The sequence below is a fragment of the Stenotrophomonas sp. NPDC078853 genome (assembly GCF_044901215.1).
Taxonomy (GTDB): domain Bacteria; phylum Pseudomonadota; class Gammaproteobacteria; order Xanthomonadales; family Xanthomonadaceae; genus Stenotrophomonas; species Stenotrophomonas lacuserhaii.
On sequence record NZ_JBJDOQ010000008.1, the window covers coordinates 54439 to 111095 of the forward strand.

Consider the following 56657-nt stretch of genomic DNA (forward strand, 5'->3'; position numbering starts at 1 on the left):
CCTGGATTCCTGGGATCTGGGCACCGGCGCCATCGACGATGCGGCCGGCGTGGGCATCACCATGGCGGCGGGGCACCTGATCGGGCAGTTGAAGCAGGCACCCAAGCGCAGCATCCGGGTGGTCGCCTTCGCCAACGAGGAACAGGGTCTGTACGGCGGCAAGGCCTATGCCGAAGCGCACGCCAAAGACATCGTGCTGCACCAGTTGGCGGCCGAAAGCGACTTCGGCGCCGGCCGTATCTACGCCTTCAATACCGGATCGCCGAACCCGGAAGGATCGCGTGAGGCGACCCGCCAGATCGCCGAGGTACTCAAGCCGTTGGGCATCGAGTACGTGCCCGACAAAGGCGGCCCGGGCCCGGACATCGGCCCGCTCGCTGCCAAGGGTGGCGCGTGGGCATGGCTGGCGCAGGATGGGACGGATTACTTCAACCTGCATCACACCGCAGACGACACGCTGGACAAGATCGACCCAAAGGCGCTGGCGCAGAACGTGGCTGCCTATACCGTGTTCGCCTACCTGGCCGCCGATGCCGATGGCAGCTTCGGCAGCGAGGCCAAGGCGACCGTGCCCCCGGGCGAATAAACGACCCGGACCACGGACCACTGCGCCCGGGCCGAACCCCGGGCGCACGATGCCTAGCGCATGCCTGCGGCAATGCGCTGCCACAAGCCGGCCCCCTTGATGCCCAACCGATCAGGATCGAATACCGGGTCGATGCCCGCCTTGCGGCTGTTTTCATAGTCGCGCAGTGCAGCCAGTGCCGGCTTGTGCAGCAGCAGGATGGCGATGATGTTGAGCCAGCTCATCATGCCCACGCCGATGTCGCCCAGAGTCCAGGCAAGCGTTGCGCTGTTGATGGCCGAGTAAGCGGCCAGCGCCAGGAACAGCGCGCGGAAGGCGTTGACGACCCACCCCGATGGTTTGTCGCGGCACAGGTAACTGATGTTGGTATCGCCCATGTAGTACAGCGCCAGGATCGTGGTGAAGGCGAAGGGCAGGATCGCCAGCGCCACGAACGACTTGCCGAATCCCGGCAACGCCGATTCCACCGCGTGCTGCACGAAGCGCGGCCCCGCTTCCATGCCCGGCAGGTTGTCCAGCAGCATCCGGGCCTGGTCGGGTACGCCGTTCACCGCCGGATCGTAGACGTTGTACATGCCGGTGGACAGGATCAGGAACGCCGTGGCGCTGCACACCACCATGGTGTCGATGTAGACCGAGAATGCCTGCACCAGGCCCTGCTTGACCGGATGGGAGACCTCGGCCGCTGCCGCCGGGTGGGCGCCACTGCCCATGCCGGCTTCATTGGACAGCACGCCACGGCGCACGCCCCACTGGATCGCCACGCCGATCATCGCGCCGAAGGTGGCATCCACGCCAAAGGCACTGCGCATGATCAGCGAAAGTACTTCCGGAACACGCTCGTAGCTGAGCAGCATCACCATCAGCGCCACCAGCAGGTAGGCGGTGGCCATCAGCGGCACGATCCACTGGGTGACCGCGGCGATGCGGCGCACCCCACCGAAGATGATCAGTGCCAGCAGCAGTACCACGGCCCCTGCGCTGGCCTGCACGGGGAGGCCCCAGGCTTCCTGCAATGCACTGCTGATCGCATTGGACTGGGTGCCGGCCAGCATCGCCGAGGCGGCGACCGTGCACAGCGCGAAGATCACCGCGTACCAACGCTGCCCCAGGCCCTTTTCCATGTAGTACGCCGGGCCGCCGCGATACTGGCCGCGTGCGTCGCGTTGCTTGTAGATCTGGGCGAGCGTGGATTCGACGAACGCGCTGGATGCGCCGAAGAATGCCACCACCCACATCCAGAAAATGGCGCCGGGCCCGCCAAAGGCGATGGCCATCGCGACACCAGCGATGTTGCCCACTCCGACCCGGCTGGACAGCGAGATGTTCAGCGCCTGGAACGGGGACAGGCCTGATTCCGACGCGCGGTGCTTGAACATCAGCCGCAGCATTTCCGGCAACGCACGCAGCTGGATGAAGCGCGTGCGAATACTGAAGTACAGGCCACCCAGCAGGCACAGCGCGACCAGGTACGGACTCCAGACGATAGCGACGACAGCGCCAACGATCGACTCAATGTTCACGACTCAACTCCATGAGGCAGAGGGGGTGGTGTCCACACTGCCCAGCGCAGGAAGCGCCAACAATCAGGAAAGCTGTGAAATTCGCGCTGAAGGAGGGACGCCCCCGTGGTGGGCATTGGCGCGGTCGAAGCGGCCTGGATCCATCCTTGGCCGCAGAGCGGCAGCGACGTGGCCTGCGTGCAGGTGCTGCTGACGCCGCGGCCAACGAAGGCTGACACGGGCAGGCGAAAAAGAGCCCGGCCGTGAAGTCGGCCGGGCTGCCGCAGCGACCCATCCCACGCGACGGGCGGCATCCAGCGGATGCACCGGCCAACAACACCGCATCGGAGAGGCAATGCGATGCCGCGCCTACAGCGTGCTATCCGCTTCGGCTGCCGGCCATGGGATGAAAGACAAGCGCGGGGTCAGGCAATACGGGAACGCGCCCACTGGGCCAGCAGCACGGCCGTTGCCGACGCCACATTGAGGCTTTCCACCGCCCCGCTGCCGGGAATCGAGACCTGCAGGTCACACGCCGCGGCCAGGGCCCGGTCCATGCCTTCGGCTTCGGCACCCATCACGTAGACCAGTCGCTGCGGCAGGTCGGCAGCGAACACGTTGCTGCCCCCTTCGACCAGGGTAGCTGCGAGGCTGAAGCCGGCCTGGCGCAGCTGCGCCATCGCCTCGGCGGTGGCCGGCAGCTGCACCAGCGGCACCGCTTCGGCACCGCCTTCAGCCACGCGTGCGGCAGCGCCGGAAATGCCCAGCGTGCTGCCTTCAGCCAGCAGCAGCCCACCGACGCCGAAATGCGCTGCCGAGCGCAGGATCGCGCCCAGGTTGTGCGGGTTGCCCACGCCGTCCAGCCACAGCGCCAGCACCGGGCCTTCGGGCAACTGCTGCAGCCACTGCGACAGCTCAAGCACCGGTGCGCGCTGCACATCGGCCACCACGCCTTCGTGGTGGGTGGTGCCGGACAGCTTGTTCAGGTCCCCGTCTTCCACCACGCGATAGCCGATCCGGTTGGCCACGCACCACTTCAGCAGCGGCTGCATGCGCGGGATCAGGCCTTCCAGCAGGTAGATCTTGCGGACCGCCTGCGGGCGCTGGTTGAAGGCGGCCAGCACGGCATTGACGCCGAACAGGCGCAGTTCGTCGCCATTGCCGCGCGCTGCCGGCGTCGCCGGCGCATCAGCGCGCGGCAGCGGGGTGGCGCGCGGCGGACGCGCGGACGGACGACGGTTGTTCCAGGGGTTGTTCACTTACGCTGCTTCCTGTTTCTTCTGCCAGAAATCGGCATTCTTGATGCCCAGTGCGACAGGGTCGAAGGTCGGGTCAAGGCCCAGCTTCTTCTGCCGCTCATAATCACGCAGGGCAATCATCGCAGGCTTCTGCACGATGAGGATCGCCACGATGTTCAGCCAGGCCATCAGGCCGACGCCGATATCGCCCAGCGCCCAGGCCAGCTGTGCGTTGTGCACGGCACCGAAGACCACCATGCCGATGATGCCCAGCCGCAGCACCAGCACCGTCAGCGGACGCTTGGCGTTGCTGTTGAGGTAGGTCAGGTTGGTTTCGGCCATGTAGTAATAGGCCATGATCGTGGTGAAGGCGAAGAAGAAGATCGCCACCGCCACGAACGCCGCACCAAAACCGGGGATGACGCTTTCCACGGCGGCCTGCGCGTAGCCGGCGCCTTCGGCGATGCCGGCAAGCCCCTGGAAGATGGGCGCCGCACCGGCTTCCGGCGAGTACACGTTGTAGGTACCGGCCGCCAGGATCAGGAAGGCGGTGGACGTGCATACCATCATGGTGTCGAAGTAGACCGCGAAGGCCTGCACGTAGCCCTGCTTGGCCGGATGGGAAACCTCCGAGGCGGCTGCGGCGTGCGGTGCCGTGCCCTGGCCCGCTTCATTGGCGTAGATGCCGCGCTTGACGCCCCACTCCACCGCCAGGCCCATCATCGCGCCGAACGCGGCATGGGTTCCGAACGCGCTGTCGAAGATGATGCCGAACATTTCCGGCACGCGCTCGGCATTGAGCACCATGATGGTGATGGCCATCAGGATGAAACCGGCGGCCATGAACGGCACCACGATTTCCGCAAAGCTGGCGATGCGCTTGACGCCGCCGAAGATGACCACGCCCAGCAGCAGCGCGACCGCCACGCCGATGCCGAGTTTCATTGCCTGCACCTGCTCCATGCCGAACACCTGGCCGTCCAGCGGGCCGCACAGGGCGCCACCGCGGCAGGCGTTGACGATGCTGTCGGCGATGGCATTGGCCTGCACGCCGGGCATCAGGAAGCCGGCGGCGACGATCGTGGCCAGCGCGAAGGCCATCGCATACCACTTCAGGCCCATGGCCTTTTCGATGTAGTAGGCCGGGCCGCCACGGTAGCGTCCTTCGGCGTCCTTGGTCTTGTAGATCTGCGCCAGCGTGCATTCGATGTAGGACGTGGAGGCGCCCAGGAAGCCCATCACCCACATCCAGAAGATGGCGCCGGGGCCACCGAAGGCGATGGCGGTGGCGACGCCGGCGATGTTGCCGATGCCCATGCGGCCGGCCATCGACATGGCCAGCGCCTGGAACGAGGACACGCCGGCATCGGACTTCTCGCCGGACACGGTAAGCCGGCACATTTCGAAGAACCCGCGGATCTGCATGAAACGGGTCCGGGCACTGAAATACAGGCCGGCGGCAAGGCACATGAAGATCAGCGCCTTGCTCCAGATGATGCTGTTGATGAAATGTACGGCTGCTTCCACGCGCTCTCTCCAGTCGGCGGAACAAGGGACGTCCCGTCGGCTGAAGGGAACCGGGTTGATTCTAGCTGGCGAATGGAACTCTTGGTGGGTGACGGCCGTTGGTCGTGGTGGGTGACGGCCGTTGGTCGTGGTGGGTGACGACCGGTCGTGGTGGGTGACGACCGTTGGTCGTCACGCCCCTGGTCCATCAGAAGCTGTGACGACCAACGGTCGTCACCCACCGGAGCCCGGGGCGTCACCCACCGCAGCCGCCGGTCAGGCGTGGCCGCCCACCGATGGGGTGTCCTTCTCCTGCTTTTCCAGCTCGCGCGCCACCGCTTCAGGCGAACGCGTGAATGGCGCCAGGCGGGCGTAGAACGCCGGCACCACGAACAGCGACAGGAAGGTGGACAAGGTCACACCGAAGATGATCACCACGCCGATGGTGCCACGGCTGGCCGAACCCGGCCCGCCGGCGACCACCAGCGGGATCGCACCGACCACCGTGGCGATGGAAGTCATCAGGATCGGGCGCAGGCGTACGCGCGCCGATTCGATGATCGCCTCGCGTACCGTGCGTCCCTCATCGCGCAGCTGGTTGGCGAACTCCACGATCAGGATCCCGTTCTTCGCTGCCAGGCCCACCAGCATCACGATGCCGATCTGGCTGAACAGGTTCACCGTGCCACCGCTCACCCACAACCCCACCAGCGCACCCAGCACGCCCAGCGGCACGGTGAGCATGATGGTCAGCGGATGGATGAAGCTTTCAAACTGCGCGGCCAGCACCAGATAGACCACCAGCAGGGCCATCGCGAAGGTCAGTAATACCGCCCCACCTGAACTCAGGTACTCGCGCGATTCGCCCTTCCAGCTGATCTGCGCATGCTGCGGCAGCTCCTCACGGGTGACCCCCTGGGCCCAGGCGATGGCTTCGCCGAGCGGATAACCGGGCGCAAGGCCGGCACTGATGGTGATCGAGCGCAGGCGGTTGAACCGGTTCAGCGAACCGGCTTCAGCGACTTCGCTCAGCGTGACCAGGTTGGACAGCGGGACCAGCTCACCGGAGCTGGAGCGCACCCGGATGGCGGCCAGGTCGGCCGGTGTGGCGCGGCCGTCGCGGCCGGCCTGCACCAGCACGTCGTACTCTTCGCCGTTGTCGACGAAGGTGGTGACCCGGCGCGATCCCATCATGGTTTCCAGCGCCGAACCGATCGCCGTCACCGGTACGCCCAGGTCGGCCGCACGCTGGCGGTCGATGTTCACCCGCATCTGCGGGCGGGTTTCCTTGTAATCCGAATCCACGCCGACCAGGCCGGGGTTGTCGGCCATGCGCAGCAGGATCCGGTCGCGCCACTGGGCGATCTCTGCATATTCCGGCCCGCCCAGCACGATCTGGAACGGCTGGCCGCCGCTGCGCACCAGGCCACCGCCGACCTGCGTGCGCACGCGCACGCCGCGCACGGCATCGAGGTCCTTCTGCAGTGCATCGGCCACTTCCGGGGTGGAGGTGGAGCGCTCGCGCCATGGCTGCAGGAACACGCTGATGCGGCCGGTGTGCATTTCCTCGCTGGACCCCCAGCCGCCCGGCACGCGTGGGTTGGCGCGCACGATCGGGCGGTCTTCGCCCACATGCTTGGCAACGATCGCCTCCACTTCCTGGACCTGGCCGACCGTGTAATCAAAACCCGCGCCTTCGGGGCCGTCGATCATGATCTGGAACGAGCCGCGGTCTTCGGCGGGCGCCAATTCGGACGGCAGGTGCTTGATCAGCAACCAGCTGGCAAACAGCGTGGCCGCCATCACCAGCAGGTAGATCCAGGTGCGGTCCACGTGGCGGTCCAGCACGCGGCCGTAGCCGCCGGCGAGTTTTTCCAGGTTGCGGTTGATCACCCCGTACAGGCCACGCGGGGCCTGGCCGGTGTGCGGCTTGAGCAGCTTGGAGGCCATCATCGGGGTCAGCGTCAGCGCCACGAACGCGGACAACGCCACGGCGGCCGCCAGCGCCACTGCCAGTTCGCGGAACAATCGCCCGGTGTTGCCTTCCAGGAAGCCGACCGGCAGGAATACCGCCACCAGCACGGCGGTGGTGGCGATCACCGCGAAGGCCACCTGCGCGGTGCCGCGCTTGGATGCCACCAGCGGCGGTTCGCCCAGGTCGATGCGGCGCTGCACGTTTTCCACCACCACGATCGCATCGTCCACCACCAGCCCGATGCACAGCACCAGTGCCAGCAGAGTCAGCAGGTTGATCGAGAAATCGAAGGCGTACAGCGCGATGAAGGCAGCCACCAGGCACACCGGCACGGTGACCGCCGGGATCAGCGCGGCGCGGAAACTGCCCAGGAACAGCCAGATCACCACCAGCACCAGCAGCATCGCTTCCACCAGCGTGGCGTAGACGCGGTCCACCGCCGCTTCGATGAAGGTGGTGTTGTCGAATGTCACCGCGATCTGCGTGCCCTGCGGCAGGGTTTCGGCGATGCGGTCGGCCTGCGCACGGGCCAGCCGGGTCACGTCCAGTGCGTTGGCGGTGGAGGTTTTGACGATGCCCAGGCCCACGCCGGGTTCGCCGTTGCTGCGGTAATAGGCACGGCGTTCGGCAGAAGCCAGCTCGATCTTGGCCACATCGCCCATGCGAACTACGTAGCCATCGCTGCCCTTGCCCAGCGGGATGGTCGCGAAGTCTTCCGGCTTCACGTAGTTGCGCTCCACACGCAGGGTGAAATCGCGGTCGGCCGACTCGATGCGGCCGGCCGGCAGTTCCACGTTTTCGTTGCGCAGCGCGGTCTCCACATCGCCGGTGGTCAGCCCACGCGCGGCCAGTTGGTCGCGGTCCAGCCAGATCCGCATTGCATAGCGCTGGCGACCGCCGATGCGCACCTGCGATACACCGTCCAGGCTGGCAAAGCGGTCCACGACGTAGCGTTCGGCGTAATCGCTGAGGGCCAGCGTGTCCATGTTGGACGAGGACAGGTTGAACCAGATGATGGCTTCGTCATCGCTGTTGGCCTTCTCGATCTCCGGCGCGCGCGCCTCGTCGGGCATGCGATCAGCCACGCCGCTGACCGCGTCGCGCACATCGTTGGCAGCCGCTTCGATATCGCGGTTGCTGGTGAACTCCAGGCTGATCTGCGCGCGGCCGTTGGTGCTGCGCGCGTTGATCATGTCGATGCCTTCGATGCCCGACAGGGAATCTTCCAGCACCTGGGTGACCCGGCTTTCGATCACCGCCGCCGATGCACCGGGATAGTCCACCGATACCGACACCACCGGTGGATCGATGGCCGGCAGTTCGCGCAGCGTCAGCCGGGTGAACGACATGATGCCGAGCACGATCAGCAGCAGGCTCATCACCACGGCGAAGACCGGCCGCTGGATGGAGATGTTGGAGAGTTTCATCCGCCGTTACCGGCCGGTGCGACGGGCGCGTCCGAGGCCGGCGCTGCCGGCGGTGGCGGCAGTTTTTCCGGCTCCGGTGCATCCACCGGCGGTACCGGCCGCGCATCGACCTTCAGGCCGGGACGCAGCTTGCCGGTGCCGTCCACGATGATGCGCTCGCCGGCCTTGATGCCCTGCTTGAGTTCCACCACGCCGGCGCGCCGCGATCCGATCACCACGTCGGCGCGCTCCACCGTGCTGTCTGCCTTCAGCCGGTAGACATAAGAGTCCCTGCCCACCTGCACCACGGCGATCTCCGGCACCACCAGCGCCTGCCGTTCCGGGCGGTAGATACGCACGTCCAGCAGCATGCCCGGACGCAGTGCGTGGTCGCCGTTGGCGAAGTCGGCACGCACGGTGACCGCTCGGGTGGACGGGTCGACGCGGGCATCGATGGTGGTTACTTCGCCTTCGAACGTACGCCCCGGCCAGGCCACGCTGGTGGCTTCGACCTTGTTGCCGTTGGCCAGCGAGGACAGTTCCGCCTCCGGCACCTGGAAGTCCACGTGCATGCGCTGGATGTCGTCCAGCGTGGCGATCGCCGTGGTCGGGGTCACCAGCGAGCCCGGGCTCACCTGGCGGATGCCCAGCACACCGGCGAACGGTGCCCGCACGCTGCGGTCGCCGATGTCGGCCTGCATCTCCGCCACCCGCGCTTCGGCGGTATCGCGGATCGCCTTCTGGGTGTCCAGGGTGGAACTGGCCACCAGTTGCTGCTGGGCCAGTTCGCGCTGGCGCCTGTACAGCTGGTCGGCTTCGGCGAAGGTGGCCTGGGCCTGGGTCAGGGCCGCCTGCTGGGCCAGGCCGCGCAGGGTGACCAGCGGGGTGCCGGCAGCCACCTGCTGGCCACTTTCGAAGTGCACCTGCTCGATGATCTCGCTGACCTTGGCGGTGATGGTCACCGATTCACGTGCCTTGGCCGTGCCCAGTGCCTGCAACGTATCGCTCCACGCGGCCGATTCCACGACCTGCGCGGTGACCGGCACATCGGCGCCCTGGCGGCGCGCCGCCTGCGGTTCGCCCTTGCAGCCGGCCAGCAACACCAGGGCCAGGCCAACGGCCGTGCCCATTGCGATACGTCCCACCATGAATAGTCCCGTCCTCTGCATGACCGGCGAGTGTAGGGGGCGCCATGCGAAGACCGTATGTGCCAAGCGTTTACCGCAGCCCACGCAGCCGGCGATAGCGACCGGAACCCTTTCCGTGCAAGGGCTTGCGCCAGGGTGTCATCGTGTATCGGGATGTGTCGGGATCGACGGTCGCGACAGAGCGCGGCAGCGCCGACCGGGCAGGCGGATCCACACGGATCGGCCGGAGCACTGGAGCCGGCCGGACGGTGGTCCGCCGGTCACGGCCAGCCGCACACAGGCCGTGGCAGGCGTCGCCGCTGCCCCTGCCCTCACGGCGCCGGCTCGGGCAGGCTGGGCGTGATGATCCGAGCAAGAACAAAACATGCCAATCTTCAATCGCAGGCAGTTCCTCGCTGGCGCAGCCGCATCGGGGGGCCCTGGCCAGCGCTGCGGGAGTGGTGCCCAAGGTCGCCTGGGGGCAGGCAGCAGCAGCGGCCGCGCCATCGCAAGCTCGACCCGCCTGGAGCCTTTCGGCTACTGAAGCGGCGTCTTTGCTTCGCAACGGTTCCCTCAGCGCCGCCGAGCTGACCCGCAGTTGCCTGGGCCGCATCGCGGCAATCAATTCCATCGTCAACGCAGTGAACTTCGTTGACGAAGCCGGCGCGATCCGGGCTGCCGAGGAAACCGACGCCGCACGGGCGCGCGGTGAGCGGTGTGGGCCACTGCATGGTATTCCGGTACTCATCAAAGACAATACCGACGTCGGCGGGCAACCGATGACCAATGGCATCGTGGCCTGGAAAGAAAACATCGCCCATCGGGATGCGCCCCAGGTCACGCGGCTGCGCGCGGCAGGAGCCCTCGTGCTTGGCCGCAGCAATACGCCGTGTTTTTCGTTCAGCTGGGACGCGCGCAACGATCTGCACGGCATCACCTGGAACCCATGGAGCCGTTCGCATACCCCCGGCGGCAGCAGCGGCGGGGCTGCCTGCGCGGTGGCCACCGGCATGGTGCCGCTGGCACAGGGCAACGATATCGGCGGGTCCATCCGCCATCCGGCGTACTGCTGCGGCGTGGTCGGCCTGCGTCCCACGCCGGGACGCGTCCCAGGTCTGTTCAGTCCTGCAAAGGGCGATGAAGCGCTGGGCCTGCAGCTGATGCTGGTCGATGGGCCCATCGCACGCCGGGTCGCCGATATCCGACTGATGCTGGAGGCCATGACTTCATTCGACGCCCGTGTCGCCGGATCCCTGCCGCTGCCGTTCCCCGCCTCGCCCCTGCCGCCCGGGACCCGCATCGCCGTGCTGCGTGAAGATGGCATCAAGCCGCGTACTCCGACGGTTGCCGCCGCACTGGAACGCGCCGCTGCGGCCCTGCAGCGGGCGGGCTTCATTGTAGAAGAAATCAGACTGCCGGAACTGGCCGAGGCGTGGCGCCTGTGGTGGCTGCTGATCATGGAAGAGACCCGCGCACTGCTGCCAAGCATCGCACGCGACGGGGACGCACCCATAAAGGCATGGATCGGCTACAACTACGAGGTCGCCGCCGAGATGTGGGGTCGCCAGCCGTCGTTGACCGACTACATCAACGGCTACGCGCAACGTGCCACGCTGATCGCCAGCCTGCAGCAGAAGCTGCAGGCGTATCCGGTGATTCTGATGCCTGTTGCCAGCGAAGAGCCCTTCCTGCACGGTCAACATTATGCGGACCTCGACGCCGCCCGATCCGCCATCAGTTCGGGCTGGCCGCTGATGGCCATTCCAGTACTGGGGTTTCCGGCGCTGGCGGTGCCGACCGGTTGCGTGGCCGGACTTCCCACCGGGGTGCAGTTGATGGGCAGGCGGTTCGGCGAACACGATCTGCTGCAGGTCGGCGCGGCCCTGGAAGCCGCGATGCCGGTACTGACCCCGATGGATCCGGTCAGGACGTAATGGTCTGGGTCAACGATTCCCACGTAGGCGGCAGCGGCCAGTTCGCGGCCTGGTTGCCATCCAGTACCCGGCGCAGATCGCGCGGGTCGATCTGCGGGGCGAGCACGTGCACCAGTTCCAGCGCGTAGTCGCGCAGCACGCGGTCACGCGGCAGCACCGCCCAGGCGATGCATTCGGCGATCGGCGCCGGCGCCACCCAGGCACGCAGGTCGTGGTCGGCGGCACTGACCGCCATTTCAGCCAGCAGGCCCACGCCCACCCCGCTGCGCACGTACGTCTTGATCAGGTCGGCATCCAGCGCGGTCAGCGCGATGTCCGGCTCCAGACCGGATCCGGCGAAGGCCCGCTGCAGCGAAGACGCCGCACGCGTGGACGATTCGTAGCTGATCAGCGGATGGGCGGCCAACGCGGCCAGGTCCGGGGCGCGGCCGGCGCGGTCCAGCGGGTGGCCCTTGGGCACCAGCACCAGACGGCGCCAGCGGTACAGCGGGACCGCTATCCCGGCACTCGGTTCGCCACCGGCGGTACTGATGATGGCGATGTCCGCATCGCCCTGGCTGAGCAGGTCCAGCGCGTCGCTTTCAGCGGCCTGCTGCAGGTGCACGCTCACCTGCGGATAGGCCTGCTTGATCCGTGCCACCGCCGGCGGCAGCACGAACCGTGCCTGCGTGTGGGTCGTGGTCAGCACCAGCTGGCCCTGGCTCTCGCGCCGCTGGTTGGCGGCGTAAGTGCGGATGTTGTTGGCTTCGGCGAGCACCGCGCGGGAGCGGCTGATCACTTCCACCCCGGCCGGAGTGACCGATTCCAGGCTGCGGCCGCGCCGCACGAACAGCAGGAAGCCCAGTTCATCCTCCAGCTGTTTGAGCTGCTTGGACAGTCCGGGTTGGGTGGCATGCACGCGCGAGGCGGCGAGCGTGATGTTCAGCTCGGCGTCGGCGATGGCGACCAGATAGCGGAGCTGGGTCAGCGTCATGGCAGGCGGCTCGGTAGGGAAAACCACTGTAGGTCAATTGCCCTCACCAACATATAACCAAACGTTGTTTATGAAAGGTATCTGGTCATTTCCTGCTGTCATATGGCAGCGCTACGGTCAGCCGGCCAAGGCGGTCACCAGCAGCGGCCGCCTTCCCTCTTGCCGCCGCGTCTGGCGCGGCCCCTCCCGGAGTGCCCTCATGGCCCTGTACGAGTCCATCCTCGATACCATCGGCAACACCCCCATCGTCAAGCTGCACCGGCTGGCACCGGCGCACGTCACCCTGTACGCCAAGGTCGAAGCGTTCAATCCGGGCGGGTCGGTCAAGGACCGGCTGGCGCTGGCTATCGTGCTGGATGCCGAGCAGCGCGGCCTGCTCAAGCCGGGCGATACGATCATCGAGGCCACCTCCGGCAACACCGGCGTGGCGCTGGCGATGGTGGCCGCCGCCCGCGGCTACAAGTTCGTCGCCACCATGGTGGAAACGTTCTCCATCGAGCGTCGCAAACTGATGCGCGCGTATGGTGCCAAGGTGATCCTGACCCCGGCCGCCGAGCGTGGCAGCGGCATGGTGCGCCGGGCCGCCGAGCTGGCCCAGGAACACGGTTGGTTCCTGGCCAGCCAGTTCGCCAACCCGGCCAACCCGGCCTATCACCGCAACACGACCGCGCCGGAGATCCTGCGTGACTTCGCCGGCCGGCGGCTGGACTATTTCGTCAGCGGCTGGGGCACCGGCGGCACCCTGACCGGCGTGGGTGAGGTACTGAAGGTAGCCCGGCCGGAGACCCGCATCATCGCCACCGAACCGGCCGGGGCGGCGCTGTTGAAGGGCGATGACTGGAAGCCGCACAAGATCCAGGGCTGGACGCCGGACTTCGTGCCGGACGTGCTCAACCGCAACGTGGTGGACGAACTGGTGACCGTGGAAGATGACCGCGCGATCAGCACCGCGCGCCGGCTGGCCGCCGAAGAAGGCCTGTTTGTCGGCATTTCCGCCGGTGCCACGCTCGCCAGCGCGCTGGATGTCGCCGAACGCGCTGAACCCGGCTCGGTGATCCTGGCGATGCTGCCGGACACCGGCGAGCGCTACTTCTCCACGCCACTGTTCGCCGATGTGAACGAAGGGTCCGACGACGACTGGCTGGCCGGCCTGCCGTAAGCGCTTCCTCGCCTGGCGGGCGGGCTGTTGTTTTCCTGTTCGCAGCGTGTGAGACGGTCATGACGCAGCCTGCATGTCGCCCCGGTTACGGTGGCACACGCAACGCGGGACGTTGCGCCGTTTCAACGACAGCCAGGAGAAGGAAGCATGAAGATCGAAGTTTGGCAGGGTGACATCACGACCCTGGCGGTGGATGCGATCGTCAATGCGGCCAACGAATCCCTGCTGGGTGGCGGCGGCGTGGACGGTGCCATCCACCGGGCAGCAGGTCCTGGATTGCTGCAGTCGTGCGAGCAGTTGCCGCAGCTGCGCCCCGGCGTGCGCTGCCCCACCGGCGAAGTGGTGGCCACCGACGCGCATGAACTGCCCGCGCGCTTCGTGCTGCACACGGTGGGCCCGGTCTGGCATGACGGCCAGCGCGATGAAAGCGCACTGCTGGCCAATTGCTATTGGAAATCGTTGCAGCTGGCCGAGAAACTCGGCGCGCGCTCGATCGCCTTCCCGGCGATCAGCTGTGGCGTCTACGGTTATCCGCTGTACCGTGCGGCCGAGATCGCGGCCACCGAGACGCTGGCGTGGCAGCGCAGCCATCGTGAGCCGCGGCGGATCATCCTGGTGGCCTATAACACCGCCACGTTCAAGGCCTACCAGCAGGCGCTTTCGTCCGCCGGGCAGACCCTGGAAGATGAGAGCGAGGCACCACGCAGCAGTGATCGCGCCATTGCGGCGCAGTCGTTGATGCCGGCTTTCTGAAGGTGGTGACGACCCGAGGGTCGTCACCGTTGAAGCGTTATCAGTTGGCGTCCACCTCACTCGGTGCCGCAACCGCTACGTCGCTGTCCGCCGATGCGGCATCACGCACCGAAAGCGATTCGCCGCTCCCCGCGCTCACCCGCACCTGCACCACGGCCTGGCTTTCTTCCAGGCTGGCGACCAGCAGCTGGTAACGACCCGCCGGCAGGTTCGCCTGCAGGCGTGCATTGGTGCCGTTGCCGCCGTCGTCGTCTTCCAGGTTGATGGTGCCGCCCGTCAACCGCAGGGTGGTATCGACCTGGTCGGACAGCGCATCGATGCGCACCGAGCCGGCCTGCGGCACGTTCAGCACGAAACGGCGCTCGCCGTCCTCGCGTGACAGCAGCGCCTGCACGTTGGCGCCGACAGCCAGCGTGGTGCCATCGGCGGCCACCACGTCCGCGGCCAGCGCGGTGTTCTTGACGTCCAGGCGGAACTGGCCACTGCCTTCGTCATCCAGCGCGCGCACGCCCAGCTTGTAGGTGCCGCTGTCCAGCATCAGGCTCAGGCGTGAGTTGGTGGAGCTGCCGCCGTCATCGTCTTCCTCTTCCACGTTGGCGCCCTTCAGGTCGAGCACGGTGTCGAACGCATTGGAGGTCAGGTTGATCTGATACAGGCCGGGCTTGTCGACCTGCAGGGTGTATTCCTGGCGCTGGCCGGCCAGCAGGTCGACGATCTGCCCACCATTGGCGAGCGGCTTGCCGTCATACGGCACCACCTCGGTGGCCTGCAGGCGATACGGACCGTAGGCATCGGCGTCGTCGCCATTGACGGCGATACGGTAACGGCCGGCGCCGTCGGCACGGAAAGTCACTTCCAGGCCGCTGTCTTCGGAGCGCTCGCCACGGGCCACCAGGGTGCCGTCGTCGCGGAACACCGATATCGCGCCGGACAGCGAACCGACCAGCTTCAGCGACACCGCCTGCTTGTCCTTCAGTTGCATCGAATAGAGCTGGTAGCGGCTGCCGTCGCTGAAGCTCAGCGGGCTGGACGTGGTGATCTCACCGGCCACCGCCTTGTCGAAGTCCAGCGAAGCGGCCTTGCCACCGTCGGCGGCGCCCGCCTTCTGGCCACAGCCGCTGATAGCCAGCGCCAGGGCGGCGGCCAATAGTGTCGTTGCAGTACGCATGGTGTTTCTCCTTGGCCCATCATTCAGAGGCCGCGAAGTGGCCATGCCCCGGGCAGGCGACACGATAGCCGAAAAAAAAAACGCCGGCACGTGGCCGGCGTTCTTTCATCGGCGGGACAGCCGAATCAGCCGTTCCACTTGCCCAGTGCAGCCTGGCCGTTTTCCTTGGCGCGCTCGTACACGGTCTTCTGCGCGGCGGCGTAGTTGCCCTTGGTGTCCTTGCCCCACAGCGCCAGTGCGGCCTGCTGCATGGCACGTCCGTAGGAGAACGTCAGCGGCCACGGCAGGTTGCCCATCTGGTTCATCGCGTTGAGGTGCTCGGTGGACTGCTCGTCGCTCTGGCCACCGGACAGGAACACCACGCCCGGCAGGATCGCCGGCACGGTGCTCTTCAGGCACATCACGGTCGATTCGGCCACTTCCTCGGCATCGGCCTGCTCTTCGCAGTCCTTGCCGGAGATGACCATCGAGGCCTTCAGGATGGTGCCTTCCAGCAGCACGTTCTGCTGGTACAGCGCGTCGAACAGCGAGCGCAGGGTGGCTTCGGTGACTTCGTAGCAGGTTTCGATGTCATGGTCGCCGTCCATGATCACTTCCGGCTCGACCATCGGCACCAGGCCGCATTCCTGGCACAGGGCGGCATAACGGGCCAGCGCATGCGCGTTGGACTCGATGCAGGTACCTGACGGGATGCTTTCACCGATGTTGATGACCGCACGCCACTTGGCGAAGCGCGCACCCAGCTTGTAGTACTCCTGCAGGCGCTCACGCAGGCCGTCCAGGCCTTCGGTGACCAGCTCGCCCGGGCAGCCGGCGAGCGGGTGGGCACCCTTGTCGACCTTGATGCCGGGGATCATGCCGTTGTCGGTCATGTACTTGGCGAACGGCACGCCGTCCTTGGTCGACTGACGGATGGTCTCGTCGAACAGGATCGCGCCGGAGATGTGCTCGTTGAGCTTCGGCGTGGTCAGCAGCAGTTCGCGGTAGGCGCGACGGTTTTCTTCGGTGTTCTCAACGCCGACGCTGGCAAAGCGCTTGGCGATGGTGCCGGTGGATTCGTCGATCGCGATGATGCCCTTGCCCGGGGCGACCATGGCCTGGGCGGTTTCAGCCAGCTGTTCGATGCTCATGTACTTCCTGTGGCGGGTGCGGGAAAAACCCGATTATAGCCCCCGCCTCCCGTGAACTGTCCGTCCACGGGATCTGGAATCGCTTTCATGCGGTGTAACCGTGACGGCGCTGCGAGTGCGCCGCGCCGTCCGGGCTTGCTTACAGCTCGCCCAGTCCGCTGGCGCTGCCGTTGGCACCCACTTCCAGCAGGCGCAGGGTGTTGGTGGCGCCATGGGTTTCCATGTGCTCGCCACTGGTGAAGACCACGCGGTCGCCGGCGGCCAGCAGCCCGGCTTCGGCCAGCAGGCGGATGCTGCCACGCGCGGCTTCACGCGGGGTCAGGCCACGGCTGTCGAAGTTGATCGGGAACACGTCGCGCATCAACGCCATCTGGCGGCGGGCGCCGTCGTGGCGGGTCACCGCGAAGACCGGCGCGGAGGCACGGAAACGCGACAGGTAGCGGGCGGTGCCGCCGGATTCGGTCATCGCCACGATCGCGCGCACGCCGACGTGCTGGGACAGGAACATGGTGGCCATGGCGATGGCCTGGTCGGCACGTTCCAGATTGCGCGGCGAGGCGCCGAAGTCGGTTTCGGTCTGGAACTGGCGCTCGGCGCCCAGGCAGATGCGCGCCATCGCTTCCACCGCCTTGACCGGGTAGGCGCCAGCGGCGGTTTCCGCCGACAGCATCACCGCATCGGTACCGTCGATGACCGAGTTGGCCACGTCCAGCACCTCGGCGCGGGTCGGGATCGGGCTTTCGACCATCGACTGCAGCATCTGCGTGGCGGTGATCACCACCTTGTTCTGCGCCAGCGAGGCCTTGATGATCTTCTTCTGCAGGCCCGGCAGCTCGGCATCGCCGATTTCCACGCCCAGGTCGCCGCGCGCCACCATCACCACATCGCTGGCGTCGACGATCTCTTCCAGGTTCTCGATGGCTTCGGTGCGCTCGATCTTGGACACCAGCGCGGCATAGCAGCCGTGCGATTCGGCGATCTCGCGGGCGTCATTCATGTCCTGCGCGTTGCGGCAGAACGACACGGCGATGAAGTCCACGCCGATCTTGGCAACGATGCCGATCAGCTCTTTGTCACGCTCGGTCAGCGCACCCAGCGACAGCCCACCGCCCTGCTTGTTCAGGCCCTTGCGGTCGGACAGCACGCCGTCGTTGAGCACGGTGTTGATGATGCGCTCGCCCTGCACTTCCACCACCTGCAGCTGCATCAGGCCGTCATCCAGCAACAGCACATCGCCCGGGCCGACGTCCTGCGGCAGGCCGAGGTAGCTCACGCCGACCTGGGTGGTGTCACCCGGCGGCACGTTGGTGGCGGCCACCAGGTCGAAACGGTCCCCGGCCTTGAGCTGGATCTTGCCGTCGGCGAAGCGCTCGATGCGGATCTTCGGGCCCGGCAGGTCGGCCAGGATGCCTACTTCCACGCCCACGCGGGCAGCGGCGGCACGCACGTCGGCGGCACGCTTGGCCTGGCCGGACGGATCACCATGGCTGAAGTTCAGGCGCACCACGTTGACGCCAGCGCGGAACAGCTCCTCGAGGATGCCAGGCGGATCGGTGGCCGGGCCGAGGGTGGCTAGGATCTTGGTGCGACGCTGACGCTCGAACATGGTTTAGGGGCTCCCGTTAAAGCAGGGAAATTAGCACATCCTTCACGACCCATGTATGCGGTTACACCCTTGCGGGGTCTGGTTCTGCGCGATGTCTGCAAGACAATACGGGGCAGCATGGATGACCGACGGCGCCACTGGTAGCGCCGAGCCATGCTCGGCGAGCGCGCAGCGCGGCCTGCTTCAGGACCCGCCATGCCGGGCACATCACGCCGAGCATGGCTCGGCGCTACCCCGCATACCCGGCATCAGCCGATCAGCGCCAGCAACTCCGCCGGCGAGGCCGCCAGCGCATCGGCGCCGGCCTCGCGCAGCTCTTCGGCACCGCCGAAACCCCACAGCACGCCGATGTTGCGCAGGCCGTGGTGGCGCGCGCCTTCGATGTCCATGCGGCGGTCACCGATCATCCAGCACTGGCCTGGTTGCAGCGACAGCCGGGACAGCGCTTCGGCCACCAGCTGCGGTTTGCTGCTGCGGCTGCCATCGGCGGTGGCCCCGATGACCTCGTCGAAACACGCACCGAACGGCAGGTGCTCGATGATCCGACGCGCGTGGGCTTCATTCTTCGCGGTGACCACGGCCAGGCGATGGCCGCGCGCGTGCAGCGCACGCACCACCTGTTCGATATCGTCGAACACCGCGTGCTCCTGCCAGCCTTCGGCCTCGAAGCGTTCGCAGTAGTACGCCACCGCCTGCTCCACCTTGGCCGCATCGTTGAACAGCGGACCGAAACTGGTGCGCAGCGAGGGACCGATCCAGCCGCGCAGCGCCTCCACCGGAGGCGCCGGATGCTGCATCCGCTCGAACGCGTGGGTGATGCAGCGGGTAATCCCGACCTGCGAATCGATCAGGGTGCCGTCCAGATCGAAGAACAGCGTGTCAGGCACCTCGACAGCGTCATGGCCGACGGCCGTCACCCACTGGTCCTGCTCCATTACGCGCCCCGCGCTTCGAGCGCCTCCACGGCCGGCAGCGGCTTGCCTTCCAGGAACTCCAGGAACGCACCACCACCGGTGGAGATGTAGCTGACCTCGCCGGCGATATCGAACTTGTCGACCGCCGCCAGCGTGTCGCCGCCACCGGCAATGGAGAACGCCTTGGAGCCGGCGATGGCACGCGCCAGCGCTTCGGTGCCCTTGCTGAAGGCCTCGAATTCGAACACGCCGACCGGGCCGTTCCAGACCACGGTGCCGGCCTGGTTGATCAGCCCGGCGTACTGCTGGGCGGTCTGCGGGCCGATATCCAGGATCAGGTCATCCTCTGCCACCGCATCAACCGCCTTCACCGTGGCTTCTGCATCGGGCAGGAACTGCTTGGCCACCACCACGTCGGTGGGCAGTGGAATGTCCGCACCGCGCGCCTTGGCATCGGCGACGATCTTCTTCGCCGTTTCCAGCAGGTCCGGTTCGTACAGCGACTTGCCGACCGGGTACCCGGCGGCGGCGATGAAGGTGTTGGCGATGCCCCCGCCGACGATCAGCTGGTCGACCTTGCCGACCAGGCTGGCCAGCAGTTCCAGCTTGGTGCTGACCTTGCTGCCGGCCACGATCGCCAGCAACGGCTTGGCCGGTTCCTTCAGGGCCTTGGCCAGCGCATCCAGTTCGGCCATCAGCAGCGGGCCACCGGCCGCCACCGGGGCGAAACGGATCACGCCGTGGGTCGATGCCTGGGCGCGGTGCGCGGTACCGAAGGCATCCATCACGAACACATCGCACAGCGCCGCGTACTGGCGGGCCAGCGCTTCATCGTCCTTGCCCTCGCCTACGTTCATGCGGCAGTTTTCCAGCAGCACGATCTGGCCCGGCTGCACGTCCACGCCGCCGACCCAGTCGCGCAGCAGCGGCACGTCACGGCCCAGCAGTTCGGACAGGCGGCGGGCAACGGGCTGCAGCGAATTTTCCTCGCTCCACTCGCCCTCTTTCGGACGCCCCAGGTGCGAAGTCACCATTACCGCCGCGCCCTGCTCCAACGCCTGCTTCAGCGTGGGCAGCGAGGCGGTGATGCGCTGTTCGGAGCTGATCTGGCCGTTCTCGATCGGCACGTTCAGGTCCTGCCGGATCAACACGCGCTTGCCGGAGAGGTCGAGGTCGGTCATGCGGACGATGGACATGGGCATTCCTGTTCTGGGGAAGAAACGCGCCGCGCGGCGCAGCCCACTATTGTCCCGGCTGCGCAGGCGCATCGCAAACCCCGCTGGGGTAGTGACGGCCCGGCGGATGACGACTGTGCGTTGCCGTGGTGGGTGCGCGTTGCCGTGGTGGGTCTCCGTCGCCGTGGTGGGTGTGCGTTGCCGTGGTGGGTGACGACCGTTGGTCGTCACGCTCTTCTCCAGCCAACTGCGTGACGACCAACGGTCGTCACCCATCAAAGAATCAGGACGACCAACGGTCGTCACCCACCAGAGCATCAGGCGGCCGTCACTGCCTGTCAGTGGCCGGCTTCTGCCGCAGTACGCTCAGCGCCAGCCATCCCACCACCAGCACGCCCAGCACCAGCAGCGACCACAGCAGCCAGCGCTTCCAGTCACGCGGCACCTGCAGCGCAGCATCGCCGGCCAGCGGCTCTGCCGGGCCTTCGAAACGTGCCAGCGTCGGCTGCCACGCCGGTCCATTGCGCTGCCGCAGATCCTCGATCAGCACCCCCACCGGCGCCTCCTGGCGCACCGCCGTCGCGCTGCCCACGGCCAGCGCATAAGGCGCCGCACCCTGGCTCAGGAACACCAGCACTTCGGGCTGGTAACCCACGCGCAGGGTGGGCACGGCGGGAGTCGTGGCCGGATCGGCCACCAGTTTCCAATAACGATCGCGGGTCACCCCGGACAACAATTGCGGCGCGGACTGCTGGCGACTGCCGCCGCCGGCCTCCAGTTGGTAGGCCACCCATGGCGCGGTACGGCGCTGCCAGTCGGCCGCCGGATCATCGCGACTGAAGGCCGTCCACTGCACCAGGCTGTTGTCGGGGGTGGCTACATCCAGGCGGCTCACCGGATAGCGGCCATCCAGAGTGAACTCGAAGCTGCCGCTGCCCTGCTCCACCGGCTGCAGCGCGACCCACTCCCACGGAATCGTCGCCGCGGCCGGCGGCAGTTCCGCCAGCACGCCACGCAGCACAGGCAGCTGCTGGCCCTGGTTGGGCAGCACGCGCAGGTAGCGCACGCTGCGGTCCACGCCGATCCGGCGCTGCAGCAGGCGTTTGCCAGCGCGCTGCAGGTCCACCAGCGGCACCTGCGCATCGATCTGCTGCCAGTTGCGCAGGTCATCGCTGGCATCGACCTGCACGGTGGCCTGCAGCGGTTGTGCCTGCGCTTCCCAGTCCAGCATCACGGCGGCAAGCGGTTGCTGCCCCAGCACGCTGGCATCGATCAACCAGCCCGCAGACTGCGCCGCCCCCGCCGATGCGCCAAGCCGTGCTTCAACCCGGCGCACGCGGCCGTCACTGTCGCGCTCGGTCAGCAGTTGCAGGTCGTTGCGGCTGCCTGCATCCAGCGGCGGCAGCACGAACCAGGGCAGTTCACGCTGCACCGGCGGTTGCGCCAGCGGCTGGTCCGGCGCCAGCAGGGCCGAGGGCAGCGCCTGCCCGGCGGCGTTGTAGACCTGCACGTCGGCCAGTTGCGGTGACCACGCACGGCGGTAGATCTGCGGCTCCAGGGTGATCCGGTAGGCACCGGACTGCGCGCTGGAAAGACTCAGCGGCCACTGCTCGACATACTGCTGCCGATGTTCCTGCGCGTGCGCGGCAGTGGGGACCACCAGCAGGGCCAACAACAGCCCCGTCCACGTCTTCATGCTTGGTTCTCCACGGTCTGCGGCTGGCGCGGCGGCGCCGGCGCGAAGTATCCCACCACGGTACACAACAGCCCGTAGGCGATGAACGAGGCGATGCCGAGCAGGTTGCCCAGATGCTGGCGGTCGACCAGGATCAGCTTGGCCAGTACCACCGCCATCAGCACCGCACCGACCGTCCACAACACACGCTGGCCGCGCCGCGAGCCCCATACCCAGGCGACCACGCCGAGCACGCTCCAGACCACGGTAAGGCTGGTCTGGGCCAGGCTGGAACCCAGCAGCGCCTCGTTCCAGCGCACTCCGCCCCAATGGTGGACGGCGTGCAGGGTCAGGCTGGTCACCGCGATGAAAGCAGCGATCGACAGCAGCGGCACGCGGACCCGCTCCAGCGCGGCAGGCGCCTGGCCGATGTAAAGCCAGCGCGCGGCCAGCAGCAGGATCGCCCACTGCACCAGTTCGGCAGGGTTGACCAGCGGCAGCCACGGCAGTGGATCGGAGTGGCCCGGCGTGCTGTGCAGGTACAGCCAGACACAGCCCAGCAGGCCGAACAGCACACTCTGCAGTACCGGGCGGGCGAGATCGAAGGCCGTGCCGAGCGGCAGGCTGATCCAGCGCCAGCGATGCAGCGTGGCCACCACCAGCGCGATCCACGGCAACAGCACCACCACCACCTGCCAACCGCCGGCCATGCCGAAGCGGCTGGCCACCTGCTGCAGTGCAAGCGACAGCACGCAGGGCCACAGCAGCCACCACAGGAACTGCGCGACCACGGCCACGCGGCCAGCACCCTGGCGCAGCGCATGCAGCGAACGCGTACCGAGCACGGCCATCAGCGCCCACGCCAGGCCACCATAGCCGGCCAACGGCTGCTCGTGCGTGCCCACCTGGGCGATCAGCAGCGGGAAAGCGAAGGCGAGCATGGCCAGCGTGGTCAGCCCCAGCACGCGTGCGGATTGGCGGCGATAGGCCTCGGCCGCCAGCCAACCGGTCACCGCGGCGATGATCAACAACGCATCGGGCTGGTGACGGTCGGGCACGAAACGGAAGCACTCGGCGACCAGCCCGGTCAGCCACCACATCAGGCCCCACAGGTAGTACACCAGCGCGATGCTGCCGCGGGCGTGCTGGCGGCAGCTCCATGCCGATGCGAAGCCGGCCAGCGCCAGCAGCAGCACGCCGATCGCAGTGGGATTGAGGAACATGCGCGCATCGCTGTCCCAGTGGTCGGCACCGGCGACGAAGGCGAATGCCGCCGCGATCTGCAGCAGCGCGCCACTGATCTGCGGCAGGCGGCGCTGCTGGCGCAGGCCCAGCCACACCAGGCCTGCGCCTTCCAGCGCGAACACCGCGCCGGTGACCCGTGCCGACAGCGCCAGCGGCACCGCCAGCGTGGCAAAGCCCACCGCCAGCACCGCGTGCGACTGGGCCAGCACGCGATAGGACGCACGCGTGATCAGCGCGCGGGCGAGCACTGCATATACCGCTGCCACGCCCACTGCGATGCCGGCCAGCAGCATCGGCTGCTCATGCAGCAGCGCGGCCTGCAACGAGAACGCCACCAGCGGCGTGCCGAATACCAGGCTGCCATCGACCAGGTCGCGTTTTTCCGCCGGCTGGCGCCGTGCGTACAGCAGCGGGATCAACAGGTAGAAGGCGAAGAAAAGGGCCAGGAACGGCTGGGTGGTGGGCAGGTCCTCCGGGCGGTACTGCAGCACGCCCCAGGCCGTTCCGATGCCGAAGGTGAACACGAAACCCAGCAGGTTCAGCGGGCGCCACGGACGGAACCAGGCAATGGCGAAGATGCCGGCGTTGAGCACCGCGTAGTAGCTGAAAAGCCCAACGTGGTTGCCACTGCCGGTGGAGAGCCACAGCGGCGCCATGAAGCCGGCCAGGATGCCCAGCACCGCCAACGTGCGTGATTCCTGCACCACGGCCAGCACGCACAGGCCGGCGACCAGCAGGATGCTGGCGATGAACGCCGGCGCAGGATCGACCAGTCCGTAGATCTTGAAGGCTGCGAAGGTGGTGAGCAGCAGCACACCGATGGCACCGCCCTGCAGCGCCAGCGCAAACAGGCGGCGCTGGCCGCGCTGCTTCCAGCCGAACACCAGCAGGCCGAGCGCGCCGAGCGTGATGCCAGCCAGGCGCAGCTCGATCGGCACGTCCAGCAGGCCCTGGTCGCTGACGTACTTCAGCAGCGCGGCGACACCGGCCAGCAGTACCAGCATGCCGATCTTGACCGGCACGTTGCCTTCGGTGAACCAGCGCTTGGCGCCTGCCAGCAGGCGTTCGACCGGGTTCGGGCCGGACGGCGGCGGCGGTGCCTGATGCGCCGGCGCAGGCTGCGGTTCCGGGGTGTCCTGGTGTTCACGCGGCAGCGGTGGCGGCGCCGCGGCAGACACGTCGGCGAAGACCTCCGGCGCCTCTTCGCGCTCGATCGCCTCCGCGTGCGGGGCATGCAGTGGCCAGGGGGCGATTGCGGGGACCGGATCCCATGCATCATCGGCCACCGGCGCGCTTGCGCCGACCGCCGTGGAGTGTTCTGCCACGCGCTCATCGCGTACCAGCAGGGCCTGCTCCAGCGCGCCCACGCGGCGGCGCAGTCCGGAAATCATCACCAGCGCGATCACCAACAACAGCGGGATGGCCAGCGCCACCAGTACCAGCAGTGCAATCAACGCTTCCATTCAGTCGCTTCCTGGTGCTGCCCGCGCCCCGATGGCGCCGTTGGACCGTGCCATGCTACGGCAAGTCAGGCAACCGCAGGAATCGACCGCCAAGCGGGCAACCCGCGAAACGACGAACCCCGGCCGGGGCCGGGGTTCGCAGGATCACACGCGGGATGGAATCACTTCGCCGCGACGACGCGCACCATTTCCAGGCACTTGTTGGAGTAGCCCCATTCGTTGTCGTACCACGACACCAGCTTGACGAAGGTGCTGTCCAGGGCGATGCCGGCCTCGGCATCGAACACCGAGGTGTGGGTTTCACCGCGGAAATCGGTCGCCACGACCTTGTCTTCGGTGTAGCCGAGGATGCCCTTCAGCGCGCCTTCGCTCTGCGCCTTCACTTCGGCGCAGATCTCGGCGTAGGTGGCTTCCTTTTCCAGCTCGACGGTCAGATCGACCACCGACACGTCCGAGGTCGGCACGCGGAAGCTCATGCCGGTCAGCTTCTTGTTCAATTCCGGGATCACCACGCCGACGGCCTTGGCCGCACCGGTGGAGGAGGGAATGATGTTTTCCAGGATGCCACGGCCGCCGCGCCAGTCCTTGTTGGACGGGCCATCAACGGTCTTCTGGGTGGCGGTGGCGGCGTGCACGGTGGTCATCAGGCCACGCTTGATGCCCCACTTGTCATTGATCACCTTGGCCAGCGGGGCCAGGCAGTTGGTGGTGCACGAGGCGTTGGAGACGATCGCCTGGCCGGCATAGGTCTTGTCGTTCACGCCGAACACGAACATCGGCGTGTCGTCCTTCGACGGCGCCGACAGGATCACCTTTTTGGCACCTGCGTCGATGTGCTTCTGTGCGGTTTCCTTGGTCAGGAACAGGCCGGTGGATTCGATCACCACGTCCACGCCCGCTTCGTCCCACTTCAGGTTGGCCGGGTCGCGTTCCTGGGTCAGGCGGATCTTCCTGCCGTTGACCAGCAGGTCGCCACTTTCCACGGCCACGTCGGCCTTGAAGCGGCCGTGCACCGAATCGTACTTCAGCATGTAGGCCAGGTAATCCGGCTCCAGCAGATCGTTGATGGCCACGATTTCGATGTCGTCGCCGAAGTTCAGCACCGCCGAACGCAGGACGTTGCGACCGATGCGACCGAAACCGTTGATGCCAACCTTGATTGCCATGTTGATGAGCTCCTGCGGCCGCGCGCGACGCGGCGGGATGGATAAGGCCCACTAGTCTAGCAAACCGTCCTGACCACCGGCGGCCAAGCCACCTGCGGCCGGGCTGCCAGGTCGATTTGATCCGGATCAAGGCGTTGCAGGCGGGCCCGGCCGAGACTGGCCCCATCACCCCCGCAACGAGACCCGCACCATGCGCATCACCGCTCCCCTGCTGGCCGGCCTGGCCGCCGCCCTGTCCCTCGCCGCCGCCCCGGCCATGGCCCAATCCAAGGGCGAATGGACGCTCTCCGCCGGCGTCCACCAGGTGGCACCGAAGTCCAACAACGGGGCGCTGGCCGGTGGCACGCTGAAGGTGGACGTGGACAGCGACATCAAGCCGACCATCACCGGCGAGTACTTCATCGCCGACAACCTGGGCATCGAGTTGCTGGCCGCACTGCCGTTCAAGCACGACATCAACATCGACGGGCTCGGCCGGGTCGGCAGCACCAAGCACCTGCCGCCGGTGGTGACCCTGCAGTACCACTTCAACAGCCAGGGCAAGGTATCGCCGTTCCTGGGCGCAGGCATCAACTACACCACGTTCTTCAGCGAAGAGACCGGCGGCGCGCTGGCAGGCAGCAGGCTGAAGATGGACGACTCCTGGGGACTGGCCGCGCATGCCGGCCTGGACTTCGCGATCAACGAAAAAGCCGCGCTGCGCGTGGACCTGCGTTGGATGGACATCGACAGCAAGGTAAAGCTTGATGGGCAGAAGCTGGGCACCGTGGAGATCGATCCGCTCGCTTATGGGGTGTCTTACGTAGTCAAGTTCTGATCCGTCGTTCGGCCGACAGCGTGACGACCCACGGTCGTCACCCACCAACGAGACGCTGAAGCGGCCGTTCGCGGCCGTTCCCGGCCAGATCCAGGCAAGCCGAGGCCCGGGGCGCCCGCTAGAATGCGCAGGATGAAATTCTCCTCCCTGATCCCGGCTGCTGCCCTGCTGGCAGCACTCACCCTCGTTTCCACCGATGCCCTGGCCTGGGGCGCCCAGGGCCACCGGCTGGTGGGCCGCGTTGCGGAAACCCGCCTTACTCCAGCGGCGCGCGCCGAAGTGGATCGCCTGCTGGCCGGCGAGACCGATCCCACCCTGTCCGGCATCGCCCCGTGGGCCGACCAGCTGCGCGCCACTGATCGTGATCTGGGACGTCGTTCGGCAAAGTGGCATTACATCAACATGGCCGAAGACGGCTGCATCTACGATGCACCAAAGCACTGCCCGGATGGCAACTGCGTGATCGAGGCGCTGAAGCAGCAGACACTGATCCTGTCCGATCGCAACCGCAGCGACGCCGAACGCACGCAGGCGCTGAAGTTCGTGGTGCACCTGGTCGGTGACATCCACCAGCCGATGCACGCCGGCTACGGCCACGACAAGGGCGGCAACGATTTCCAGCTGCAGTTCAACGGGCGCGGCACCAACCTTCACTCGCTCTGGGACAGCGGCCTGCTCAACACGCGCAAGCTGGATGACGACGGCTACCTGAAGGTACTGCAGTCGTTGCCGCGACCGTCGCTGGCGCGCCGCGTGGACCTGCGCCGGGATGCGGCGGCATGGGCCGAATCCAGCTGCCGGGTAGCGGTTGAACATGGCGTTTACCCGGCCTCGCGTAAGCTCGACAACGACTACACCGAACGCTATCGCCCCGTGGCCGAGGGCGAACTGCGCATCGCCGGCGAACGCCTGGCGCAGCTACTCAACAGCGCCCTCGGCCGCCGCTGAGGAGTTGCCGCATGCCTGCCCCCGTCCAGTCGTTCTTCCACCCCGACAGCCATACCTTCAGCTACGTGGTGCACGACCCGGCCACCCGCCACGCGGCGCTGATCGATGCCGCGCTGGACTACGACGCCGATTCAGGCACGCTGTCCGATGCGGCGCTGCAGCCTTTGCTGGATCACGTGCGCGACAATGCGCTGGACGTGCGCTGGCTGCTGGAAACCCATGCCCATGCGGACCATGTGTCGGCTGGACGCATGTTGAAGGCACGCTTCCCGCAGGCCACGCTGGCCATCGGCGAAGGCATCCGAGCGGTGCAGGCCACCTTCGCGCCGCGTCTGGCGCTGGACCTGTCGGCGATGCCGGAAGCCTTCGACCATCTGTTCGCCGACGGTGAACGCTTCGCGCTGGGCACGCTGGACGCACGCGTGATCGCCGTGCCCGGCCACACCAGCGACAGCATCGCCTACCTGATCGACGACGCGCTGTTCCCGGGCGATTCGCTGTTCATGCCCGACAGCGGTACCGCGCGCTGCGATTTCCCCGGCGGCGATGCGGCGCAGTTGTACCGCTCGATCCAGCGCCTGCTGTCACTGCCAGGACAGACGCGCGTCTTCGTCTGCCACGATTACGGCGCCGGTGGCCGCGACGTCGCCAACCAGACCACCATCAGCGAACAGCGCGCGCATAACATCCACGTCCGCGAAGGCGTGACCGAAGCCGAGTTCGTGACCATGCGCCAGGCCCGCGATGCCACCCTGGCCGAACCGCGCCTGATGCAGCCGGCGGTAAAAGCCAACCTGCTCGGGGGCGGCTGAGCGCTCAGCCGCCGGTTTCGCTACGGACGTAGTGCCGGCCCTTCACTATTTCGAAGGTGAAGGCGTAGAGCAGGCTGACCGGCACCGCTTCGATCCGCTCGGCGCCGTCGCAGTCGGTGGCATCGCGCGGTGCGCTTCCCGCAGGAAAATGACAGAGCGCGGCAGGCGAGAACCGCCACATCGCCACCGCCTGCTGCGCTGCCTGCAGCAACGGCAGGTTGATCGCCGCAGTCCCCGCTTCGCACTCCGGCCGATCCGCCAGCGGCAGGCTGCGCTCTACCCTGCCTTCCGCATCCACCACCAACTGCAGGCAGACTTTCGTCGGCGGCAGTTCCTGGCGAGGATCCGCGCTGCCCAGCACCGGCGGCGGGGCGGTATGCAGCTGGGGCATGCGGTAGCCCTCCGTTGGCCGCAGTGCATACGCTTCCACGGCGCCCGTACCGCCGCCGTCCCTGCGCACCTGCAGCCGCTGGTGATCCACGTTTTCCGAGCGCGTGTCCTGCGCGGTCAGGCGCTCATGGGTGGCGCAGCCGGCCAGCGACAAGGTGCCGGCCACCAGCATCGACAGCCGCTTCATGGCAACGGCCCGTTGTCGCCCGGCGGGAAGGTCGCGCGGCGAAGTTGACACAGCATCCAGCATCGGGAATCGCTCGTTGAGAGGCGTCGTAGCGTAAAAATAACACCACCCAGCTCGGCCTCATCAAACCGGCAAGGGCGGCATCCGGCGTTGATCTCACCCTCCGGTGCAACGCCCTTCTCATTCTCCTGGCCGGCAACCCTCGAAGTCCAACCGCTCTTCAGGGGCGAGGCAGGTCTTCTTGCGCCTTCTTATGACGTTCAAGCCGGACATGCTGTAATGCCTGCATGACGTACAAGGAATCCGCACGCATGACCGACCACCTGACCGATCTCGATGGTGCCGTCGATTGGCTGCTGGCGCGCGTTGAGGGGTCCATCCGCATCGGGGCGCCACTGGCGCTGGGCAAGCCGCACCGGCTGCTCAACGCGCTGTACGCGCGGGTGGAAAAGGACCCGGCGCGGCCGCTGCAGATCTACACCGCGCTGTCGCTGAATCCGCCGGTGGCGCATGGCGATGGGCTGGAAGCGCGCTTCATGCGACCGTTCGCCGAACGTCATTTCGGCAAGGACGTCGTGCGCCTGGCCTATGCCGATGCGATGGCAGCGGACACCCTGCCGGACCACGTGCAGGTGGAGGAGTTCTACATGCAGTCCGGCGCGTTGCTGCGTTCGCGGCAGGCGCAGGCCAGCTACACCAGCCTGAACTACACCCACGCCGCCGATGCGGTGGCCCAGCGCGCGCCGCACGCGATCGTGCAGAAAGTGGCCCGCCGCGAAGGCAGCAGCCGGCTGTCGCTTTCGTGCAACAACGACATCACCCAGGACACCCTGGATGCGATGGCCGCACGCGGGCTGCCGCGCCCGCTGCTGATCGCCGAAGTGGATCCGCAGCTGCCCTGGCTGGGTGGCAGTGCGGCGGTGGAGGAGACCTTCTTCGACCTGGTGATCACCCCGCCCGGCCCCTATCCGGCACTGTTCGGCCTGCCGCGGCAGCCGGTCAGCGATGCCGACCATGCCATCGGCCTGTATGCCAGCACGCTGGTGCGCGACGGCGGCACCCTGCAGATCGGCATCGGGGCGCTGGCCGATGCGCTCAGCCACGCATTGGTGCTGCGCCATACCGACAACGCGCTGTACCGGCGCGTGTTGCATGCACTGGATCCGCAACTGGCGGCGCATCCGTTGGTGGCCGAAATCGGTGGATTGGGGCCGTTCGAAGAGGGCCTGTACGGCTGCAGCGAAATGCTCAACGAAGGCTTCCGCAAGCTGGTGCAGTGTGGGGTGATCAAGCGCAAGGTGCACGATGACCTGGTGCTGATGAAGCGGCTGGACAACGGCAGCGCCTACACCGCCGACCACGCCACGCTGGCCGCCGAAGGCGAGTACCTGCACGGCGCGTTCTACCTCGGCTCGCCCGAATTCTACGAATGGCTGCGCACCCTGCCGGACGACGAATGCCGCGCCATCGGCATGCGCCGGATCAGTGAGATCAACCAACTGTACGGCGGCAATGAAGAACTGGAGCGGCTGCAGCGCCGCCATGCACGCTTCTTCAATTCCTGCATGATGGCCACCGCGCTCGGCGCGGCCGTCTCCGATGCGCTGGAAGACGGCCGCGTGGTCTCCGGCGTGGGCGGCCAGTACAACTTCGTGGCGATGGCGCATGCGCTCCCCGAAGCACGCAGCGTGCTTATGTTCCGTGCCGCGCGCGAAGATGCGGGCACGCGCGAAAGCAACGTGCGCTGGAATTATGGGCACACCACCATTGCGCGCCACCTGCGCGATGTGTACCTCAACGAATATGGCATCGCCGATCTGCGCGGACTGACCGACGCCGACTGCGTGCAGGCGATGGCCGCCATCACCGAACAGCCGTTCCAGGACGCATTGCTGCAGCAGGCGAAGGCCGCACGCAAGCTGGCGACGGCGGCGCAGGTCGATCCGCGCGCGCAGCGCAATACGCCGCAGGCATTGTCCGCCGCACTGGCTGCGTTCCGCAGCGACGGCACCTTGCCCGATTATCCGCTGGGCAGTGATTTCACCGAGGTGGAGCAGGTACTGGTGAAGGCGCTGGGCTGGCTGAAATCCAACACGCAGACACGCAGTGCGAAGCTGCGCACGGTGTGGGCGGCGTTGAAGCAACGCGCCGGCGACGGTGATGCGGTGTACCTGCAGCGAATGGGGCTTGAAGCGCCGGCGAATTTCGGCGAGCGCTTGAACGCGCGCCTGTTGCGGTTGGCATTGGCCCGTACGGCCCGGTAGCCCCGGTAGCGCCGAGCCGTGCTCGGCGAGCGCAGCGGTAACGGCGCAACAGCGTACGGCCCGGTAGCCCCGGTAGCCCCGGTAGCGCCGAGCCGTGCTCGGCGAGCGCAGCGGTAACGGCACAACAGCGTGACGACCAACGGTCGTCACCCACTGAAGCAGAGCAGGCAGTCACCCACCAAGGCGAGGGCAGGAGCTGACGGCCAGCGGCGGTCACTACCGCGGGCGCGCCGCGTTCTTCGACGGGTCCGATGGCACAAAAAAAACGCCCCTTGCGGGGCGTTTTCGGTTCGTGCGGTTTACAGCGCCCTGGCAGCTGCCACCACGTGCTCGGTGGTGATGCCGAAGTGCTTGTACAGCGCGTCCGCCGGTGCCGAGGCGCCGAAGGTATCGATACCCACCACCGCACCATCCAGGCCGACGAACTGGCGCCAGAAACCGGTCACCCCGGCTTCGATCGCCACGCGCTTGCGCACCGCGTTCGGCAGCACCGATTCGCGGTAGGCCGCATCCTGGCGCAGGAACACATCGGTGGACGGCATGGAGACCACGCGGGTCTTCAGGCCGGCCGCGTCCAGTTGCGCCTTGGCTTCGGTGGCCAGCGACACTTCCGAACCGGTGGCGATCAGGATCACGTCCGGGCTACCGCCTTCGGCATCGGCCAGCACGTAGCCGCCCTGCTCGATCTGTGCGATCTGGCCGGCATCACGCGGCTGGTGCGGCAGGTTCTGGCGGCTGAACACCAGGCAGCTTGGACCGTCCTGGCGGGTGATCGCGGCCTTCCAGCTGACGGCCGATTCCACCGCATCGCAGGGACGCCACACATCGTTGTTCGGGATGTAGCGCAGCGAGGCCAGGTGCTCCACCGGCTGGTGGGTCGGGCCGTCTTCGCCCAGGCCGATCGAGTCGTGGGTATAGACGTGGATGGCATGGGCCGGGATCAGCGCGCTCATGCGCACGCCGTTGCGGGCGTAGTCGCTGAACACCAGGAAGGTGGCGTCGAACGGCAGGAAACCGCCGTGCAGGGCCAGGCCGTTGGCAATGGCGGTCATGCCGAACTCGCGTACGCCGTAGTACACGTAGTTGGCGTTGGCGTCATCGGTGGCGACCGACTTGCTGGCCTTCCACAGGGTCAGGTTGGAGTGGGCCAGATCGGCCGAACCGCCCACCAGCTCAGGCAGCAGCGGTGCGTAGGCTTCGATGGCCAGCTGCGATGCCTTGCGCGAGGCGATGGTCGGGCCTTCCGCCGCCACCTGGGCGATGTAGGCATCGGCCTTGGCGATGAAATCTTCCGGCAGCTCGCCGTGCGAACGACGGGTCAGTTCTTCAGCCTGCTGCGGGTACTGGGCGGCGTACTTGTCGAACTGCTGCTCCCATTCGGCCTGGCGCAGGGTGCCGGTACCGCCGGCACGCCAGCCGCCATAGATGGCTTCCGGGATCTCGAACGGGCCGTATTCCCAGCCCAGCGCCTTGCGGGTGGCTTCCAGCTCGTCCTTGCCCAGCGGCGCGCCATGGCTGGATTCCTTGCCGGCCTTGGCCGGGGAACCGAAGCCGATGGTGGTGCGGCAGCAGATCAGCGTCGGCTTGTCGGACTGCGCCAGCGCGGCGTCGATGCCGGCCTTGATGCTTTCCGGATCATGACCATCGACGTCACGCACCACGTTCCAGCCATACGCCTCGAAACGCTCCGGGGTGTTGTCGGTGAACCAGCCATCGGTATTGCCGTCGATGGAGATGTGGTTGTTGTCCCAGAAGCAGACCAGCTTGTGCAGGCCCCAGGTACCGGCCAGCGAAGCGGCCTCGTGCGATACGCCTTCCATCAGGCAGCCGTCACCCATGAACACATAGGTGCGGTGATCGACGATTTCCAGCTCCGGGCGGTTGAAGCGCTGGGCAAGCAGCTTTTCGGCCAGGGCGAAACCAACGGCATTGGCGAAACCCTGGCCAAGCGGACCAGTGGTGGTCTCAACGCCCGGGGTTTCATGGTGTTCCGGATGGCCGGCGGTCTTGCTGCCGAGCTGGCGGAACGCCTTCAGCTGTTCGATCGGCAGATCGTAGCCGCTCAGGTGCAGCAGGGCGTACTGCAGCATCGAGCCATGGCCGTTGGACAGCACGAAACGGTCACGGTTGAACCACTTCGGGTTGTTCGGGTTGTGGCGGAGATAGTCGTTCCAGAGCACTTCGGCGATGTCGGCCATGCCCATGGGCATGCCGGGGTGGCCGGACTTGGCGGTCTCGACCGCATCGGCGGCAAGGAAGCGGATGGCGTTGGCCAACTGGCGGCGGGTAGGCTGCGTCATGGTTCTATCGGAATCAGGGAGGCGGCCGCGGACGTGCGGGCGAATCATTGTAACGCCGTGCCACGCCGGGCGGACTCACGCGGTAACCGCCGGGTCAGGCCACGGTAGCGCCGACCCACGGTCGGCGAGCGCAGCGGCGCAGGGGGCATCCCGCCGAGCACGGCTCGGCGCTACCAGAGCAGCCGATGCCCCGAGGGCCGGCGAGCGCAGCGGCGCACCAGGGCAGCAATCGCCCCGGCAACACCGATGAACCGATTCAGACGACGCGGTCGGTCGGGACGGCCGCTGTCGCGGCCATGGCCGGCTCGTCCTTCTCGCCCTTGGCCACCAGGGTGGTCAGGGCCAGGTCGCCGGTGACGTTCAGCGCGGTCCGGCACATGTCCAGGAAGTGGTTCACGCCCAGGATCAGGCCGATGCCAAGCGGGTTAACCCCGACCATCGCGCAGATCATCGCCACCACCGGCAGCGAGCCCGACGGCACGCCGGCCGTGCCGATCCCGCCAAGGATGCAGACGGCCATGACCATGATCTGCTGGCCGATGCTCAGGTCCACACCGAAGAACTGCGCTAGGAAGATCACCGTCACGCCCTCGAACAGCGCGGTGCCGTTCTGGTTGGCGGTTGCGCCGACGGTCAGCACGAAGCGCGACACCTTCTGCGGCAGGCCCATCTCATCGGCCACGCGCAGCGCGGTCGGCAGGGTCGCGTTGCTGGAGGCGGTGGAGAACGCCATCACCGTCGCTTCCTGGGTATCGCGGAAGAATGCCAGCGGCGAGCGTCCGGACAACCACACCGCCACGCCGTAGCTGACCACCATGTGCAGCCCCAGTGCCAGTACCACCACCCCGACGTAGGCGCCCAGGCGGATCAGCAGTTCGAAGCCGAACAGCGCGGCCAGGTTGAACATGAAGCAGGCCACCGCATACGGCGCCAGACGGATGACCAGGTTGATCAGGGTCATCGAGACTTCGAACACGCCTTCGATGGCACGCCGCAGCGGGGCGACCTTTTCATCGTCGGTCAGCACCATGCCGATGCCGAACATCAGCGCGAAGAACATCAGCGAGAGGATCGCCCCATTGCTGGAAGCGGCCGCCACGATGTTGCTCGGCACGATCGACAGCAGCATGTCCATGCCCTTGGGCTGGCTGCCGGCACCGGCCACGATTTCCTTTGAACGCTCCAGGTTCTCGGCCAGGATCTGGTTGGCCATGGCCGGGTCCACGCCCACGCCGGGCTTGAGCACGTTCACCAGCACCAGGCCGATCGCCACCGCGATGCTGGACAGCACGATGGTATAGGCCAGGGTCTTCCAGCCGATCCGGCCGAGCGCGCGGATGTCGCCCATCTCCGATACGCCCATCACCAGCGCGGAGAAGATCAGCGGCACGATCAGCATGAAGATCAGGTTGAGGAACAGGCCGGAAGCGGGCGTGGTGATGTAGTGCATCAGCCACTTCGCCGCGTCCATCAGTGCCGGCATCTGCGCACCCAGCGCATGCACCACCAGACCCAGCACCAGGCCGATGGCGAAGCCGATGCCCATCTTCCAGTGCAGAGGCATCTTTTTCTTCGCGGGGCTGGCTGCTGTCATCGGCTCGGTATCCTGGGAAATGAGGGTCACTGTAGCAAAGCGCCCCGCGGCTCCGTCTTGCCGATCACGGCGGCGGGTACAGCGGCGGCAGTCCAGTCTGCGTCGAGGTTACCGGGGCCGACCAGTGCGGTCCGTCATGGAACGCTTGTTTCAGTTCCCGGCGCACGCCAGGCAGGTCACCCTCGCCGGCCCAGCGCGCTTTCTGCAAGGCCTGCAGGGCCAGGCGCTGGCGCTCGTCGCCCAACTTCGCCAGCACCAGTTCCAGACGCGACACACCCGCCATCGCGCACAACACCGCTGCCACGTCCGCAAAGCTTTCGGCGTCAAGGGCGCGACGCAGGTCGGCGACGCGTGGCGTTCCCTGCAACGGGCTGCCCGGCGGCGCCGGCGCCTGCCCGTTCGACGACACGCGGTGGGCGCGCCCCCGCTGCCAGCCCCACCACAGGGTCAGCAGCCACAACACCAGCAAGCCTGCCGCCAGCGCCATCCAGCCCAGCGGCTGGCCGGTGCTGGTGCCTGCGGCGGGCGAAGCAGCAGCCCCCTCGCCACCGGGCAGCGCGGCATCGGTATCCAGCGCCTGCACCGGCGGCGTTGGCTGGGCTGCCCCGCCGCTGCCGGCGGCGACCGTCAAGGTCAGCGCGGGGACGCCACTGCTGCGCGCCTGCCCGGCTTTCACGTCCCACCAGCGCATCTGGATGCCGGGCACTTCCAGCGTCCCGGCCGCGCGCGGCACGATGGAATAGCGCCGGGTGATCTTCAGCTGGGGCGAGCCGCCGCTGAAGGTTTCGTCGTACTGCGCCGGTTCGGCGAACACCTGGGCATCGCTGCCGACATCGGGCACCGGCAGGTCGGTGAACTGGGCCCGGGTCGCTCCCACCGCGATCCCTTCGATCTCCAGCGTGGCCGCTTCACCGGCGCGCGCCCGGTCCGGGGCCAGCGTGTAACGCAGGCGCAGGTCGTGCAGCGGCAGCCACGGCTGCGGCGCATCGACCGGCTGCGCCTGCACCTGCAGGGTCTGGTCGGCCGCTGCCGCGCGCAGCCGGCCATCACCGCGCCCGCCGAAGAAATCATCGAAGAAACTGCCCGCGGTACGCCCATCGAAGCGCGCCCCCGCCACCCGCAGCGGCCCGCTGCGTTCGGGAATCAACAGATAGCGCCGCTCGGCTACGTTGTAGCGCCGTCCGTTGACCTCGCGCACGTCGGTGCGGTCCTGGCCGATCACCTGCAGCGATGCACCTTCGGGGGTATCCAGCACCAGTGAACCAGACGCCAGCTGGGCGGCGTAGAACAACCGCACCACCACGCCCACGCTCTGCTGCACGTAAGGGCTGCTGTCATCCACCTCGGTTTCGATGAAGGCCAGCGCGCTGCCATCGTTGCGCGCCGGTGCCGCCGCAGCAACCTGCAGCTGCAGGGGCTCGGTGAACACCTGGCCAACCTGCAGCGGCGGCACCACCAGCGTGCCGCTGCGCCGGGGCGACAGTGCCACGCCATGCAGCGTGCGCGTCTGCATACGCCCGTTGATCCACTCGACCTGGCGGCTGCGGGTCTGGTTGCTGAGTTCAAAATCGGCGCCCAGCGGGGTCAGCACCGGCGAGGCGGCCGAATCGGACTGGATGTTCAGGGTGACCGTGTCGCCAAGGGAAACCTGGGCGCGATCCAGCCACGCACGGGTCTGTGCCGATGCCACGTGCGGCACGCAGAGCCCCACGGCAAGCAACCACGGCAGCAGGCGCGCGATAACCGATGGGAAGACGGTGCGTGTCATGGTCCTTCCTGTTTCCTGCGTTCGTTTTCCAGCTGGAACTTGGCGCGCAGCAGGTCGCCCGGCCGGTCCGGCACGCGCCGCATCCAGGCTTCGACCGCCTGCTGCTGCTCGCGCTGCTGTGGCGTGCGGCCATCATTGCGCTGCGCGGGCTGCTTTGCCTGCTTGCCCTGTTGACCCTGCTGCACCGCCTGCTGCATGCGCTGGCGCTGTTCTGCGTCGGCGCGCGCCTGCGCCTGCGGATCGACAGGCGGCGGCTGCGGCGCCTCGCCCGATCCCGGCTTGTCTGATGGCGCGCCCGCTTGCGGCGGTGGCTGGGCAGGATCACCCGGCTTCGGGGACCCCTTGCCCGCCGAAGACGGCTGGCCGGACGATGGCGGCTGCGCCTGGCCCTGGCCTTGCGGTGGCGGCTTGCTCTTTCCCGATTGCGATGGCGGGGACTTTCCGTCCTTCGGCGAAGGCGGCGGCCTGCGCTTGCGCGCGGCATCGACCACCGCCCGGTTGGCCACGGCATCGGGCATCCCCGGGCGCTGGCTCAAGGCATGGTCGTAAGCCTGCACCGCGCCATCGAGGTCGCCCTGGCGCGCACGCGCATTGCCGAGGTTGTACCAGCCTTCGGCCGTCTGGACGCTTTCAAACGTGCGCGCGGCAGTGTCGAAATCGCCGGCGTGGTAAGCCTGCACGCCCTGCTCCAGTTGCTGCTGGCGGCGCTGGTCATCGCGCAGCCAGAGGCTGGAACGGGCACCGGCCTGCGGGGCGGGCGCCGCTGTGGCCTGCGCCAGCACGGGCGCTGGCTGCAGCCCAACGGCCCCGATAAGCAGCAGCACCGACAACACCGCGCTGCGCCGCCGGAAGGCCAGCAAGGCAAGCAGCATCAGCGGTGGCAGCAGCCAATAGCCCTGGTCCAGCCACTGGCGCACGGCACCATGCTCGCTTTCGCCCGCCGAACGGTCGGCGCGCAGCAGATCCAGTGCGCGCAGGTCGGTCGTGTCGCTGGCCAGCCGCTGGTAGCGCCCGCCACCGGCATCGGCCAGGCGGCGCAGGCTGGCTTCGTCCAGCGCGGCGTTGGCAATCTGGCCGCGGCTGTCCCGGTAGGCCGCTCCGGTCGTTGTACCCAGCCCGATCACCGATACCTGCACGCCCTGGCTGCGTGCCTGGCGCGCCGCTTCGATGGCGGCCGCGTCGGCGCTGTCGGTCAGCAGCAGCACCTGGCCGGCACGCAGGCCACTGCGTTGCAGCAGCTGGGTGGCCCAGTCCAGCGCGCGGTCGGTGCGCTGGCCATCGGCCGGCATCACCTGTGGAGACAGCGCATCCAGGTACAGCCCGATGTTGGCCACGTCATCAGTGAGCGGCGCCACGGTGTAGGCATCGTCGGCATACACCACCAGCGCCAGTTGGCCGCCTTCGCGTTGCTGCAGCAGGCTGGCGAGTTTGGCGCGCGCCTGCAGCAGCCGCGACGGCGGCAGATCGGCAGCGGTGATGCGGGTGGACAGATCCAGCACCACCACCAAGGGTGACTGCGGTTGCAACAGTGGCTGGGCCTGCTGCTTCCACCCCGGGCCCGCCAGCGCCAGTACGGCCAGTGTCCAACCCAGCAGCACCGTCCACGGCCAGCGCCGTGCGCCCTTGCCGCTGGCCTGCAGCAGGTGCGGCAACAGGTGGGGATCCACGGCCTGCTGCCAGCGTCCGGCATCGCGCCCGCGGCGCCATGCCCACAGCGCGATGAAAGGCAGCACGCACAGCGCCCACAGCAGCTGCGGACGGGCCCAGTGGAGCGCAGCAAGCAGGTCCAGGTTCATGAGCGACGTCCCGGCCACAGCCAGGCCGATGCGCCCAGCAGCATCGCCAATCCAAGCGCCCAGAAATACACCTCGTTACGCGGCCGCAGCGCCGGTCCCTTGGCGGTCACCGGCTCCAGCCGGTCCAGTTCGGCATAGATGCCGGCCAGCTCGGCGGTGTCGCGCGCGCGGAAGAAGCGCCCGCCGGTGCGCTCGGCGATCTGCCGCAGGGTAGCCTCGTCCACGGGATCCTGGCCCTGGCCGAGGTCCATGCCGAACAGCTTCATGCCGCCGTCCCCACCAAACGCCACCGGGTAGACCCGCACCTGCTCGGTGGCCGCCAGGTCCGCCGCGCGCAGCGGTGAGAGGACGCCGGCATTGCTGACGCCATCGGTGAGCAGGATCAGGACGCGCTGGCCCTCGGGCTGGTCACGCAGGCGTTTCACGGCCAGCGCGATCGCATCGCCAATGGCGGTCTCGCGGCCGGCCAGTCCAACCACCGCATCACCCAGTTGCTCGCGCACGCTGGCCAGGTCGGCGGTGATCGGGGTCAGGGCATAGGCGCGATCGCCGAATACCAGCAGGCCGACACGATCGCCGGCACGACGATCCAGGAAATCGGCCAGCACCGCCTTGGCCGCGACCAGCCGCTCCACTACCTGCCGGCCCAGCACCATGTCCGGCTCGCCCATGCTGCCGGACACGTCCATGGCCAGCATCAATTGCCGCGCCTGGGTAGGCGGACTGACCGCTTCGCCGAGCAGCTGCGGACGCGCCAGCGCAACGCACAGACAGCACCAGCCCAGCCACAGCAACAGGCGATGGATGCGCGCGCCGTCGCGGCCATTGCCACCGGCGATCTCCTGCAGCTGCCGTGCCGACCACGGCACGCGCAGCGCGGCGCCTTCGGACGCCACGCGGCGTGGCCACCAGCGCATCAGCCACGGCAACGGCAAGGCAAGCAGCGCCCATGGCCACGCCAGCAGCAGGTCCGGCCACGGCCAGCCGGGAAGGGTCATCGGGAACGCTCCCGCAGCAGCGCGACATACCGCGCGCGCGCCCAGCGTTCGAACGTGGCCAGCTGCGCTGCATCGATCACGGGCTGGTAAGCGCCCTGCAGCAGCAGGTCGCGTTGCGCCGGCGCAAGCGCACTGGCGGGATCAAGCACCTGCAACCACGCCTCACCCTGCAGCAGTTCGCTGCCGGGGCGGCTTTCGCGGGCGGCACGCCGCAGCAGCTCCACCAGCGCGGCAAGCCGCAGTGGGCCTTCGCCCGCCGCCTGCAGCTCTGCATCGAACTGCCGCTGCCACGCCCGTTCGCGGCGAAGCCGGCGGGCGCGCAGCAGTACGGGTATCGCCACCAGCAGCAGCACCGCGGCGGCGATCAGCCACCAGCCGGGCGCAGGCGGCCACAGACTGGGCGCCGGTGGCAGGTGCACATCACGCAGGGGCAGGTTCGCACTCATGCCACGACCTCGCGCACCGCAGGTGCCAACCAGCCACTGCTCGGGGCATCGGTTGAGATCACATGGGTCGTCACCCGGCGCGTGGCCAGGCTGTCCTGCAGCTGCTGCAGCGGCGCGGCGAAATGGCCCTGCCAGTGCGCGCGCACCTGCGCGCTGCGCAGGTCCACGCGCACACGGCTGCGCTCTGCGATGAAATCCAGTGCGTCGGTGGGCGGCTGCATTTCCAGCGGATCCACCAGCAGCAGCACGTCCACCTGGTGATGCAGGGCCAGCGCGGACCAGCGCGCGAGCGGAACCGCGGCGGCGCGCAGCGGGTCGGCCAGCACCAGCAGGCGCGCGCCCGGCCGCAGCACGCGCGTGGCCTGCTGCAGCGCGTGCTCCAGCCCGGCATCTTCAGCCTGTGGCGCCGCATACCAGCGGCTCAATGCATCGAGCACGCGCAGCACGCCACGCGTTCCGCCGGCTGGCGGAATCGGAGCTTCGTGCAGGCTGCCGCGCAGCGCCGCGATGCGGTCACCGCGACGCTGCGCCGACCACGCCGCCACCGCGCCCACGCGTGCGGCCTGGACCGACTTGAAGCGGGTGCGCGTGCCGAAGTACAGCGCCGGATCGGTATCGGCGACGATCAGCGTGACCCGCTCGCGTTCGGCCTGGAACAACTTGGTATGGGTGCGGCCACTGCGTGCGGTCACCCGCCAGTCGATATGCCGCGCGTCATCGCCGGCGACATACTCGCGTGATTCGGCGTACTCCATGCCACGCCCGCGCAGCGGCGATGGCGCCTGTCCGGCCTGGCCGACGCGCCCACGCTTCGGCGCCGGCGGGCGGACCGCCGTGCCGCGCAGGGCTACCAGTTCGGCGAGGGTGGGCACCAGCCCATCACCGTGCAGCAGATCGGGGGAATCAACGGCCATCGCGGTCAGGGGGCCGGTACCTTGGCCAACAGCTCCTGCACCAGCCGTTCGCCATCCCAGCCTTCTGCAAGCGCCTCGTAGCTGGGCAGCACGCGGTGGCGCAGCACGTCGGCGGCGATCGCGCGCACATCGTCGGGGGTGACGAAGTCACGCCCGGCCAACCAGGCACGCGCCCGCGCGCAGCGCTCCAAGGCGATGGAACCACGCGGGCTGGCGCCCCAGGCGATGCGCCGCGCCAGTGCAGCGTCGTAGCGGGCAGGCTGCCGCGAGGCCAGCACCAGCTCGACCAGATAGCGTTCCAGCGGCGGCGCCATGTGCAGATCCAGCACTTCGCGACGCGCCTGGTGCACATCTTCCAGCGGCATCCGCCGCGGCGGTTCCGGGGCTGCATCCAGCGCACCGCGCGCGCGTTCACGGGCCAGCCGCAGGATCTCGGTCTCGGCGCCTTCGTCCGGATAGCCGATGCGGACATACATCAGGAAACGATCAAGCTGCGCTTCCGGCAGCGGGAACGTGCCTTCCTGTTCGATCGGGTTCTGCGTGGCCATCACCAGGAACAGCGGCGGCAGCGCATAGGTGTGGCGGCCGACGGTGACCTGGCGCTCGCCCATCGCTTCCAGCAGCGCGGACTGCACCTTGGCCGGGGCGCGGTTGATCTCGTCGGCCAGCAGGATGGGATGGAAGATCGGGCCGGGCACGAACTCGAAGCGGCCCTCCTGCGGGCGCCAGATTTCGGTGCCGGTGAGGTCGGCCGGCAGCAGGTCGGGGGTGAACTGCACGCGGGAAAACTCAGCGTCCAGCCGGCTGGCCAGCGCACGGATGGCAGTGGTCTTGGCCAGCCCGGGCGCGCCTTCCACCAGCAGGTGGCCATCGGCCAGCAACGCGATCAGCAGGCGTTCGACCAGCTCGGCCTGGCCGACGATTTCACTGGACAGCGCAGTGCGCAGGGCCTGGAAGTCAGCGTGCAGGCGCGAGGCATTGCTGCCTGCGGTGAGGGTGGGGGGAACGACGGGGATCTGATTCATCGTGCTTGGACCAGCACCGGTGGATTCCGGTTCCCCATCATCGCAGGGGTCGGTCATGAATGTGATCAAGATTGGATGAATGGTGGATCGAGCGGTGGGGCCTCTCGCGGGTGGTTCCGCAGTTGCAGCTGGGGGTAGGCCGGGCGATGGGGCTGTGCGGGGACGGCAAAGGCTGCCCCTCCGGGGTCCGGCCCAGCCGCTGGGCGGCTGTGCGTTCGGGCGCTTGCGAAGCCGTGCTTCGCAAGCAAAGCGCCCTCACCCATGCGGGCCTCGGTTCGCGCCATCCATGGCGCTCAACGCCCCCGCACAGCCCCACCGCCCGACCCATGACAGGTTCCGGTGGCCGCCACCCGCGTAATGAAAAAGAAGAAAAGCGGTAGCGCCGACCCATGGTCGGCGAGCGCAGCGGGCCGTTGGCGGGAACATTCCGCCGACCATGGGTCGGCGCTACCAGGGCCTGATGGAGCTGTCTGGTGGAGGGAGCCCCTGAGTCAGGGGCGGCCGCGAAGCGGCGGGGTGTGGGTGCTGATGAGAAGGGGCCCACGGTTTGCGGAGCAAACCGTGGGCGCGGCAGCGCGAATGCGATGACGCAGGCGCCGGGCCGCAGGCCCGGCACCCCACCCCACTACTTGCCCTTGGCGACGCGCAGGACCTTCGGGGTCACGAACACCAGCAGTTCGGCCTTGTCCTTGTTGCGGCTGCGCTTCTTGAACAGGTTGCCCAGGAACGGCACGTCACCCAGGAACGGCACCTTGCTGATGCTGTTGCGGTCGGTGAACTCGTACACACCACCGATCACCACCGTCTGCCCGTCTTCCACCAGCACCGCTGTGTTGACTTCGCGACGGTTGATCGACGGCACCGTGCCGTAGCCTTCCAGCTCGATCCACTGGTCGACTTCATCCTTCTTGACCGCCATGTTCAGGAACACGCGGTTGTCGTTGGTGATCGTCGGGGTGACCTTCAGCTCCAGCACCACTTCCTTGAACTGGACGTTGGCCTGGTTGCCACCACCGGCGCCGCCGGCGGAGATGGTCACGTAGCCGATTTCCTTACCCTGCTTGATCAGGGCTTCGCGCTGGTTGGTGGTCACCACGCGCGGGTTGGAGATCACTTCGCCGCGCGACTCGGTCTGCATGGCCGACAGTTCGACATCCAGCAGGTAGCCCGCGTTGAGGATCGACAGCGCCAGCGAGGCCGGGTTGCTGGTCGCCGCCACCGGCAGGTTGGACATCAGGCCGCGGGTGATGGTGTACGGATCACGCACCGGCGCCGCGCCGGTGCCGCCACCCGCCGCCCACTCGTTGACCGCACGCTGGTACGCGGTGTCCACGGTGGCACGGTCGCGGATGTTGGCGTCGTTGTTGCCAACGGTGTTGTTGAAGAACACGTTGTCACGGCTGCCGCTGACGCCGAACTTCGCGCCCAGTTCGCGGGCAAAGGTATCGGTGGCGATGACGATGCGGCTTTCGATCAGCACCTGGTCGACCGGACGGTCGATCACCCCGATCAGCTCACGCATGCGCGCGACCTTCTTCGGGATGTCGCTGATCATCAGCATGTTGGTGCGTTCATCGGCCACGATGCGGCCGCGCGAGGTCAGGAAGCCACTTTCTTCCTGCGCCGAGTTGCCACTGCCACCGCCGCCCTGGCCACCGCTGCCGTTGCCGATGCCGCGGGCTTCGGTGAGGGCTTTGAAGATCGCCGAGGCGCTGTGGTAGTTGATCTGCACGTAATCGGTGATCAGGTCCTCGCGGTTCTCGATCGCGATGCGTGCGTCTTCTTTCTCCTGCTCGAACTTGGCCAGTTCGGCCTGCGGGCCGACCCAGATCACGCTGCCGTCGCGGCGCTTGTCCAGGCCCTTGGCACGCAGCACGATATCCAGTGCCTGGTCCCACGGCACGTTGACCAGGCGCAGGGTGACGTTGCCGGCAACGCTGTCCGATGCCACCACGTTGAGGTTGGATTCTTCTGCGATCAACTGCAGCACGGTGCGCACCGGCACGTCCTGGAAGTTGAACGTGACCGGGCGTCCGCTGTAGCCACGCTGGGCCACCGCGCTGGCGGCCTGGGCGATGGTGCTGGTGGTGATCGCACCGGTAGCGGCGATGCCTTCCTTCGGGGTGATTTCCACCACGTATTCGTTACCGCTCTGGTACGCCAGCGACTCGAAGGCCGTATTGGTGCTCAGCACCAGCTGGGTACCGCCGCCGTACGGCTTGGCGTCGATGCGCTGCACCGGGGTGGCGAAATCGGTCACGTTGAGCGGCTTCTGCAGCTGCTCGGGCAGGCGTGCGTTGCCGACGTCGATGACCACGCTGTCGCCCTGGTTGCGCAGGTCAGGGTTCGCCCCCTGGCCATCGAACTGCAGCACCAGCCGCCCGGCGCCGTCGTCGCCCCGCTTGAAGTCGATCTTGGACACCGACAGTGACGCCGGTGCGCTGACCGGCGTGGCGGTGGCGGCGGCGGCGGGCGCGCCGGCGGGCGCAGCCGCGGTCGCGTGGCCGCACGCCAGCATCAACGCGACTCCCAGCGCGCCGATCCGGTTCAAGGTTGGGCGCCGGATCGGACGCAGCCCCTTGGCATTGTGAAAGGTCATCGTGCTATCCCCAGTAAACGATCATTGATCTTCAAGCGAGAGCGCGGCCGGCCGTTCCAGCCACCCGCCCGCGCCATCCGGCACCAGCTCTATCAGTTCGATGCGGTCCTCGAAGACCCCGGTCACCCGGCCATCGCTCTGCCCCATGTACACGCCCGGCCGCACGCGGTAACTCACCTTGTCAGGTGCCATCACCACCGCCACCGTGCTGCCCCCGGTCCCGATCGTGCCGACCATGTCCAGGCTGTCCAGCGGGAAGGCTTCCAGCGGCTCCTTGCGACGGTTCGGATCGGGACGCAGGCCGCTGCCGCCCTGCGGATTGGACCAGGCATCGGTGAACGGATCGCGCATGCCCTGCGCCGAATATTCAAACGTTTCGAACTGCTGCATCACCGGCAGCGGTTCGAGGGCGGGGGCTGGACGTGCGCGCACGTCTTCCACCCATTTCTGCAGGTTGGGCGCATCGCCGGGCGTGCTGGTCACGCCGCGGCCGCAACCGGCCAGCAGCACCAGCGCGACCAGGCCAACGCTGCGCAGCAGGGAAGAGCGGATCATGGCTTGCCTCCCTTCTCTGCAGCAGCCTTGTCGGCGGCAGCCTTTTCCTGCTGCTCCATCTCGGCCTCATCCAGGTAGCGATAGGTCTTGACGGTGCCGGACAGTTCCAGCGCGCCGGCGCGGATCGAAGCCGGATTGATGCCGGTCTTGGGATCCTTCGGCTTCAGATTGATGTCGTGCATGGTCAGGATGACCACGCGCGGCAGCGAAGCGACGCCGCTGACGAAGGCACCGAACTGGTGGTAACTGCCCACCATGCGCAGCTTGATCGGCTTTTCAGCGTAGAACTCGCGCACCTGCTCGGCTTCGGGTTCGAACAGTTCGTTGACCAGCCCGCTGGACAGCGCCGTCTGCGAAACGTCGATGATCAGGTCCGGCATTTCGGTCTTGCTGGGCAGCTGGCGCAGCATCTGCTGCAGCACCTGTTCCATCTGCGCCAGCTGCTGCTTGAGCGGCTCCAGGTTGACCGCGCGCCCCTGTTCCTTTTCGAACTCGGTGCGCAGCTCGGTCTCACGGCGTTCCAGGGTGGCGAGCTCTTCACGCTTGCCGCTGGTCAGCACGAACCACGACACCGCCATGATGACCAGCGCGATCAGCACGCAGAACACCACCTTGGCCTGCTGCGGCCAGTTGCCGATGTCGTTGAAGTCCAACTCGTTGATATTGAATTTCTTCTGGCTCACGGCGAGCCCTCCTGACCGCTGGCCGGTGTCGGCGGCGGCGTCTGCTGCGGGGCGGCCGGGGTCAGCCGGCTGCCAGCGGGCGGTGCGGGAGCCGCCGGAGCGGCGTTGCCTGCGGGCGCCTGGACGGCAGCAGGCGTGGCACCGTCGGCCGGGGCCAGCGGGGCCAGCACGGCCGGATCAGCGGCAACCGGCGCATTCGGGTCAGCCACCGAGCCATCCGGGTTGAGCGTGGATTCCTCGCTCTGCGCCGGCAGCTTGACCTTCACCACGAACACATACGGCAGCGCGCTGACGTCTGCCAGCGGCAGCGTCTTGGCTTCCTTTTCCTTTTCCGGATCACGCGCTTCGATGATCGACAGTTCCGGGTTGGTCATCCAGCCGGAGGTCTCCAGGTTGCGCATGTAGGCCGACACGCGGGCATTGGACTGGGTGCGCCCTTCCAGGGTCAGTACGTCGCCTTCCTGCTTCAGTGCGGTCAGTACCACGCCATCGGGAATGGTGCGGACCAGCGCATCGAACAGGTGCACCATCTGGGAACGCTTGGACTGCAGTTCCTCGATGACGGCCTTGCGTGCCAGCAGCCGGTCCTTCTGCGCGTCGAGGCGGTCGATTTCCTTGTTCTGCAGCTTGACCTTGTCGATCTCGGCCTGCAGGAAGGTGTTGCGCTCGCCCTGGCCGCTGACCTGACGGTCGTAGTAGAACCACACCATCAACGACAACAGCAGGCCACCGACGGCGGCCAGGCCCAACATTGCGTAGAACTCGCGCTGGCGTTGCTTGCGACGTTCGGCACGCCACGGCAGCAGGTTGATCCGTGCCATCAGTCGAAACTCCTCATCGCCAGGCCGGTGGCGATCATCAGCGCCGGGGCATCCTGTGCCAGCGCGTGCGCCTGCACCTTCGGGCCCAGCGTCATCTGCGCCAGCGGGTTGGCCACCACGGTCGGCACGCCAAGCTGCTCTTCCACCAGCTCCGGCAGGCCGGTCAGCGCGGCGCAGCCGCCTGCCAGCACGATGTAGTCGACACGGTTGAATTCACTGCCTGCATAGAAGAACTGCAGCAGGCGGCTGATCTGCTGGACCGTGGCTTCCTTGAACGGCTCCAGCACCTCCATTTCATAGCTTTCCGGAAGCCCGCCCTGGCGCTTGGCCAGGCCGGCTTCTTCGTAGCTCAGGCCGAAACGGCGCATGATCTCGTCGGTCAACTGCTTGCCGCCGAACACCTGCTCACGGCTGTACAGGCTGCGCCCCCCGCGCAACACGTTCAGCGTGGTCATGGTGGCGCCGATGTCGACCAGCGCGACCACGCCGTCGCTGGACACCGGCAGTTCGCTGGCGACCAGGGCAAAGGCGTTCTCGACCGCGAAGGCCTCCACGTCCATCACCTTGGCCGTCAGTCCGCCCAGTTCCAGCGCCGACTGGCGCAGCTCGACGTTTTCAGAACGCGAGGCAGCCAGCAGCACCTGGACCATTTCCGGGTTGTTCGGGATGGTCCCGAGCACCTCGAAATCCAGGTTCACTTCTTCGATCGGGTACGGGATGTAGTTGACGGCTTCCAGTTCGACCTGGGCCTCCATCTCGTTCTCGTCCAGATCGGCCGGCATCGGGATCACCTTGGTGATCACCGCCGAGCCCGCCACGGCCGCCGCAGCGAACTTGACCTTGCTTCCCGAGCGGTTGACGGCGCGACGGATGGCTTCCCCTACCGCCTCCACTTCAACGATGTTCTTTTCTACGACGGCGTTCGGCGGCAGCGGTTCCACGGCGTAATGTTCCACGCGGAAACGGTTACCACTGCGTGAAAGCTGCAAAAGCTTTACCGCAGTCGAACTGATGTCGACGCCAATGAGCGACGACTGGCCTTTTGGGATGAGCCCCACGGTTTCTCCCCTGCCGATGGGCACTTGGACGCAATAGCTGCGCCCGCGCATTAATAACGTTTTTTTTGCAAATGGCAACCGTCCCGCCGTGAAGGTTTCTTCACAGAACGACACACGGTGACGCGGCTTCCCCTTGCACTCCCCAGAGCCGACCCCAGCCAGCCCCTTGCGTAATCTATACTCTGCGGCCATGAATTCTGCAATCGGAATCTGTCACCGATGACACGCCTTCGCCGCTGGCTGCGCTGGATCCTGGTCGTTTTCCTGATCCTGGCGTTGATTGGCGCGGCCGCTGCGGGCGGCCTCTACTACGCCATTTCCTCCAAGCTTCCCGACGTGCAGACCCTGCGCGACGTGGAAATGCAGGAGCCCATGTATGTCTACGCCGCCGACGGCAAGCTGATGGCGGTGTTCGGCGAGACGCGGCGCACGCCGATCACCATGAAGGACGTCCCCGAGCGCCTCAAGCAGGCCTTCCTGGCCACCGAAGACGCCCGCTTCTACGAACATGGCGGGGTCGATTACAAGGGCATCGCGCGTGCGGTATGGCTGCTGGCCACCACCAGCGACCGCCGCGTGCCCGGCGGTTCGACGATCACCCAGCAGGTGGCGCGGCAGTTCTTCCTGAGTTCGGAATACAGCTATACGCGCAAGCTGGCCGAGATCCTGCTGGCCCGCAAGATCGAGTCGGAGTTGAGCAAGGACGAGATCTTCGAGCTGTACCTGAACAAGAGTTTCTTCGGCAATCGCGCCTACGGCGTGGCCGCGGCGGCGCAGTTGTACTACGGCAAGTCGCTGGACCAGCTGGACCTGGATGAAATGGCATCGCTGGCCGGCATCCCCAAGTTCCCGTCTTCGGGCAACCCCATCTCCAACCCGGAGCGCGCGCAGCAGCGCCGCGACAACTACGTCCTGCAGCGCATGGCCGACCTGCGCTTCATCAGCCAGGCCGAGGCCGATGCGGCCAAGGCCGTGCCGATGCACGCCACCGTGCACGAGCCACCGGTGCAGGTCGAGGCGCCCTACGTGGCCGAACTGGTGCGCCAGGAGATGATCGCCCGCTTCGGCGGCGACGTGGTCAACAAGGGCTACCACGTGACCACCACCATCAACGCCGAGCTGCAGACCGCGGCCAACCTGGCCGTGCGTGACGGGCTGCTGCTGTACGACCACCGGCATGGCTGGCACGGCGTGGAGAAGCAGGTCGCGCTGGGTGCCGGCGATGACGTGGCGACGCTGGCCGGGCACCTGTCCGGGATCAGTGCGCAGTCCGGTCTGCTGCCGGCGATCATCGCCGCCACCGCCGCCGATGGCAGCGCCACCGCCGTGCTGGCCAACCGCACCGAAGTCACCCTGCCCGCCGCTGCGGCGCGCTGGACCAACAAGACCCCTGCCAAGCTGGTGCAGCGCGGCGACATCGTGCGCGTGCGCGTGGGCGAGAAGGAAGGCCAGTGGCTGCTCGACCAGATCCCGCGCGGTCAGTCCGCGCTGGTCTCGGTGGATGCCAACAGCGGTGCCCTGAAGGCGCTGGTGGGTGGCTTCAGCTACTCCGGCAACAAGTTCAACCGCGCCACCCAGGCGCGTCGCCAGCCGGGTTCGAGCTTCAAGCCGTTCATCTATGCAGCGGCCTTCGACAAGGGCTACAACCCGGCTTCGATCGTGCTCGATGCCCCGGTGGTGTTCCGCGACCGCCGTGGCAAGACCTGGTCGCCGCAGAACGATGGCGGCGGCTTCCGTGGCCCGATGCGCCTGCGCGAGGCACTGGTGCAGTCGCGCAACCTGGTGTCGGTGCGGCTGCTGGACGGCATGGGCGTGGACTATGCGCGCAAGTACATCAGCGAGTTCGGTTTCGCCGAAGCCGAGCTGCCGCCCAACCTGTCGATGTCGCTGGGCACCGCCTCGCTGACTCCGCTTTCGGTGGCACGTGGCTATGCCGTGTTCGCCAATGGCGGCTCGCGCGTGGATACCTGGCTGATCGACCGGGTTTCCGACCGCGACGGTGTGGAAGTGTTCAAGGAAAATCCCGCGCTGGCCTGCCGTGACTGCGCTGGCACCAGCCATGGCCAGCCGGCCAATGCGGTGGTGGACGGCTTCAACTTCGGCGCTGCCGCCGCGCCGGCCCCGGCCGGCACCGCCGCGACGCCGCAGCCAGCGGTGGAAGCCCCGGCCCCGGTCAACCCCGATGCGCGCACGGCGCCGCGTGCGATCGATGCGCGCACCGCCTACCAGCTGGTGTCGATGATGCGCGACGTGGTCCAGCGCGGTACCGGCACGGCGGCCAAGGTGCTTGGCCGCGAGGACGTGGGCGGCAAGACCGGTTCGACCAACGACCATCGCGATGCCTGGTTCTCCGGCTTTGGCGGTCCTTACGCCACCACGGTGTGGGTCGGTCGCGATGACTTCCGCTCGCTGGGCTACCGCGAATATGGCGGCAAGGCCGCGCTGCCGATCTGGATCGACTACATGCGCACCGCGCTGAAGGACACGCCGATCGCGCAGAACGATCCGCCCTCGGGCATGGTGCAGGCCAGCCTCAACGGCGCCACCGAGTGGGTCAAGGTCGAGGACATGGACCGCTTGCAGGACTACGACCTGAACCTGCAGACGCCGCAGGCCGATGCGGCGGCGTTCGATATCTTCTGACCGACCACGGCACTGAGCGGTGGCGCGGCACGCTCCATGCCGCGCCACCTGGCCTTCACCGCGCGGGTGTAGGCTGGTTCCAGGCCATGCAGAGGGGAGCAACCCATGCACCGTGCGCGCGAACACACCGCCACCCAGACCCGTGAACGCCGCCATCGGCTGGCGCATGAAGCCGCCAGGCTGATGGTCGAAGGCGGCATCCAGGATTTCCACCAGGCCAAGCGCAAGGCCGCCATCCGGCTGGGCATCCATGACGATGCTTCGCTGCCGCGCAACGCGGAAATCGAGCAGGCCCTGCGCGAGCACCAACGCTTGTTCGCCGGCAGTGCCCAGAGCGATGCGCTGCGGCAGCGGCGGGAAGCGGCGGTGCACGCATTGGAGTTCCTGCAGGCGTTCGCTCCACGGCTGGCTGGGCCGGTGCTGGAGGGCACCGCAGATGCGCATAGTCCGGTCCAGCTGCACCTGCACGAGGACGACCCGGACGCCGTACAGCGTTTCCTCGATGAGCACGGCATCCCGGCCGAGGCACGCAGCCGGCGCCTCCGATGGGACCGCGAACGGGTACTCGATGCGCCGTTGTGGGTGTTCAGCGCCGATGGCGTGGTCTTCGAGCTGCTGGTACTGCCCTGCCACGCCCTGCGCCAGGCGCCGCTGTCAGCGGTAGACGAAAAGCCGATGCGGCGCGCCTCGCTGGCCCGCCTGCGCGAGCTGCTGCAGGACACCGCACCGGCGCCAGGCGATACGCAGGGCTGAGCAAGCCCGGGCCGACGGACCCGACAAGCTCAGCCGATCACAGGAGGCAGCGTCAGCAGGTGCTCACGGTAGCCGTCGCCGGTAAGGCGATAGCGCAGTTGCAGCGTGCTGCCGGGCTCCAGCCCGGCCGGCAACTGCAGCGAGGCGCCCGGGTACAGGCTGCGCGATACCTCATGGGTCGCACATGCACCGGCCGCGCTGCAGCCGACGACGCTGGTGATGCCCACGCGCAGCGTGCCGATGTTGTGCAGCGTGCGGCCGCGCAGCTCCACCTGCACACGGCCATCGGCCGGCAACACGTTGACCAGCGCCCCCCATACCAGGCTGACGCCGATGCTGGCCTGTGCGCCGTCCGCGGGGGCGTCCACGGCCTCCTCATCCGGTGCGCGGACACCTTCGAAATAGACCCGATAAGCGGTCTCCTGCTGCACCGGCTGCAGCGGAATGATCCGGATCAAGCGGTTGCCCCCGCCCGCCAGTGCAAATCTGGACGGGGTCAGCGCAATGGCTGCCTGGCTGGGTGCAACGTCCGCTTCGTGTTCCCCGTCGCCTGCCGGATCGACGATGTGGCGCAGGGATGCCTGCACGAACTGCGCTTGCGTGGATTGCGAATACACGCGGAAAACCGTTGCTTTGCCAGGCTCTACCGATGCACGCATGGGATGGATGGTCAGGTTGGCGTGCGCCGCCGGCGTGGACAGAAACAGCGCCACGGCAAGGCCGGAAAATCGAGTTCTCACGAAAGGCTCCATTGGTATCAGGGACGGGACGGCGGCAGGCGCAGCTCGACCCGCAGCCCGCCGTGGTAGTGGCCGGGCCGCTTGCTCGAGATGGGAACGCGGGGCGTGTCCAGGCTGAGCGGGGTCGGCACGCAGAACACAGGCTGGGTCATGCCGGGCAGCGCCACCAGCCGCAACCGGACGCGGTCGATGCCGGTCAACATCTGCTCGATTCCATTGGCCATCGGCAGCCGTGCACCGCCATGGTCCAGCGTCACGGTGTAGTCCACGCGCTGGGTCGGGTCGCCGCCACCGTCCGCGTGCCATACCGAGTAACCGCTGGCCGTCGACGTCGGACCTGCGCTGTCACTGACAGTCACGCCCAGGTAGTCGCTCTGCGAACCTGCTCCGTCATACAGGCACATCTCCAACGCGGCCTGTCCGCCGACCGTCTGCGAGATCGGGTCGTAGTGCAGGTTGAGGCCGACCTGGGGCGTTGCCAGGTCGAAGGCGGGGAAGTAGATCGACGCCGCATCGCGGTCGCTGATGTCCAGGTCCAGACGGAACGTGTAAGTCGCCAGTGCCGGCCCGTCGGCTTCAGTGCGCAGGTCCAATACCAGTTCGGCCTCCCAGCGTCCTGCCACCAGCCTGGACAATTCGTTACCGGAAATGGACAGGGCCGCACCGGTTCCAGTGGGCGGTTGGCCGGCGCATTCCGGCCCGTAGCGGCTACTCAGCGGCTGATCGGTCCCGTGCCAGAGGTCGTTCTGGCAGGCGCGGTCTGCAAAGGCGCGTTGCAGCGAACCGCTCACGGTGATCTCCATGCGCATGCCGCTCCTGCGTTCGGTGAAGCGCAACGCAATGCCGGTACGCCCGCCACCCTGGGCACCGGTATCGGCGGTTGGGCAGCGGCCATGTTGTGCATCCGTCGCCGACCGGCAGGTGAGATGGATGCTTCCGTAGCCACGCGCTGGGTCGGCGCTGTAACCGAGCAGCGTGCGTGGCGCCAGCAGTTCGATGGAGGCGGGGACCCCCGACCGGTCATAGGCCAGCGCGTGCTCCTGCACGATGCCCACCGGATCGGTAAGCGGTAGCGCCTGCGCCCTGGCGGCAGGCGCCAGCAGCACGGCAGGGAGCACGGCAAGCCAGCGCATCATCACCGTTCCTGCCCTCGCTGGGCGGCCCGGCCCGGCCGGACCAGGGCCCGCTCCCGCAGCAGCTGCGCCACCCGTGCCTGCTGACGGATGTCGGCCGGCAACTGCGCCACGTCCAACGGCTGGCACTGCACGGCACCGACCATCAACACGGCCAGGCGCTGCTCTCGCACCTGCAGTGGACAATGCAGCAGCCGGCTTCCCTGCAACAGGTACAGCACCTGCTCGCGTCGCGTGAAATCCAGCACGAAGCCGCCATTGCCCTCGGTGGCAGGTACCGGCGCATTGAGGATGCGTGCCGCCGAAACCGGCAGGCCCGCAGGATCCTGCGCGCGGCCGATGAAGGTGTAGGTCACCTCGATGGGAACGGCCATCGACAGCAACCGGCCCGGCGCCAGGAACACCTCACGCCCGGAACCGCCAGCGCCTAGGCCTACGCGCACCGCCCCGCTGCTCTCCCCGCTGCTGGCGTCCTGCAGTTCGGCACGGTGCATCTGGTAGGCCGGCAAGGCCACCAGCCTGCGCTCGCCAAGCCGCAGCCGCTGCCTGCGCCGTCCTGCCACCTGGAGCTCGGCCGCTACCCCGGACAGTTCACTGTCCTGCGCAGGGTCGACCTTGACCGCCAGGCCCGCATCGGCGCCGTTGCCTTCGCCCCAGTAGAAGCCGCTTGGCCCCAAGGCGAAGGCAGCGCTGTGCGTCGCGCTGTAGCCCGTTTCCCGACGCCCGGGTTGCCGATGGAAGGCCACGGTGGCGCTGCCATGACCGAAGTGGCTCTGCAACTGCGCGCCCACACCGACGCTGTATCGCTCGCTGTTGTCGCCGCGCAGATCGGCAGACACCTCAGCGGACTGGTCCTCGTACTGGCGGCGCAGCGTCTGGCTGGTGCTGTAGCTCATCTGCGGCCGGTGATGGCCCGGCTGCCGCAGGTCCATCGCATGGCGTCGTTGCGAAGTGGCCCGATCGCCGCGCTGCAACCGGGTAAGGCTGAGGTTGAAGAAAAAACCGCGGTCATGCCGTGGGCCACCGGTTGCGTCGCTGCGCTGGTGCCAAAGTCCGAAGCGACGGGCAACGCTGTACTCTTTCCAACGCTCGATCCGGCTGAAGCTGCCCTGCCAGTTGCGGCTGCGCTGTGCATCGACGTTGCCGGCACGCAGCCCGGGCAATGCCAGCGAGGGGGGCATGAACACCGCCTCGGGGTGGTCCGGCGCTGGATCTGCGCGCCACGCCTGGCGGCGCGTGTAGCCCAGGTAGAGGCTCCCGCCGCGTAGCGGCAACGCCATCGAAGCACTCAGCGCATCCACGCACCCCGCTCCGTCGTATCGCGCAAACGACCGGCAGCGGATGTCGCGCGAGCGTTGATGATGGACATTCCATGATGCCCGTCGCCGGTAGGATATCTGGCTCCGGGTGCCACGGCTTCCCTCGCTGCCGCGCATGGCGCTCAGCCCAGCGCGCAGCTCCTGGGTGGCGGACCGCTGCCGCAGGTCCAGCCGCAGCTCCGCATGGCGGCCGCTTTCCATGTCCACCGCACCTGCGGTCACGGCCATGGCGTGCCCGACCGGCAAACGCAGGCCCGCCATGACCGTGGCTTCGCCGGGCAGGTATCGGCCGCCGCGTTCTGCACGCCGCCCCGCCTGCAGGAACCATTGCAGGGTGTCATCGGCGCCGTCACCACGCTTGTCGAAAGGCGCTTCTTCGCCGCGTACCAGCACGCCCGCTTCGTAGATGCGCAGGGTGACGCTGTAACTGCCGAAGGGATAGCTGCGGGTATCCAGTTCGTTGATCCCGGCTGGCAGGTAATAGGTCTGCAGGAGGCGCTCGCCATCGAACGCCTCCACGCGCGCATCGCGTGCCAGCAGCACGGTGAGCGGGGTGGCCTGCATTGCCGCCTCGACATCGACGTAGGCTTGGCTGGTTCCCACGCGCAGGCCGTCGAAGCGGTCCAGCGGAAGCATGCCGAAGCCGAAGGTGCCGCCAAGTGGACTGGCGAGGTTGCGCCGGTCCATGCGCCCGGCCTGCAGGTAGTGACGACGGTCCAGGTCATGCCGGTAATACGCATTGTCCATGTCGAATCCACCGCCACTGCGGTGTCCGTGTTGCTGGCTGAAGTTCCAGCTCGCCGCCAGATGCCCGCGGGCGGACATCCCCAGTGCGCCCGCGCCCTGTACCGCCAGCGCGCGCTGGTCGCGACCACCGCTTGCGTTGATCACGTGCTGGTGGAGGAACGCTTTTTCGGCTGCGGCGCTGGCCTGGTGGAAGCGCTCGGTGCTGCGTGGAGCCGGCAGCCACTGCCGCGCCACGAACAGGCGCAGTGCCCCCTCGCCTTCGTCATGGATCGCGGCCACGGCCGTGTCCTCTTCGGGGGGATCCAGATAGCCGCAGCCAGCCTGGGCATTGCCGTGCCGGCATGCCAGATGGCTGTTGCGCGGCAGCGGCGCAGACAGCGCTGGCAACAGGCTGGACCGTGCCGCAGGGTCCAGATCGAGCGCCTGAAGTACGGTGGCGGGATCCTGCAGTTGCACGGTATCCAGGTCGACCAGCACCGGCACCACGCCCGCAGAGCGCTCGAACAGCCGGACCTCAAGCTGCTCCACCTGGCCTTCCACAAGGTCTTCGAAGCCGTCCGGGACGCGACTGGCGGTGACGCCCCCCATTGCCACGGGCAGTGCGAGCGCGATCGCCAGCCCGGTCACGACGGGGGCGGTAGTCATCATGTGAGAGTGGCCGAAAGGGCCGGCCCCGTAGGGCCGGCGCAGGAAGTTACGGGCTGACGGTCTTCTGGGCCAGGACAATGCTGACCAGTCCCTCGTACAGGCCCGCCGCGGTGATCGGCGCCTGCGTGGTCTGCGCGATCTGGAGCGGCATGGCAATCGAGGCGCCCGGCAACGCGCCGTCGAACAGTTCGGCCGCGGTGAAGTCGGTACCCGCCACCGATACGGTTCGGCCGTTGAGGCTGACCGTCATCGGCACCCCTACCGCACCGGGGGCAGCAATGACCGGACGCAGCTCGGCGGCATGACCCAGGCGCACGGCGATGTCCTTGCGCGGATCGTTGGAAATGATCCGCACCTGCTCCGACCAGGGCATCAGGCCATTGATCGGGTTGTGGGTCAGCGCCACGCCATCGGGCAACGCGCTGCCATCGGCACGCAGCAGGGCCAGCGTGGGATCGACATCTGCCCAGACCTTGATGTCGGCCTGGATGGCATGTGCGGAGGTGGATGCAGCGGCTAGCGCGATGGCGACCAGCGCGTTCCGGCAATGCGTTTTCATATGACTACTCTCCTTGATATCGATATATGGCGTCATTCAAACGACGCGATACCATCAGCGAAAGCTGGTGGCGGCAGGAGAATAGGCATCGCGTTCTTTTTTGAACGTAAGGCAATCTTCAAAAACGCGATGTCGTGAGCGGTTTTGTGCGCCTGGTTGCGGAACAAAACATTGCTTCGTGATTTGCCACGATTTGACGCTTTTTCGATAGCGACCCGTGCAGAGCTGGCAGGCGCGCAAAAAAAACGCCCCGCTAGGCGGGGCGTTCGATGCAACAGGCAAAGACCGGAATCAGTCCTGGTAGTCGCGCACGTCGCTACCGGTGTAGACCTGGCGCGGGCGGCCGATCTTCATTTCCGGATCCACCTGCTGTTCCAGCCAGTGCGCGACCCAGCCGGAAGTACGGCCCAGGGCGAACATGACGGTGAACATTTCGGTC

The 56657-nt window shown here is 67.4% G+C and carries 43 protein-coding genes (1 of these 43 running past the window's edge); 10 read left to right on the forward strand and 33 right to left on the reverse strand.

Annotation, left to right across the window (positions count from 1 at the left end; all coding sequences use genetic code 11):
* Window positions 1–586, forward strand: partial view of a M28 family peptidase gene (locus tag ACI2JH_RS10225; protein ID WP_101100874.1) — the 3' end only. The gene continues 836 nt to the left of window position 1, outside the view; only the last 586 of its 1422 coding nucleotides appear in the window; the start codon falls outside the window, past its left edge; its stop codon occupies window positions 584–586.
* A 53-nt stretch (window positions 587–639) separates the two neighbouring features.
* On the opposite strand, the gene ACI2JH_RS10230 is transcribed toward ACI2JH_RS10225, so the two are convergent.
* The 5 genes from ACI2JH_RS10230 to ACI2JH_RS10250 all read right to left on the reverse strand — a co-directional run bounded on the left by ACI2JH_RS10230 (window position 640) and on the right by ACI2JH_RS10250 (window position 9361).
* Window positions 640–2109, reverse strand: coding sequence for an alanine/glycine:cation symporter family protein (locus tag ACI2JH_RS10230; protein WP_404736121.1), 1470 nt, complete (start codon window positions 2107–2109; stop codon window positions 640–642).
* A 404-nt stretch (window positions 2110–2513) separates the two neighbouring features.
* Window positions 2514–3347, reverse strand: a complete 834-nt coding sequence (locus ACI2JH_RS10235) for a TrmH family RNA methyltransferase (protein WP_101100878.1) — start codon at window positions 3345–3347, stop codon at window positions 2514–2516.
* Complete coding sequence (locus ACI2JH_RS10240) at window positions 3348–4853, reverse strand: alanine/glycine:cation symporter family protein (protein ID WP_404736122.1); 1506 nt, start codon at window positions 4851–4853, stop codon at window positions 3348–3350.
* A gap of 255 nt (window positions 4854–5108) precedes the next feature.
* The gene (locus tag ACI2JH_RS10245) at window positions 5109–8234 is read right to left on the reverse strand and encodes an efflux RND transporter permease subunit (RefSeq protein ID WP_101100881.1); all 3126 of its coding nucleotides are present in this window, start codon (window positions 8232–8234) and stop codon (window positions 5109–5111) included.
* Entirely contained in the window at window positions 8231–9361 is a 1131-nt protein-coding gene (locus tag ACI2JH_RS10250; RefSeq protein WP_182657408.1) for an efflux RND transporter periplasmic adaptor subunit, read from the reverse strand. The genes ACI2JH_RS10245 and ACI2JH_RS10250 overlap by 4 nt, the downstream gene beginning before the upstream one ends.
* A 125-nt stretch (window positions 9362–9486) precedes the next feature.
* On the opposite strand from ACI2JH_RS10250, the gene ACI2JH_RS10255 reads away from it, so the two are divergent.
* A complete protein-coding gene (locus ACI2JH_RS10255; protein ID WP_404736123.1) occupies window positions 9487–11274 on the forward strand; it encodes an amidase in 1788 nt (595 codons plus the stop codon).
* On the opposite strand, the gene ACI2JH_RS10260 is transcribed toward ACI2JH_RS10255, so the two are convergent.
* Window positions 11264–12247, reverse strand: coding sequence for a LysR family transcriptional regulator (locus ACI2JH_RS10260; RefSeq protein ID WP_057687362.1), 984 nt, complete (start codon window positions 12245–12247; stop codon window positions 11264–11266). The genes ACI2JH_RS10255 and ACI2JH_RS10260 overlap by 11 nt on opposite strands.
* 199 nt (window positions 12248–12446) lie before the next feature.
* Here ACI2JH_RS10260 and cysK point away from each other — a divergent pair, with 199 nt between their 5' ends.
* Window positions 12447–13406 carry a cysteine synthase A gene (gene cysK / locus ACI2JH_RS10265; RefSeq protein ID WP_101100885.1) on the forward strand — a complete coding sequence of 320 codons (960 nt, stop codon included), beginning with the start codon at window positions 12447–12449 and terminating at the stop codon, window positions 13404–13406.
* Window positions 13407–13553: 147 nt separating this feature from the next.
* The gene (locus ACI2JH_RS10270; protein WP_404736124.1) at window positions 13554–14159 is read left to right on the forward strand and encodes an O-acetyl-ADP-ribose deacetylase; all 606 of its coding nucleotides are present in this window, start codon (window positions 13554–13556) and stop codon (window positions 14157–14159) included.
* Between the two features lie 40 nt (window positions 14160–14199).
* Here ACI2JH_RS10270 and ACI2JH_RS10275 read toward each other — a convergent pair whose 3' ends face one another.
* The 8 genes from ACI2JH_RS10275 to gap form a co-directional block, all read right to left on the reverse strand.
* On the reverse strand, window positions 14200–15327 hold the full coding sequence (locus ACI2JH_RS10275) for an ABC transporter substrate-binding protein (protein ID WP_404736125.1): 1128 nt from the start codon (window positions 15325–15327) through the stop codon (window positions 14200–14202).
* A gap of 125 nt (window positions 15328–15452) precedes the next feature.
* Window positions 15453–16457, reverse strand: coding sequence for a class I fructose-bisphosphate aldolase (locus tag ACI2JH_RS10280; RefSeq protein ID WP_042614593.1), 1005 nt, complete (start codon window positions 16455–16457; stop codon window positions 15453–15455).
* A 139-nt stretch (window positions 16458–16596) separates the two neighbouring features.
* Window positions 16597–18063 (reverse strand): pyruvate kinase, encoded by a 1467-nt coding sequence (gene pyk / locus ACI2JH_RS10285; RefSeq protein WP_101100891.1) that lies wholly within the window; start codon window positions 18061–18063, stop codon window positions 16597–16599.
* 248 nt (window positions 18064–18311) lie between these two features.
* The gene (locus tag ACI2JH_RS10290) at window positions 18312–18998 is read right to left on the reverse strand and encodes an HAD hydrolase-like protein (RefSeq protein WP_349999999.1); all 687 of its coding nucleotides are present in this window, start codon (window positions 18996–18998) and stop codon (window positions 18312–18314) included.
* Window positions 18998–20173 (reverse strand): phosphoglycerate kinase, encoded by a 1176-nt coding sequence (locus ACI2JH_RS10295; protein ID WP_101100895.1) that lies wholly within the window; start codon window positions 20171–20173, stop codon window positions 18998–19000. The genes ACI2JH_RS10290 and ACI2JH_RS10295 overlap by 1 nt, the downstream gene beginning before the upstream one ends.
* A 307-nt stretch (window positions 20174–20480) precedes the next feature.
* A complete protein-coding gene (locus tag ACI2JH_RS10300; RefSeq protein WP_404736126.1) occupies window positions 20481–21848 on the reverse strand; it encodes a DUF3999 domain-containing protein in 1368 nt (455 codons plus the stop codon).
* The gene (locus ACI2JH_RS10305; RefSeq protein WP_404736127.1) at window positions 21845–24535 is read right to left on the reverse strand and encodes a DUF2339 domain-containing protein; all 2691 of its coding nucleotides are present in this window, start codon (window positions 24533–24535) and stop codon (window positions 21845–21847) included. The genes ACI2JH_RS10300 and ACI2JH_RS10305 overlap by 4 nt, the downstream gene beginning before the upstream one ends.
* 161 nt (window positions 24536–24696) lie before the next feature.
* Window positions 24697–25701: a type I glyceraldehyde-3-phosphate dehydrogenase gene (gene gap / locus ACI2JH_RS10310; protein ID WP_404736128.1), complete on the reverse strand. Its 1005-nt coding sequence runs from the start codon at window positions 25699–25701 to the stop codon at window positions 24697–24699.
* 190 nt (window positions 25702–25891) lie between these two features.
* On the opposite strand from gap, the gene ACI2JH_RS10315 reads away from it, so the two are divergent.
* The 3 genes from ACI2JH_RS10315 (at window position 25892) to ACI2JH_RS10325 (ending at window position 28278) form a co-directional block, all read left to right on the forward strand.
* Entirely contained in the window at window positions 25892–26518 is a 627-nt protein-coding gene (locus ACI2JH_RS10315; protein WP_404736129.1) for an OmpW family protein, read from the forward strand.
* A gap of 132 nt (window positions 26519–26650) precedes the next feature.
* Window positions 26651–27466: a S1/P1 nuclease gene (locus ACI2JH_RS10320; protein WP_404736130.1), complete on the forward strand. Its 816-nt coding sequence runs from the start codon at window positions 26651–26653 to the stop codon at window positions 27464–27466.
* Between the two features lie 11 nt (window positions 27467–27477).
* Entirely contained in the window at window positions 27478–28278 is an 801-nt protein-coding gene (locus ACI2JH_RS10325) for an MBL fold metallo-hydrolase (protein ID WP_404736131.1), read from the forward strand.
* 4 nt (window positions 28279–28282) lie between these two features.
* Here the strand turns inward: ACI2JH_RS10325 and ACI2JH_RS10330 are convergent, their stop codons facing one another.
* Window positions 28283–28855 carry a hypothetical protein gene (locus ACI2JH_RS10330; RefSeq protein WP_404736132.1) on the reverse strand — a complete coding sequence of 191 codons (573 nt, stop codon included), beginning with the start codon at window positions 28853–28855 and terminating at the stop codon, window positions 28283–28285.
* 311 nt (window positions 28856–29166) lie between these two features.
* On the opposite strand from ACI2JH_RS10330, the gene ACI2JH_RS10335 reads away from it, so the two are divergent.
* Complete coding sequence (locus ACI2JH_RS10335; RefSeq protein ID WP_404736133.1) at window positions 29167–31119, forward strand: acetyl-CoA hydrolase/transferase C-terminal domain-containing protein; 1953 nt, start codon at window positions 29167–29169, stop codon at window positions 31117–31119.
* A 299-nt stretch (window positions 31120–31418) separates the two neighbouring features.
* Here the strand turns inward: ACI2JH_RS10335 and tkt are convergent, their stop codons facing one another.
* The 13 genes from tkt to ACI2JH_RS10400 all read right to left on the reverse strand — a co-directional run bounded on the left by tkt (window position 31419) and on the right by ACI2JH_RS10400 (window position 47676).
* Window positions 31419–33419, reverse strand: coding sequence for a transketolase (gene tkt / locus ACI2JH_RS10340; RefSeq protein WP_404736134.1), 2001 nt, complete (start codon window positions 33417–33419; stop codon window positions 31419–31421).
* 256 nt (window positions 33420–33675) lie between these two features.
* Entirely contained in the window at window positions 33676–35013 is a 1338-nt protein-coding gene (locus ACI2JH_RS10345) for a dicarboxylate/amino acid:cation symporter (RefSeq protein ID WP_101100911.1), read from the reverse strand.
* A gap of 64 nt (window positions 35014–35077) precedes the next feature.
* Window positions 35078–36781, reverse strand: coding sequence for a BatD family protein (locus ACI2JH_RS10350; protein ID WP_404736135.1), 1704 nt, complete (start codon window positions 36779–36781; stop codon window positions 35078–35080).
* Window positions 36778–38577: a VWA domain-containing protein gene (locus ACI2JH_RS10355; protein ID WP_404736136.1), complete on the reverse strand. Its 1800-nt coding sequence runs from the start codon at window positions 38575–38577 to the stop codon at window positions 36778–36780. The genes ACI2JH_RS10350 and ACI2JH_RS10355 overlap by 4 nt, the downstream gene beginning before the upstream one ends.
* Complete coding sequence (locus tag ACI2JH_RS10360) at window positions 38574–39575, reverse strand: VWA domain-containing protein (RefSeq protein WP_101100916.1); 1002 nt, start codon at window positions 39573–39575, stop codon at window positions 38574–38576. Before ACI2JH_RS10360 ends, ACI2JH_RS10355 begins: the two co-directional genes overlap by 4 nt.
* Complete coding sequence (locus ACI2JH_RS10365; protein ID WP_404736137.1) at window positions 39572–40021, reverse strand: DUF4381 domain-containing protein; 450 nt, start codon at window positions 40019–40021, stop codon at window positions 39572–39574. The genes ACI2JH_RS10360 and ACI2JH_RS10365 overlap by 4 nt, the downstream gene beginning before the upstream one ends.
* Window positions 40018–40935, reverse strand: a complete 918-nt coding sequence (locus ACI2JH_RS10370) for a DUF58 domain-containing protein (RefSeq protein ID WP_404736138.1) — start codon at window positions 40933–40935, stop codon at window positions 40018–40020. Before ACI2JH_RS10370 ends, ACI2JH_RS10365 begins: the two co-directional genes overlap by 4 nt.
* A gap of 5 nt (window positions 40936–40940) precedes the next feature.
* Window positions 40941–41960 carry a MoxR family ATPase gene (locus ACI2JH_RS10375; protein WP_101100963.1) on the reverse strand — a complete coding sequence of 340 codons (1020 nt, stop codon included), beginning with the start codon at window positions 41958–41960 and terminating at the stop codon, window positions 40941–40943.
* A 625-nt stretch (window positions 41961–42585) separates the two neighbouring features.
* Window positions 42586–44559, reverse strand: a complete 1974-nt coding sequence (locus tag ACI2JH_RS10380) for a type IV pilus secretin PilQ (RefSeq protein WP_404736139.1) — start codon at window positions 44557–44559, stop codon at window positions 42586–42588.
* A gap of 21 nt (window positions 44560–44580) precedes the next feature.
* Window positions 44581–45114, reverse strand: coding sequence for a pilus assembly protein PilP (locus tag ACI2JH_RS10385; protein ID WP_101100924.1), 534 nt, complete (start codon window positions 45112–45114; stop codon window positions 44581–44583).
* Window positions 45111–45797, reverse strand: coding sequence for a type 4a pilus biogenesis protein PilO (locus ACI2JH_RS10390; protein WP_042614424.1), 687 nt, complete (start codon window positions 45795–45797; stop codon window positions 45111–45113). Before ACI2JH_RS10390 ends, ACI2JH_RS10385 begins: the two co-directional genes overlap by 4 nt.
* Window positions 45794–46618 (reverse strand): PilN domain-containing protein, encoded by an 825-nt coding sequence (locus ACI2JH_RS10395; RefSeq protein ID WP_101100926.1) that lies wholly within the window; start codon window positions 46616–46618, stop codon window positions 45794–45796. The genes ACI2JH_RS10390 and ACI2JH_RS10395 overlap by 4 nt, the downstream gene beginning before the upstream one ends.
* Entirely contained in the window at window positions 46618–47676 is a 1059-nt protein-coding gene (locus tag ACI2JH_RS10400) for a pilus assembly protein PilM (RefSeq protein WP_101100965.1), read from the reverse strand. The genes ACI2JH_RS10395 and ACI2JH_RS10400 overlap by 1 nt, the downstream gene beginning before the upstream one ends.
* Before the next feature lie 219 nt (window positions 47677–47895).
* Here ACI2JH_RS10400 and ACI2JH_RS10405 point away from each other — a divergent pair, with 219 nt between their 5' ends.
* A complete protein-coding gene (locus tag ACI2JH_RS10405) occupies window positions 47896–50319 on the forward strand; it encodes a penicillin-binding protein 1A (protein WP_182657662.1) in 2424 nt (807 codons plus the stop codon).
* Between the two features lie 105 nt (window positions 50320–50424).
* Window positions 50425–51072: a hypothetical protein gene (locus ACI2JH_RS10410; RefSeq protein WP_101100930.1), complete on the forward strand. Its 648-nt coding sequence runs from the start codon at window positions 50425–50427 to the stop codon at window positions 51070–51072.
* A gap of 29 nt (window positions 51073–51101) precedes the next feature.
* Here ACI2JH_RS10410 and ACI2JH_RS10415 read toward each other — a convergent pair whose 3' ends face one another.
* The 5 genes from ACI2JH_RS10415 to ACI2JH_RS10435 all read right to left on the reverse strand — a co-directional run.
* Window positions 51102–51824: a pilus assembly protein gene (locus ACI2JH_RS10415; RefSeq protein WP_404736140.1), complete on the reverse strand. Its 723-nt coding sequence runs from the start codon at window positions 51822–51824 to the stop codon at window positions 51102–51104.
* A gap of 5 nt (window positions 51825–51829) precedes the next feature.
* The gene (locus ACI2JH_RS10420) at window positions 51830–52948 is read right to left on the reverse strand and encodes a CfaE/CblD family pilus tip adhesin (protein WP_404736141.1); all 1119 of its coding nucleotides are present in this window, start codon (window positions 52946–52948) and stop codon (window positions 51830–51832) included.
* Window positions 52948–55659: a TcfC E-set like domain-containing protein gene (locus ACI2JH_RS10425; RefSeq protein WP_404736142.1), complete on the reverse strand. Its 2712-nt coding sequence runs from the start codon at window positions 55657–55659 to the stop codon at window positions 52948–52950. Before ACI2JH_RS10425 ends, ACI2JH_RS10420 begins: the two co-directional genes overlap by 1 nt.
* Window positions 55660–55705: 46 nt before the next feature.
* Entirely contained in the window at window positions 55706–56218 is a 513-nt protein-coding gene (locus ACI2JH_RS10430; RefSeq protein ID WP_042614416.1) for a CS1 type fimbrial major subunit, read from the reverse strand.
* A 291-nt stretch (window positions 56219–56509) separates the two neighbouring features.
* A partial coding sequence (locus tag ACI2JH_RS10435) for a citrate/2-methylcitrate synthase (protein ID WP_404736167.1) occupies window positions 56510–56657 on the reverse strand: 148 nt, incomplete at its 5' end.

Bases quoted from the DNA above. Each gene is read 5' to 3' on its own strand.
- ACI2JH_RS10300 (WP_404736126.1), bottom strand. From the start codon at position 21,848: ATGAAGACGTGGACGGGGCTGTTGTTGGCCCTGCTGGTGGTCCCCACT.
- ACI2JH_RS10360 (WP_101100916.1), bottom strand. From the start codon at position 39,575: ATGACCCTTCCCGGCTGGCCGTGGCCGGACCTGCTGCTGGCGTGGCCA.
- pyk (WP_101100891.1), bottom strand. From the start codon at position 18,063: ATGTTCGAGCGTCAGCGTCGCACCAAGATCCTAGCCACCCTCGGCCCG.
- ACI2JH_RS10365 (WP_404736137.1), bottom strand. From the start codon at position 40,021: ATGAGTGCGAACCTGCCCCTGCGTGATGTGCACCTGCCACCGGCGCCC.
- ACI2JH_RS10405 (WP_182657662.1), top strand. From the start codon at position 47,896: ATGACACGCCTTCGCCGCTGGCTGCGCTGGATCCTGGTCGTTTTCCTG.
- ACI2JH_RS10370 (WP_404736138.1), bottom strand. From the start codon at position 40,935: ATGGCCGTTGATTCCCCCGATCTGCTGCACGGTGATGGGCTGGTGCCC.
- ACI2JH_RS10330 (WP_404736132.1), bottom strand. From the start codon at position 28,855: ATGAAGCGGCTGTCGATGCTGGTGGCCGGCACCTTGTCGCTGGCCGGC.
- ACI2JH_RS10345 (WP_101100911.1), bottom strand. From the start codon at position 35,013: ATGACAGCAGCCAGCCCCGCGAAGAAAAAGATGCCTCTGCACTGGAAG.
- gap (WP_404736128.1), bottom strand. From the start codon at position 25,701: ATGGCAATCAAGGTTGGCATCAACGGTTTCGGTCGCATCGGTCGCAAC.
- ACI2JH_RS10380 (WP_404736139.1), bottom strand. From the start codon at position 44,559: ATGACCTTTCACAATGCCAAGGGGCTGCGTCCGATCCGGCGCCCAACC.
- ACI2JH_RS10375 (WP_101100963.1), bottom strand. From the start codon at position 41,960: ATGAATCAGATCCCCGTCGTTCCCCCCACCCTCACCGCAGGCAGCAAT.
- ACI2JH_RS10260 (WP_057687362.1), bottom strand. From the start codon at position 12,247: ATGACGCTGACCCAGCTCCGCTATCTGGTCGCCATCGCCGACGCCGAG.
- ACI2JH_RS10430 (WP_042614416.1), bottom strand. From the start codon at position 56,218: ATGAAAACGCATTGCCGGAACGCGCTGGTCGCCATCGCGCTAGCCGCT.
- ACI2JH_RS10355 (WP_404736136.1), bottom strand. From the start codon at position 38,577: ATGAACCTGGACCTGCTTGCTGCGCTCCACTGGGCCCGTCCGCAGCTG.
- ACI2JH_RS10275 (WP_404736125.1), bottom strand. From the start codon at position 15,327: ATGCGTACTGCAACGACACTATTGGCCGCCGCCCTGGCGCTGGCTATC.
- ACI2JH_RS10290 (WP_349999999.1), bottom strand. From the start codon at position 18,998: ATGGAGCAGGACCAGTGGGTGACGGCCGTCGGCCATGACGCTGTCGAG.
- ACI2JH_RS10305 (WP_404736127.1), bottom strand. From the start codon at position 24,535: ATGGAAGCGTTGATTGCACTGCTGGTACTGGTGGCGCTGGCCATCCCG.
- ACI2JH_RS10270 (WP_404736124.1), top strand. From the start codon at position 13,554: ATGAAGATCGAAGTTTGGCAGGGTGACATCACGACCCTGGCGGTGGAT.
- ACI2JH_RS10395 (WP_101100926.1), bottom strand. From the start codon at position 46,618: ATGGCACGGATCAACCTGCTGCCGTGGCGTGCCGAACGTCGCAAGCAA.
- ACI2JH_RS10315 (WP_404736129.1), top strand. From the start codon at position 25,892: ATGCGCATCACCGCTCCCCTGCTGGCCGGCCTGGCCGCCGCCCTGTCC.
- ACI2JH_RS10385 (WP_101100924.1), bottom strand. From the start codon at position 45,114: ATGATCCGCTCTTCCCTGCTGCGCAGCGTTGGCCTGGTCGCGCTGGTG.
- tkt (WP_404736134.1), bottom strand. From the start codon at position 33,419: ATGACGCAGCCTACCCGCCGCCAGTTGGCCAACGCCATCCGCTTCCTT.
- ACI2JH_RS10415 (WP_404736140.1), bottom strand. From the start codon at position 51,824: ATGGAGCCTTTCGTGAGAACTCGATTTTCCGGCCTTGCCGTGGCGCTG.
- ACI2JH_RS10410 (WP_101100930.1), top strand. From the start codon at position 50,425: ATGCACCGTGCGCGCGAACACACCGCCACCCAGACCCGTGAACGCCGC.
- ACI2JH_RS10295 (WP_101100895.1), bottom strand. From the start codon at position 20,173: ATGTCCATCGTCCGCATGACCGACCTCGACCTCTCCGGCAAGCGCGTG.
- ACI2JH_RS10245 (WP_101100881.1), bottom strand. From the start codon at position 8,234: ATGAAACTCTCCAACATCTCCATCCAGCGGCCGGTCTTCGCCGTGGTG.
- ACI2JH_RS10325 (WP_404736131.1), top strand. From the start codon at position 27,478: ATGCCTGCCCCCGTCCAGTCGTTCTTCCACCCCGACAGCCATACCTTC.
- ACI2JH_RS10350 (WP_404736135.1), bottom strand. From the start codon at position 36,781: ATGACACGCACCGTCTTCCCATCGGTTATCGCGCGCCTGCTGCCGTGG.
- ACI2JH_RS10420 (WP_404736141.1), bottom strand. From the start codon at position 52,948: ATGATGCGCTGGCTTGCCGTGCTCCCTGCCGTGCTGCTGGCGCCTGCC.
- cysK (WP_101100885.1), top strand. From the start codon at position 12,447: ATGGCCCTGTACGAGTCCATCCTCGATACCATCGGCAACACCCCCATC.
- ACI2JH_RS10335 (WP_404736133.1), top strand. From the start codon at position 29,167: ATGACCGACCACCTGACCGATCTCGATGGTGCCGTCGATTGGCTGCTG.
- ACI2JH_RS10280 (WP_042614593.1), bottom strand. From the start codon at position 16,457: ATGAGCATCGAACAGCTGGCTGAAACCGCCCAGGCCATGGTCGCCCCG.
- ACI2JH_RS10425 (WP_404736142.1), bottom strand. From the start codon at position 55,659: ATGATGACTACCGCCCCCGTCGTGACCGGGCTGGCGATCGCGCTCGCA.
- ACI2JH_RS10250 (WP_182657408.1), bottom strand. From the start codon at position 9,361: ATGGTGGGACGTATCGCAATGGGCACGGCCGTTGGCCTGGCCCTGGTG.
- ACI2JH_RS10320 (WP_404736130.1), top strand. From the start codon at position 26,651: ATGAAATTCTCCTCCCTGATCCCGGCTGCTGCCCTGCTGGCAGCACTC.